We start from the raw sequence: 55807 nt of genomic DNA, 5'->3' as shown, positions 1-55807 counted from the left end.
TGCCGTTGCTGCCGCCGGCATAGAGCGGGCGCAGGCCGCAGCCGGGCAGGGCGAGGGCGGCGAGCAGCAGCAGGGGGGCGATGCGCCTCATGCGACGATGTTCACCAGGCGATCGGGGACGACGATCACCTTGCGCGGCGCCTTGCCCTCCAAGGCGCGCACGACCTTGTCGCTGGCGAGCGCGGCGGCCTCAAGCTCCTCGCGCGCGGTGCCCTTGGCGAGGGTCAGCGTGTCGCGCAGCTTGCCGTTGACCTGGACGGCGACGGTGACTTCGTCATCGACCAGCATCGCGGGATCGACCGTCGGCCAGGCGGCATCGGCGATCAGTCCGTCATGGCCAGCCGCGACCCAGGCCTCTTCGGCGACGTGGGGCACCATCGGCGCGACCAGCAGCAGCAGGGTGTGGGCGGCTGCGTGGCGATCGTGCGAGGGTGCGGCCTTCTCGATCGCCGAGGCTAATGTGTAGAGGCGCGCGACCGCCTTGTTGAACTGCAACCCCTCGATATCGCCGGCGACGTCGCGGACGGTGCGGTGGGCGAGCTTGCGCAGGGCCAGGTCGTCCCCCTCGGCCGCCTTGTCGGCAGTGACGATGCGCCACAGGCGCTGGACGAAGCGCCACGACCCCTCGATACCCGCCTCGGACCAGGGCAGGTCGCGCTCGGGCGGGCTGTCGGAGAGCATGAACCAGCGGACAGCGTCGGCGCCGTACTGGTCGACGATCGGCTCAGGATCGACCGTGTTCTTCTTGGATTTCGACATCTTCTCGACCCGGCCGACCGTGACGGGACGACCGGTGGCGGTTTCGATGCCGTTCTCGACCTCTGGCGGCGACAGCCAGCGACCGTCGTCCGACTTATACGTCTCGTGCGTCACCATCCCTTGCGTGAACAGGCCGGCGAACGGCTCCGCCACGTCGAGCTTGCCGATGTGGCGCAGCGCGCGGGTCCAGAAGCGGGCATAGAGCAGGTGGAGGATCGCATGCTCGACCCCGCCGATATACTGGCCGACCGGCAGCCATTCCTCCGCGACGGTGCGGTCGAACGGCCGGTCGTCGGGCTGGCTGGCGAAGCGGATGAAGTACCAGCTGGAATCGACGAAGGTGTCGAGCGTGTCGGTCTCGCGTACCGCGTCGACGCCGCATGACGGGCAGGCGACGTGCTTCCAGGTTGGATGCCGATCGAGCGGGTTGCCGGGGACGGCGAAGGACACATCCTCGGGCAGGACGATCGGCAGCTGGTCGTTGGGCACCGGCACCGGTCCGCAGGCGGCACAGTGGATGATCGGGATCGGCGTGCCCCAGTAGCGCTGGCGGCTGACGCCCCAGTCGCGCAGGCGGAACACGGTGGTGCCGGTGCCCCAGCCCTCACCCTCGGCGCGGGAGATGATGGCGCGCTTGGCGTCGGCGACGTCCATGCCATCGAGGAAATGCGAGTTCACCAGCGCGCCGGGGCCGGTATAGGCCTCGTCACCCACGAACACGGGGTCCTCGTCGGCGCCGTCCGAGACGACGCGGCGGACGGGCAAATCGTACTTCCGTGCGAAATCCAGGTCGCGCTGGTCGTGCGCGGGAACCCCGAAGACCGCGCCGGTGCCATATTCCATCAGCACGAAATTGGCGATGTAGACCGGCAGGCGGACCGCCGGGTCGATCGGATGCTGCGCGGTCAGGCCCGTGTCGAAGCCCAGCTTCTCCTGCGTCTCCAGCTCGGCCGCGGTGGTGCCGCCCTGCTTGCAGCGGGCGACGAAGGCGGCGACCTCCGCATCGCGGGCGGCGAGCGCCTGCGCGATCGGGTGATCGGCCGCGACGGCGACGAAGCTGGCGCCGAAGATCGTGTCGGGGCGGGTGGTGAACACCTCCACCTCGCCGGCATCCGAGAGGCGGAAGCGGAATTGCAGCCCCTGGCTGCGGCCGATCCAGTTCTCCTGCATCAGGCGGACCTTGTCAGGCCAGTCCTTCAGCTCGGCGAGGCCGTCGAGCAGCTCGTCGGCGAAGTCGGTGATGCGCAGGAACCACTGGCTCAGCTTGCGCTTCTCGACCAGCGCGCCCGACCGCCAGCCGCGGCCGTCGATCACCTGCTCGTTGGCGAGGACGGTCATGTCGACCGGATCCCAGTTGACCGAGGATTCCTTGCGATAGACGAGGCCGGCGGCGAACAGGTCGAGGAACAGCGCCTGTTCGTGGCCGTAGTAATCGGGCTCGCAGGTCGCCAGCTCGCGCGTCCAGTCGAGCGCGAAGCCCAGGCGCTTCAGCTGCGCCTTCATCGTCGCGATGTTGGCGCGGGTCCAGCTGCCGGGGTGGACGCCCTTTTCCATCGCGGCATTCTCGGCCGGCATGCCGAACGCGTCCCAGCCCATCGGGTGGAGCACCTCGTGCCCGATCATCCGCCGATAGCGCGCCAGCACGTCGCCCATCGTATAGTTGCGGACATGCCCCATATGGATGCGTCCCGATGGATAGGGAAACATCTCAAGCACATAGGAGCGCGGCTTGGCCGAGTGATCGTCGGCCGCGAAGGTGCGGCGCTCGTCCCAGACCGACTGCCAGTGAGCGTCCGCCTTCAGCGCGTTGTACCGGGTCATCCGCGGGGTCAGCCGGCGATCGAGGACCGGCGCAGGTCGCGGGCGCGGGTGAGGATCAGGTCCTCCAGCTTCTGCGTGGTCGCGGCGGTGACCGGGGCGGTGACCCACTGGCCATTGCGGTTGACCTCGCGCAGGCCCGCCACGCGGACCGCGTCGGCGCGCAGATCCTGGTCGAGAATGGTGACGGTGAACTTCACCCGCTCGCCCGGTGCCTGCGGGTTGGCATACCAGTCGGTGACGATGACGCCGCCGTTCGAGTCGGTCTGGACCAGCGGCATGAACGACAGCGTGTCGAGCGTCGCGCGCCAGAGATACGAATTGACGCCGATCGTCGTCACCTTCGAAGCGGCGAGATCGCCCTTGGGCCGGTCGCCCTTGCCCGCGCAGGCGGTCAGCGAGAGAAGAACGGCCATCCCGAGCAGGGGAATCGAACGGCGGAACATGGGCGGATAATCCTGCGGCAGAGGGCGACGTCCGGCCTGTACCGCCCCGACCGTGAACCGGCAAGCGCAGGCGCCGGACGCGAGGGCGGAGGCAAATTGTCCGACCTGTGGGAACTCGGCAACACACGCGCAAAATTGCCCGACCGGCATGGTGCGCGAGGATCGATCGGTGCTAGACGCGGTTCGGGGTTGAGGATGGATCGGAGCGGGACGTTGAACGCTGGGCGCTGGATGATCGGGATCGCTGGGGGGGCACTGGTTGCCGCCGCCGCTCTCGTCGCGCCCGCCTTCGGCGCGATCGACCGTCCTTCGCACCAGGCCGTCAAGCCCGCGCCGCGCGCGGTCGGCGGCTTTACGCCCGCATCTGGCGATCCGCGTCTGGCGGCACTGCTGGCGCGCGGCGGGTTCGAGGGCAGCGCCTTCCGCTTCACGCCGGCCGAGTCGCGCCGCGACTCGCGGGCGGTGACCGTTGCAGTCCGCGCGCGGACGACGCGCGGGGTCGCTAACCGGACCGCCGTGGCGAGCGACGCGACCACCGGAATCGCGCCGATCGCCTATAATCTGGGCGTCGCGGTCGGTTGGAAGCGGTTCGCGATCGCCAGCGACGTGAGCCGCGTCGATATGGCCGCCCAGCCGGGTAGCCGCGAGTCGGCCGATGTCGCGCTCAGCTACACGGCGCCGCGCTGGAGCGGCCGCGTGAAGGCGGAGGCGGATCGTCCGACCGGCACGACGCCGCGTCTGGTCACCGACCTGCCGGGTTATTCGGTCGATCTGGGCGGTTCCTATTCGCTGACGCGCAACCTGGATGTGACCGCGGGCGTCCGTTATCGCGCCGATCGCGACCGCCTGACCCAGATCGACCAGCGGCGCGACAGCCAGGCGGTCTATGTGGGCACTGCCTTCCGCTTCTGATCGCGTGGGGCGGCGATGACCGCTCTGACGTCATGATCCGCCGGGTCGGGCTGATCGGCTATGGCTATGCCGGCAGGACCTTTCACGCACCGTTGTTGGCGGCCGATCCGGGGCTGACGCTGGTCCGGGTCGCGTCGCGTAACGCGGACGCGGTGCGGGCGGACTGGCCGGAAGCGGCGGTCGATGCCGATCCGGTGGCGGTGGCGACTGCCGACGATGTCGATCTGGTGGTGATCGCGTCGCCCAATGACAGCCACGCGCCGCTTGCCCGGGCCGCGCTGACCGCGGGCAAGCATGTCGTGGTCGACAAGCCCTTCACGCTCAACCTGACCGAAGCACGGGGGCTGATCGCGCTGGCCGCAGCGCGAGGCCGCCTGCTGTCCGTGTTCCACAACCGGCGCTGGGACAGCGACTATCTGAGTGTCAGGGCGGCGATCGAGGCGGGGCTGGTCGGCAGGGCGGTGCATCTGGAGTCGCATTTCGACCGGTTCCGCCCCACCGTGCGGCAGCGCTGGCGCGAGGGGGCGGGGCCGGGTGCGGGCGTGTGGTTCGACCTGGGGCCGCATCTGGTCGATCAGGCGCTGCAACTGTTCGGGCTACCCGATGGCGTCACCGCCTCGCTCGCGATGCAGCGCGACGGGGCGCTGGCCGCCGACTGGGCGCATGTCGTGCTCGATTATGGCACGCGGCGGGCGGTGCTGCACGCGAGCATGCTGGTGGCGGGCGGCTCGCCGCGGTTCGTGGTGCATGGCGACCGGGGCAGCGTGCTGAAGCGCGCCGGCGACCGGCAGGAAGCGCAGCTGCTCGCGGGGATGCGGCCGGGAGCGGCGGGCTGGGGCAAGGATGACGACCCGCTGCTGGTGCATGCCGGGGATGGCGGGGTCACGGAGCAGGAGGCGCACAGGGGCGACCAGCGCGGTTACTATGCCGGGATCGCGGCGGCATTGCGGGGCGATGGGCCCAATCCGGTGCCCCCGCTCGAGGCGCTGGCGGTGATGGCGGTGATCGAGGCGGCGGCGAACGCGGCCGCAACCGGGCGCAGGGTGGGGCTGGACCTGACGGCAGCGGAGCGGGCCGGGTTTACCAGCCAGTAAGTTACAACAGATCGTCATCCCCGCGAAGGCGGGGATCCAGAGCCGCTAACGCCGGTGCTTTAGCGCCATTTGCGATCACGACTGAGCACCCCTCCCCTTCAGGGGAGAGGCCGGGGGTGGGGCGTATCCGCAGGCGCGCCACCCGGGGAGGCGCCCCACCCCAACCCCTCCCCTAAAGGGGAGGGGCTCGATGCGTGCAGTCCTGATCGCATTTTCCTCTAGCCGTGACCTCAGCGTTTATGGATCCCCGCCTTCGCGGGGATGACGGACATTGAGCAATGCACTTAGCGCCACGCGTCGATCGCAGCCCAGCCGGTGAAGCCGAGCGCACGCACGCGGCGATAGCGGCGGGGGGTCATGCCACCGAGGGCGATCATCGGCAGGCCGGTGTCGCGGCCGATCCTCGCCAAGCGCGCCGGGCCGGTCGGCGCGGCGCCGGGGTGCGAGCGGGTGGCGAAGGCAGGCGACAGGAACAGCAGGCGCGCGCCGGCACGGCGGGCGGCCAGCGCCTGCCGCCGGTCGTGCGCGGGCCAGCTCGTCGCGCCCCGGATCCGACCGTGCAGGCCAGCGGCGCCAGGGAGCGGCGGGTTGCTGGCCAAGAGTAACAGGCGCCGCGCCGCGGCGATGCGGCGGACGCGCAGGAACAGCGCGCGCCGCTCCGCCGGCGGGGTGGCATGGTGGCGGAAGACGACGCCCGCACCCGGCGGAAGTGCGCGTAAGCTCGTCCATAGCGCGTCGCCTGCGCGCTCGTCGGTCATCAGCCAGCACTCGGGGTAGGCGTGCGCCATCGCCTTCGCCTATAGCGCGCGCATGGACGAACAGGACAGTGCCGGCCGGCTGGCCGCGATCCGCGACCGCATCGGCCGCGCCGCAAAGCTCGCCGGCCGCGAGGCGGCCGCGGTGACGCTCGTCGCAGTCAGCAAGACGCAAGAGGCAGAGGCGATCGAGCCACTGCTCGCCGCCGGCCAGCGCGTGTTCGGTGAAAATCGCGTGCAGGAGGCGGAGGCGAAATGGCCGGCGCTGCGCGCGCGCTATCCGGACGTGGTGCTGCACCTGGTCGGGCAGCTTCAATCGAACAAGGCCGGTGATGCGGTGGCGCTGTTCGACGCGATCCACTCGGTCGACCGCCCGTCGCTGGTGACCGCGCTGGCCGCGGCGATGGCGAAGGGCGGGCGGCGGCCGGAGTGCTTCGTACAGGTCAATATCGGTGATGAGGCGCAGAAGGGCGGCTGCGCGGTCGCCGATCTGCCCGCCTTGCTGGCGCAGGCGCGAGAGGCCGGGCTGCCGGTCGTCGGGCTGATGGCAGTGCCGCCGGCCGAGGTCGAGCCGGCGCCCTATTTCGCGCTGCTTGCCAAGCTGGCGCGCGATCATGGCCTGACCCGGCTGAGCATGGGCATGTCGGGCGACATGGACACGGCGGTGACGCTGGGCGCGACCGAGGTGCGGGTCGGCACCGCGCTGTTCGGGGCGCGGGCGTGACGTTTCGGCCGCAGGCGATCCTGTTCGACTTCGACGGAGTGCTGGTCGAGAGCGAGGAGGCGGGCAACCGCCACGTCGCCGAGTGGCTGACCGAAGCCGGGCATCCCACGACGCCGATCGATGCGATGACGCACTTCATGGGCCTGTCGGGTGCGGAGTTCATCGGTGCGATCGAGCGCCGGATCGGCGCACCGATGCCGGCGGGGTTCGCCGCGGCGCGCGAGATCGAGAACGAGCGTGCACTGCGCGAGGGCGTGGGCGAGGTGGCGGGTGCGGTCGCCTTCGTCCGGGCGCTGCCCGCCGACCTGCCGCGCGCGATCGTCTCGTCGAGCCGCACGCCGTGGATCGAGGCGCACCTGCGCCATATCGGCCTGCGGGATGCGTTCGGCGACCATCTCTATTCCGGGCAGGAGCATGTCGCGCACGGCAAGCCGGCGCCCGACCTGTACCTCCATGCCGCCGACCGGCTGGGCGTAGAGATCGGCGACTGTGCGATCATCGAGGACTCGCCGGTCGGGGTCACGGGTGCGGCAAAGACCGGCGCGTTCGTGATCGGGCTGTGCGCGGGGCGGCACTGCGCGACGGATCATGGCGTGCGGCTGCGGGCGCTGGGTGCCGATGTGGTGGCGGCGGATTTCGCCGCGGTGGCAGGGGTGTTGGGCTTGGTGGCTTAGGGCCGAACGACATTCAGCATCGCAGGCTTCGGAAAGGCCTGTCGTCATTCCCGCGCAGGCGGGAATCCAGACGCGCTGAGGCGGCTTGTAGAGCCGCACCGTCGGAGGTTCTGGATCCCCGCCTGCGCGGGGATGACGAAACATGGGCTGCCACGCCGAATGTCGATCGGCCCTAGCATCCCGCTCGTGCTCCCGCACCGGCGGGAGCCCAGGCCTTTCACGCGACGATCATGGCTCTCCGAGGCACTGGGTTCCCGCCCGCGCGGGAACACGGAGGAAGGGCCTACGCCGTCTCCAGCGCCTCGCTCGCCTCCAGCCACTTCACCTCGACCGCATCGAGCTTGGTCTGCACCTCGGCGCGGCGCTTGGACAGGTCGCTCATCGACAGGCGGCTGAAGCGTGGTTCGGCACCGGCGGGGTCGGCCATGGCGCGGTCGAGGGCGTTGCGCTCGGTGGTCAGGCGGGCGGTGTCGGCCTCCAGCTCGCGGATCGTCTTGCGGAGCGCAGCCTCGCGGTCGCGGGCATCGGCGGCGGCCTTCTTGCCGGCCTTGCGCTCCGCCTTGCTGGCGCCGGGCGCGGCGCTGTCGCCCTTCAGGACGAAGCCGATATAATCGTCGAGGCTGCCGTCGAACTCGCCCGCCTGGCCGCCATCGACCAGCACGAGGCGGTCGGCGGTCATCTCCAGCATATGACGGTCGTGGCTGACGACGACGACCGCGCCGGTATAGTCGTTCAGCGCCTGGACCAGCGCTTCGCGCGCGTCGACGTCGAGATGGTTGGTCGGCTCGTCGAGGATCAGCAGGTGCGGTGCGTCGCGGGTGATGAGCGCGAGGGCGAGGCGCGCCTTCTCGCCGCCCGACATCTTGCCGACCATCGTCGTCGCCTTGTCACCCGAGAAGCCGAACCGGCCGAGCTGGGCGCGCACCGCGGCGGGGGTCGCGCCCTTCATCGTGCGGGTCATATGTTCCAGCGGCGTGTCGCTGCTGTCCAGTTCCTCGACCTGATACTGGGTGAAATAGCCGACCTTCATCTTGCCCGACGCCGCCATTTCCCCCGCCATCGGCGTGAGTTGGGCGGCGAGCAGGCGGGCCAATGTGGTCTTGCCATTGCCGTTTCTTCCAAGCAGCGCGATGCGGTCGTCGGGGTCGACGCGCAGGTTCAGGCGCTTGAGGATCGGCGTCTCGCCATAGCCGACGGTCGCCATGTCGAGGGTGATGAGCGGCGGGCGCAGCTCGGTGGGATTGGGAAAGCCGAACGACAGCGTCGGGTCGTTGTACGCCTCCGCGATCGGCTGGAGTTTCGCCAGCATCTTCTGGCGGCTCTGCGCCTGTTTGGCGGTCGAGGCGCGGGCCGAGTTCTTGGCGATATAGGCCTGCAGCTTCTCGCGCTGCACCGCCTGGTTGGCGCGTGCCGCCTCCTGCTGGGCGAGCCGCTCGGCGCGCTGGCGTTCGAAGGCGTCGTAGCCGCCGGGGTAGAGCGTCAGCTTGCCGGCCTGGAGGTGGAGGATGTGGTCGACGACGTTGTTGAGGAAGTCGCGCTCGTGGCTGACCAGCAGGATGGTGGCGCGGTAGCCCTTCAGGAAATCCTCGAGCCAGAGGACGGCTTCGAGGTCGAGATGGTTCGACGGCTCGTCGAGGAGCAGCACGTCGGGCTGCGAGAAGAGCAGAGCGGCGAGCGCCACGCGCATCTTCCACCCGCCCGAGAAGCTGTCGAGCGGGCGCTGCTGCATGTCGTCGTCGAAGCCGAGGCCGACGAGGATCCGCGCGGCGCGGGCGGGAGCGGCCCAGGCATCGATCGCGAGCAGGCGTTCGTGGATGTCGCCGAGGCGGTCCATGTCCTCGCACGTCTCGGTTTCGAGCAGCAGCGCGGCGCGCTCGGTGTCGGCGGCAAGGACGGTGTCGAACGGCGTGGCCTCGCCCGAGGGTGCCTCCTGCGCGATATAGCCGAGGCGGCTGCCGCGCGGCATCTCGGCGGCGCCGTCGTCGGGGTCCAACATGCCCGCAACCACCCGGACCAAAGTAGATTTGCCCGCACCATTGCGGCCGATCAGGCCGACGCGGCTGCCCGGCGGCAGCGAGGCCGACGCGCCGTCGAGGATCGTGCGGCCGCCGAGGCGCACGGTGATGCCGTTGAGATTGAGCATGGGCGCGCCCTTAGCAGCGATGGCGCCGCTTGTCTCCGGGCGGAAAAGCCCCAAGTCGAGGGGCATGTACGGCGAGGATGTTCCGCTACGCCAGCGTATCGGCCCGGCGGCGCTGACCGCCACGGTGGTGGCGGCGATCGGCTGGGTGCTGGCGAGCGGGCTGGGCGTGGCGCGGACGGCGGCGGTGCAGGAGGCGCTGGCGACGTTCGACGTGCTGCCCCGGCCCGAGCCGCCGGTGCGCGTGGTGCCCAAGCGCCAGCGCAGCCATCGGCCGGAAGGACGCGCGGCGCCGCCGGGGTTGCGATCGCAGGCGACGGAGGTCGTGGCGGTCCGAACGGTCGTCCCGCCGCCGCCGGTGATCGCGGCGCCGGTGGCGGGCACCGGCAGCGCGGCGACGCAGGGCGCGGCGGAACGGCCCGGACCGGGACCGGGCGCAGGCGGCATCGGCGACGGGCGGGGCAGCGGCGGGGACGGCGACGGCGATGGCGGCGAGGGCTATGAGACCGAGCCGCACTGGCTGCGCGGGCGGCTGAGCTTCAAGGACGGCTGGGACGTCGCGGGGGATGCGGTGATCGGGCGCTCGATCAGTGTCCGGTGCACGCTGACCGTCAGGGAACGGCTGACGGGGTGTGTCGCGGCGCGGTCGAGCGGCATAGCGGCGCTGGATGCGCGGGTGTTCGAATTGATCGAGCGCCGCTTCCGCTACTCGCCATGGCTGGACGCGCGGGGGCGGCCGGTCGAGTCGACGGTCCTGATCGACCAGGCTTGGGATGGCGAGCGGTAGGGGTGTAGACCGGATGGGGTGGCGGGGGTGTCGCCCACTTGTATACACCTCCAGGTCCATTACCGTCGCCAAGATGAAGGAAACAGTGGACACCACGGCGCGATTTGCGGCGATAAGTTACACGCTCGTCATTGCGACCTTGGTATGGTTCACCTTCGCATTCTTTGGGTTCGACCTTGGCGGTGATGTTGGCGGGCCGATTGTGTTCGCTTTATTCGCGCTATCTCCGATACCTGTCTGCATTTTCTGTTTTCGGAGAGATTAGCGGACGTTCCGCTCTCCACCACGTCCCGTCAGTCAATCGCCAAACGTCTCATTCACCCCGCCGCGCCCGCTCCCCGAAATAGTCGCCCGCGTTCCAGGTCGGGGCGGCGTCGGCGTCGGCGATGCGGCGGAGGATTTCGGTGTTGAGGCGGGCGAAGAGGGGGGCGCTGGACCACTCGATCGGTTGGGTGAGGTCGTCGCGCGGCGTGTGGTATGTCGATTTCGCGAAGGCGCGCTGTTTCTGGTCGCTGCCGCCGCTGGGGCCGGCCTTTAGCGAAAGGGCGGGGATGCCGGCCAGCGCGAAGCTGAACTGGTCGGAGCGGGCGAAGCGGCCCTGCTCGGGTTCCCAGTCGGTGGCGACGGTCAGGCCGTTGGCCTGCGCCGCCGCCGCGGCGATGCGGCCGAGGGTGGAACGGTCGCCGCCGTGCGCGACGACGTCCCGCAGCGGTGACAGCAGCACGGGCATGTCGAGGTTGAGGTCGGCGACGATGCGCGCGCCGGCGGGCACGGGCGGGTGGGCGACCAGATAGTCGCTGCCGAGCAGCCCTTTTTCCTCGCCGGTCAGCGCGACGAACAGGATCGGACGGCGGGGGCGGATGCCGGCGGCCTGGAAGCGGCGCGCCACGTCGAGCATCAGCGCGACGCCCACCGCATTGTCCTGCGCGCCATTGGCGATGCGGTCGCTGCCGTCCGGGCCGGGGACGATGCCCAGGTGATCGAGATGGGCGGACATGACGACATATTCGCGCGCGAGCTTAGGGTCGCTGCCGGGGAGCAGGCCGACGACGTTGCCGCTGGCGCGCCGCTCGGTCCGGGCGGCGGCGGTGTAGCGGAGGGTGGTGGCGAGCGGGCCGGTGGGGAGGGGGCCGCCCGCCTCCTCCGCCTTGACGATGGCCGGGAGCGAGAGGCGGGCGCCGGCGAAGAGCTTCGCGGCACCGGCGGTGGTGACGGTGGCGAGGGCGGGTGCGCCCTCGTCGCGAGGGGTGCCGTCGGGTGCCAGCCAGAGGGTGCGGCCGATGCGCCACCCCTGCTCCGCCGCCGCGGCGAACTCGGCGGGCGGGAAGTCGGTGGTGACGTAGATCACCCCGACCGCGCCATGCGCGGCGGCGGTGCGGGCGCGGCGGCTCATGTCGCCGACCACGGCGGCGACCGGGCGGGGCAGGCCGGCGGGGACGCCGCGCATCATCACCACGATCGCGCCCTTCGCATCGAGCCCCTTATAGTCGTCGCGGCCGAGCACGGGATCGACGATGCCATAGCCGGCGAAGACCAGCCGCCCCTCGATCGTGCGGCGAACCGCTGCGGCGGCAGGCGCGGCGATGACCGGCGCGCCGCCATAGTCGGTGCCGAAGACGAGCGGCGTCGCGGCGGCACCCTTCACCAGTACCAGGGCGGGACGGGTGGCGGCGACGGCACGGCCGAGCGCGACCGGCTGGAGCCACTGGCCGGCGGCACCCGGGGTGAGGCCGGCAGCGGTCATGCGCGAGACGACATATTCGGCGGCGACGTCGAAGTCGTTGGTGCCGGCCTCTCGGCCACGAAGCGCGTCGGCGGCGAGGAAGCCGACATCGGCGCGGATGGGGGCTTCTTCGGGCGGGATGGTCTGGCTGGTGGCAGCGGCTGGCAGGGCCAGGAACGGCGCGAGCAGCAGCGACAGGATGTGCGAACGCATGGCTGAGATCCCCCGGTGCCGCACAGTGCCGGCGCGGCGAGGATAGAGTGTCGTGGTGTCGGCGCAAGGCGGGGGAACACGCGAAACCGCTTGACAGCGTCACGCTATCTGTGTACAAAACAGGAACATCGAGATGGTGTGAACGGGCCGGAGCGGTTCGGGGAAGCGGGGCTTCTCCGGGCGGTTTTCCGGCCCTTTTCGCGTCCGGTGGATGCGGGGGCGCGGGGGAGAGCGGCATGGGCGGGGCGATGGGGAACGGGGCGGAGCCGGACGGACGGGAACCGGGCGGGGTAGAACCGGATGCGGAGGCGATGCCGGCGCGCGGGGATCGCGACCGCCGCGGATGGCGGTTGCGGCGCGACGGGCTGACCGCGGCCAAGCGGGCGCGGTTCCTGGCGGTGCTGGCGGAAACCAGCAATGTCGAGCGCGCCGCCCATGCCGCCATGGCAGGAAGGGACTCCTTCTATCGCCTGCGCGACCGCGATGCGGCGTTCGATGCGGCATGGCGGCAGGCGCTGGCGCATGGATATGACGCGGTCGAGGCCGAGCTGCTGGCGGTGGCGCGCGGCGAAGCGGGGGGCGCAGGCGGCTTCGATCCCGCCCTGGCGGTGACGGTGCTGAAGCGGCGCGACGCGGCCGCGGCCGGGGGCAGCGGCTACGGCAAGAGCGCGCAGGTCGCGCATGTGCCGATCCGGCGGGTGTGGGACGAGATCGAGCGACGGCTGGCGCTGGTGGCGCGCCGGATGGGGGGCAGCTGATGGCGGAGGCAGAGGAGGAGGATGCCGGCGCCGACCTGGCGGGGCTGCGCGACGCGGTGGAGCGGCTGGCGATGCTGGCGCCGGCGGATCGCCGGTCGGTGGTGGAGCGGATGCCGCGCGGGATGGCGCGGACGCTGCACGACTGCTGGCCGCTCTGGGCGCATCCGGGGCAGTTGCCGGAGCGGACCGACTGGGACCTGTGGCTGATCCGGGCGGGGCGCGGCTTCGGCAAGACGCGGGCGGGGTCGGAATGGGTGCAGGCCTATGCCCGTGCCAACGTGACGGCGCGGATCGCGCTGGTCGGAGGGTCGATCGACGACGTGCGGCAGGTGATGGTCGAGGGACCGTCCGGGCTGCTCGCCACTGCATGGCACGGCGAGGCGATCGTGTGGCGCCGCGATGCGGGAGAGGTGCATTTCGCATCGGGAGCCAAGGCGTTCGTCTATTCGGCGAGTGCGCCGGACAAGCTGCGCGGGCCCGAGCATCATGCGGCGTGGTGTGACGAGCTGGCCAAGTGGCGCTGGGGCGATGCGACGTGGGACAATCTGATGCTGGGCCTCAGGCTGGGCGAGCGGCCGCAGGTGGTGGTGACGACGACGCCGCAGCCGACCGTGCTGATGCGGCGGGTGATGGCGACGCCGGGCGCGGTCGAGACGCGCGGGCGGACGGCGGACAATCTGCACCTGTCGGCCGGGGTGCGGGCGCGGTACGAGGCGATGTATGCCGGATCGCGGCTGGGCCGGCAGGAGCTGGACGGCGAGTTGGTCGAGGACCTGGCCGACGCGCTGTGGACGCGCGCGCTGCTGGAGCGGCAGCGGGTTGCGGCGGCGCCGGCCCTTGTCCGGGTGGTCGTCGGGGTCGATCCGCCCGCCGGGTCGGCCAGGGACGATGGGGGCGACGCGTGCGGGATCGTCTGCGTGGCGCTGGGCGAGGACGGGCACGGCTATGTCGTCGAGGATGCGAGCGTGAGCGGGCAGAGCCCCGAGGGCTGGGCGCGGGCGGTGGCGGCGTGCGCGGAGCGGCTGGGCGCGGACCGGGTCGTCGTGGAGAAGAACCAAGGCGGCGACATGGTCGAGAGCGTGCTGCGCGCGGTGGCGCCGACCCTGCCGATCCGGCTGGTCCATGCGGTGCGGGCCAAGGGCGCGCGGGCGGAGCCGGTGGCGGCACTTTATGAGGCGAAGCGGGTGTTTCATGTCGGGAACTTCGCGGCGCTGGAGGACGAGCTGTGTGGCATGACCCCGGCTGGGTACCGGGGTGCGAGCCGGTCGCCGGACCGGGCGGATGCGCTGGTCTGGGCGGTGGCGGCGCTGATGCTGGGGCGGACGGTCGAGGTGGGGGTGCGGGCGGTGGGGTGAGGCTGAGCGCTCGCTTCGCAGGCCCGTCCCCCGGCGAAGGCCGGGGCCCAGGTGGGGGACGTTCGCACCTCCATCGCTGAAGCCGTTCCAACTGGGCCCCGGCCTTCGCCGGGGAACGGAAGATCAGGAGACAAGCAGATGAAATTGTTCGGTCGAAAGGCCGGGCGCGAGCAGTCGCGTCCGGCGCTTGCGGGGGCGGTGTCGCGGTCGGGGGTGCCGATCCTGAGCGCCTGGCCGCGATCCTATGAAGCGCAGGTGCGGGAGAGTTACGCCGGCAACGCCGTGGCGCAGCGTGCGGTGCGGGTGGTGGCGGACACGCTGGCCGGTGCGCCGCTGGAGGGGTCGGACCCGGCGCTGGTGGCGCTGGCGACGGCACGGTCGGGGGGACAGGCGCTGCTGGCGACGGTGGCGGCGCACCTGCTGCTCCACGGCAATGCCTATCTCCAGGTGCTGCGCGATGCCGAGGGCGAGGTGGCCGAGCTGTACGCGCTCAGGCCCGAGCGGGTCGCGGTGGAGACCGACGCGGGCGGCTGGCCGGCGGCGTACCGGTACAAGGTGGGCGAGCGGGTGGTGCGGCTGGCGGCCGGTCCGGAGCGACCGGCGGTGATCCATATCAGGAGCTTCAATCCGCTCGACGATCATTACGGGCAGGGGTGCCTGGGTGCGGCGGCGGGGGCGGTGGCGATCCACAATGCGGCGGCGCGCTGGGCGAAGGGGCTGCTCGACAATGCGGCGCGGCCCTCGGGCGCACTGGTCTATGACCCGGGCGACGGATCGGCACTGTCGAGTGCGCAGTACGAGCGGCTGAAGGCGGAGCTGGATGCGTTCTCGGGCGCGGGCAATGCCGGGCGGCCGATGCTGCTGGAAGGGGGGCTGAAGTGGCAGGCGCTGAGCCTGTCGCCGGCCGAGCTGGACTTTGCCGGGACCAAGGCGGCGGCGGCGCGCGAGATCGCGCTGGCGTTCGGGGTGCCGCCGATGCTGCTCGGGCTGCCGGGCGACGCGACCTACGCGAACTATCGCGAGGCGGGGCGGGCGCTGTGGCGGATGACGGTGCTGCCGCTGGCGGACGAGGTGCTCACGAGCATCGCGCAGGGGCTGTCGGGCTGGTTCGAGGGCGCGCGGCTGGCGGTCAATCTCGACCGGGTGACGGTGCTGGCCGAGGAGCGCGCCTTGCAGTGGCAGGCGATCGGCGGTGCTGACTTCCTGACCGGGGAGGAGAAGCGCGGGCTTCTCGGGCTGGTATGAGCGGCGAGGTGCTGGCGCAGCTGATGGCGGCGGGGGTGCGCGAGGGCGCGGCGCTGGTGACGCTGCGCGCGATCGCCGAGGAGGCGGGCGAGCTGGGGGCGAGCCGGGCGATGACCCGGCTGGGACTGGCCGACGAGCGGGCGCAGGCGGACCTGGCGGAGTTGCGCGACCTGCTGGGCGCGTGGCGCGACGCCAAGACGTCGGCGTGGAAGGCGCTTGGGAAGGCCGGCGTGCAGTGGGTCGTGCGGGCGGCGGCGGCGGGGCTGCTCGCGCTGCTGGCGGTGCGGCTGGGGCTGGAGGACCTGCTGCGATGAGGATCGAGGGATATGCGGCGGTGTTCGACCGGGTCGACCGGGCGGGCGACGTGTTCCGGCGCGGCGCGTTCGCGGGCGTCGGGGCGGTGCCGCTGCTGTGGGGGCATCGCGGTGCGCCTGTGGGGGCGATCGAGGCGATCGGGGAGGATGACCGCGGCTTGCGGATCACGGCCACGGTCACGGCGCAAGAGCCGGCGCGGCTGGTGCGGGCGGGGGCGCTTGCCGGGCTGTCGGTGGGATACCGGGCGCTGGTCGTGCGGCAGGGGGCCAGGCGCGAGCTGGTGCGGGTGGCGCTGGCCGAGGTGAGCCTGGTGGCGGTGCCGATGCAGGCGATGGCGCGGGTGACGCGGGTTTTCTGACGAACCGGATCCTCCCCTGGCAGGGGAGATGGCGCGCGAGCGCCGGAGGGGTGTCGCGGCTGGCGAGGGAGCGGACGGTTTCGTTCCGCGACACCCCTCCGTCAGGCCTGCGGCCTGCCACCTCCCCCGCCGGGGGAGGAGTGTTCAACATGAGGAGAAGACGATGGACGTGGTCGAGCGGCCGGCGCTGGATGGAGCGCGGGCGAATGACAGGGATATGGGCTTCGGACAGTTCGTGCGGACGGGCACGGTCATGGAGATGAAGGCGTTTACCGGGGTGACGGGGGCGGAGGGCGGCTATGCCGTTCCGCGCGAGATCGATGCGGCGATCGACCGGCTGCTGGTATCGACCTCGCCGATCCGCAGCATCGCCAATGTGGTGAAGGTCGGGAGTGCCGGATACCGCAAGCTGGTGACCAGTGGCGGCACGCCGTCGGGCTGGGCGACGGAAGCCGGCGCGCGGCCGACGACCGCGTCGCCGGTGTTCCAGGAGATCGCGCCGCCATCGGGCGAGCTGTACGCCAACCCAAGCGCCAGCCAGGCGATGCTGGACGATGCGGCGTTCGACGTCGAGGAGTGGCTGGCGGGTGAGATCGCGGCGGAGTTCGCGCGGGCCGAGGGGCAGGCGTTCGTCAACGGCAACGGCGTCAACCGGCCCAAGGGCTTCCTGACCGGGCCGGTGACCGCGGAGGCGGACGCGGTGCGCGCGTTCGGGACCATGCAGTATCTGGCATCGGGCGCGGCGGGGGACTTCGCCGCCAACCCGGACGCGCGGCTGATCGACCTGGTCCACAGCCTGCGCGCGCCGTACCGGCAGGGGGCGTGCTTCGTGATGAACGCCGCGACGCTGGCGCGCATCCGCAAGTTCAAGACGGCGGACGGCGCGTTCGTGTGGCAGCCGGGGCTATCGCAGGCGCAGCCGCAGACGCTGCTCGGCTATCCGGTGGTCGAGGCGGAGGACATGCCCGACATCGCGGCGAACAGCCTGTCGGTGGCGTTCGGCAATTTCCGCCTGGGCTACCTGATCGCGGAGCGGAGCGAGACGGCGATCCTGCGCGATCCCTACTCGAACAAGCCGTTCGTCAGCTTCTACGCGAACAAGCGGATCGGTGGCGCGGTGATGAATGCCGAGGCGATCAAGGTGATGAAGTTCAGCGCCAGCTGATGGGCTTTGCTCCCCTCCCCTTCAGGGGAGGGGCCAGGGGGTGGGGTGTCGCCGCGAGCGCGGCGCCCCTGGTGACGCCCCACCCCAACCCCTCCCCTGAAGGGGAGGGGCTTATCGAGGAGATGACATGACCGAAGGGGCGGTGGTCGCGGCTGCGGTGGCGGCGGCGAAGGGATTGTTGCGGCTGGAGGGGACGGCGGAGGACGCCGTGCTGACCCGGCTGGTGAACGGGGCGATCGAGGCGGGGGAGGTGTATTGCGGGGTGCGCTTCACCGAACGGACAGTGGAGGCGGCGCTGACCGGCACCGGCGACTGGCAGGCGCTGGCAGAGCGGCCGGTCGTCGCGATCACAGGCGTCGCCGCGACCGGGGGCGGGGCGCTGGCGGTGGATGCCCATGCGGTCGACATCGAGGGCGGGCTGGGGCGGGTGCGGGTGCCGGCGGGGATGCAGGTGCTGGTGACGTACCGGGCGGGGCTGGCGCCGCGGTGGACGGCGATGCCCGCGGGCGTGGCGCATGGCGTGGTCCTGCTGGCGGTGCACTGGTTCGAGAATCGCGGCGCCGACGCCATGCCGCCGGCGGCGGTCGTCGCCCTGTGGCGACCGTACCGGCGGCTGAGGATCGGCCGGTGAGCGCCCGCGAACAGTCCATGGGGGTGAGTGCGCGCGAGGTGCTGGTCGCTGCGGTGGCGGCGCGGTTGAAGCCGCTGCCGCTGACCGTGTTCGACGCGGCGCCGGTGCGCGGGAGCGTGCCGCACGCGGTGGTCGAGGAGCCGGTGCTGACCGACTGGAGCGCGACGGGCTTTCGCGGATGCGAGGGGCGGCTGGTGGTGACGCTCCACGACGAGGGCGAGCGGCCGGTGCGGCTGCGCGGACTGCTGGCGTCGGTGGAGGACGCGGTGCCGGGGATCGCGCCGGTGCTGGGCAGGGGGTGGCGGGTGGCGCAGCTGCGGCTGGCGCGAAGCCGGCTGGCGATGGTGGCGGCAGGTAGGTGGCGCGGGACGGCGGAGTTCGTCGTGCGGATGTACCGCGAGGATGCGTGACGGAAACGAGGGGAAAGAGCGATGATCGAGCGGGGAAGCGCGTTTCTGTTGAAGATCGGCGACGGCGCACAGGTGCCGGCGTTCGCGACGGTGGCGGGACTGCGGACGACACAGCTGTCGATCAACGGCGAGGCGGTGGTGGTGACGAACAAGGATTCGGGCGGCTGGCGGCAGCTGCTGTCGGGCGCCGGGGTGCGCAGCGTCAGCGTGTCGGGCGCGGGAGTGTTCACGGGATCGGCGGCGGAGGCGCGGATGCGCGGGCATGCGCTGGCCGGGACGATCGACGACTACCGGCTGAGCTTCGAAGGGGGCGAGGCGATGACCGGGCGGTTCCTGGTGTCGCGGCTGGACTATGCCGGCGATTTCAACGGCGAGCGGTCCTACACCCTGTCGCTGGAGAGCAGCGGCCAGGTGGTGGCGGCATGACGGCCAATGCCGTGAGGGGCGAGGCGGCGCTGCGGGTGAACGGCGAGGCGCTGGTGCTGCGGCCGAGCTTTGCCGCGCTGGTCGCGGCCGAGGCGGAGCTTGGTCCGCTGTTCGCGCTGGTCGAGCGGGCGGCGGAGGGGCGGCTGGCGCTGACGGAGCTGGCCGGGCTGTTCTGGCACTGCGTCCATGAGCGGCCCGGCTGGCTCACGCGGGAGGTACTGGGCGAGGCACTGGTCGCGGGCGGACTGGCGGCGGCGACGCCGGTGCTGCGCGTGCTGATGGGCCAGGTCCTGAGCGGACGATGAGGTTCGCGGAGGGCGCGGCCCGGCTGGCGGGGTTCGCGGGCGCGGTGCTGGGCTGGTCGCCCGACGCGTTCTGGCGAGCCACGCCGGCCGAGCTGGCGGCGGTGGTGGAGGCGCTGAGCGGCGTGGAGGCGGGCGGCGAGCCGCCCGACGCGGCGACGCTGGCGCGGTTGAGGGAGGCATTTCCCGATGGATGACGAGTTCGACCGGCGGCTGGTGGAGGTACGTGCGGATACCGCCGGCTTTGCCCGCGACGTGGCGCTGATGCGCGAGACGCTGGACGGAGGGCTGGGCCAGGGTGCGGCACGGGCGGGGCGGGCAATCGAAACCTCGCTGCTGGCAGCGGTGCGGAGCGGGCGGCTGGGGTTCGAGGAGCTGCGCGGCGTGGCGCTGAAGGCGCTCGACCAGATCGCGGCGGCGGGATTGCGCGCCGGGATCGATGCGGTGGCGGGCGGTGGCGGCGGGCTGGGCGGCCTGCTGGCGCGGCTGTTGGGGGCGCCGGGGCGGGCGACCGGCGGGCCGGTCGTCGGCGGGCGCGCCTATACGGTCGGGGAGCGGGGGCCGGAGCTGTTCGTGCCCGCGTCCTCCGGGCGGATCGAGCCGGCGGTGGCGGCTGGTGCGCGCGAGGTGCGGGTGGCGATCACCGTGCAGGCCGCGGGGGCCGGGGAGGCGGCGGGGGTGCTGGCGCAGTCGTCGCGGCAGGTGGCCCGCGCGGTGAAGGCGGCGCTGGAGGGATAGCCTCTACTGTCCGTTATCACGGCGGATGCCGGAACCCATGGTTGCGGGCGGCTGGTGTGGCGCGCCGTCGTCGGGTTCGCCGTGTCCGTGGGTCCCGGCTTTCGCAGGGATGACGAAAGGGGGCCGGCGTCCGCGCTGGAGCCGGGTTGAGAGGTTGGGCGGGCTGGTACGTCAGCACGTCCGCCATTCCCGCGGAGGCGGGAATCCAGAGACGCTGCCGTGGCGGTAAAGCTGTGAGTTCAGCGTGTCTGGATCCCGGCTTTCGCCGGGATGACGGAGGGGGGCGGGCGTCCCTGCTGGAGCCGGGATGAGAGATTGGGCGGGCTGGTACGTCAGCGCGTCCGTCATTTCCGCGGAGGCGGGAGTCCAGAGACGCTGCCGTGGCAGTCAGGCTGTGAGGTCAGCGTGTCTGGATACCGGCTTTCGCGGGGATGACGTCCGGGTGTCGGGGAGGGGGGAGGCAATCATGGGACACTGGCTCGCAAAGGCGCGGACGGTGCAGGAGGCCGGCGTCGTGTCGCGGTTCGATCCGCGGTTCTGGACGGTGAACTTTCCGCGGCCGATGATGGCGGCGGTGACGACCACGGCGCCCGATGCGCTGCGGGTCGACTGCGTGTTCTATCGCGCGGACGATCTGGCGGGACTGATCTGGGAGGCGGAGGATCGGTTCGACCATCCGCTGCTCGCCTATGAGACGGCGCGGGATTTCCGGCAGTGCCGGCTGCGGTTCCGGTGGCGGTCGGGCGGAGTGATCGCGCTCGACGCGGTCAACGGCCCGGTGCTGACGATCGAGGGGCGCGACGCCGCGGGGGTGGCGCGGTCCTGGTATGTGCGGCTGTGGAACTATGCGGCAGGGGCGCCCGAGGATGCGGTCGTCGCGATCGACTTCGCCGATGTAGCAGGCGGATTCGTCCATCCGGAGGAGGCGGTGCCGGTATGGGCGGGGGACGTCGACCGGATGTTCGTGTCGCTGGTCGCGCCGGGCTACACCGGCGCAGACGCGCCGCTTGGTCAGCCGGTGGAGGGCTGGGCGGAGATGAGCGGGATCGGCTGTGACGGGCCGGGATCGGTGCTGGCGATCGGCGACGCGATCGTGCCGCCGCACGGGCTGGGGATCGCGAGCGGCTATGACGACAGCTATAACCTGACGCCCGCGCGGCTGCTGCGCAATGCGCTGCAACTCGGGTATCGCGGCACGCTGATCCATTATGTCGGGATGAGCCATTATTTCCGGCTCGACGGCGTGCAGAGGGTGACGGGCGTGCTCAACATGCCGTGCGCGGCGTGGCACCGGGACTTTGCAGCACGGGCGGCGGAGCTGGGTTATGCGCTGATCTGGTCGCTGAGTTACGAGCTGTTCGACGCGCATTGTCCCGATGCGTGGAAGCAGCGACGGGCGGACGGGGCACCGGCGCTGACCGGGTGGGTGCCGCCCTCGACGCTGCTCAGCCCGGCCAACGCGCAAGCCATGGCGTATCTGGCCGGGGTGGCGCGGGCGTTCCTGGCGATCGGCACGGCGGCGGGGCTGGCGCCGCGCTTCCAGATCGGGGAGCCGTGGTGGTGGATCGATCCCGTCAGCCACGCGCCGTGCCTGTACGATGCGGCGGCGGTGGCGGCGTTCGCGCCGGTCGCGATCGGGAGCGTGCGGGCGGTGTCGACGCCGGCTGAGCGCGATACGCTGGACCGGGCGGGGGCGTGCCTGGCGGCGTCGACTGCCGCGCTGACCGCGGCGGTGCGGGCGGCGGCGCCGGGATGCGTGGTGCATCTGCTGACCTATCTGCCGACGGTGCTCGATCCGCTGGCGCCCGAGGCGAAGCGCGCGAACCTGCCGGTCGGCTGGGCGAGCCCGGCGTTCGATGTGCTCCAGCTGGAGGATTATGACTGGGCGGCGGCGGGCGACCGGGTGTCGACCGCGCGCGGGATCGCGGCGGCGGAGGCGCGGCTCGGTTACCCGGTGGGGCGGCAGCATTATCTGAGCGGCTTCGTGCTGCGCCCCGAGGATGCGGGGCAGTGGGCGGCGATCGACCGCGCCGCCGGAGATGCGCGGGCGCGGGGCGTCGCGGCGGCGGTGCTGTGGGCGCTGCCGCAGGTGATGCGCGACGGCTTCGTCCATTTCGACAGCGAGGGAGGCGACGACATGCAGGCGTTCGACGATGTGGCGTTTCCGCTGGCGCTGGGGCGCGAGGCGGAAGTGGCGCCGGCCTTCTCGACCCAGATCGTCACCGCAGGCGGCGGGGCGGAGCAGCGCAATGCGAGCTGGGCGGAGGCGCGCTGCCGCTATGACGTCGGGCCGGGGGTGCGGTCGGAAGAGGATATCGCGGCGCTGCTCGATTTCTTCCGTGCACGGATGGGGCCGGCGCGCGGGTTCCGGCTACGCGATCCGTTCGACTGGCGCGGGCGCGACGAGTTGATCGGGACCGGCGACGGAGCGACGCGGCGCTTCGCGCTAGTGCGCCGTTACGGCGCGAGCGTGCGGCGGATCACCCGGCCGGTGGCGGGGAGCGTATCGGTCGCGGTGGCGGGGCTGGCGCGGGGCTTTGCGGTGGAGGCCGGCGGCTGGGTGGTGCTGGATGCGGCACCGGCGGCGGGCGTGGGGATAACGGCGAGCTTCGACTTCGACGTGCCCGTCCGCTTTGCCGAGGATGCGCTGAGCGTCAGCCGCGCGACCTTCCGCGCCGGGGTGGCGGCGTCGGTGCCGCTGATCGAGCTGCGCGAGGAGGCGGCGTGAGCTGGCTTGAGGGCGAAGCGACGACGATCGCCTTGTGCTGGCGGATCGAGCGGCGCGACGGGGTGGCGATCGGGCTGACCGCGCATGATCGCGACCTGACCGTCGACGGGCTGGTCCACCGCGCGGCGCCGGGGATGGTGCCTTCTGCGGTGCGGCGGCAGGTCGGGCTGACGGCGGATACGATGGAGGTGGCCGGCGCGCTGGCGAGCGACGCGATCGGCGAGCGGGACCTGCTGGAGGGGCGCTGGGACGGCGCGCGGGTGCGGTTGTTCGCGGTCGACTGGACCGACGGGGCGGCGCGGGTCGAGCTGGGCGAGGGGACCATCGGGGCGGTCGAGATGGCGGACGGGCGCTTCGCGGCGGAACTGGCCGGGCCGGGCGCCAGGCTGGGCCGGGCGGCGGTGGAGGAGACGTCGCCGGGCTGCCGCGCATCGCTGGGCGACCGGCGCTGCCGGGTGGCGATGGCGGGGCGACGGCGCTTCGCGCGGGTGACGGCGGCCGAGGGCGCGGTGCTGACGCTGACCGTGAACGAGCCGGTGGCGAACGGATATGGCGGGGGGATGGTGCGGTGGCTGGACGGGAGGAATGGCGGACTGTCCCAGGCGATCGCGGGGTCTACGGGACGAACGGTGACGCTGGTGGCGCCGCCGGTGCGGGAAGTGGCGGCCGGAACCCTGGTGGAGCTGGTCGAGGGGTGCGACCGGACGCTGGCGACCTGCGCCGCCCGGTTCGGCAATGCGGCGAACTTCCGCGGCGAGCCGCACCTGCCGGGGATGGACCTGCTGACGCGGTGGCCGGGATAGCGCTGGCGCTGGTCGGGGCGCGGTTCCGGCTGCACGGGCGCGATCCGGTGACCGGGCTGGACTGTGTCGGGCTGGCGGCGCTGGCGCTCGGGATCGAGGGCGTGCCGACCGGCTATCCCCTGCGCGGCGGCGAGCCGGAGCGGTGGATGGCGGTGGTCGATGCCTGGCTGGTGCGGGCCGGGGACCGGCGCGCGGGCGACCTGCTGATGATGCGGACCGGGCCGGGGCAGCTGCACCTGGGCGTGTGGACGGGCGACGCGCTGGTCCATGCCGATGCGGGACTGGGGCGGGTGGCGGTGCGGCCGGGCGTGCCGCCCTGGCCGGTGCTGGCGAGCTGGAGGAGGGGATAATGGCGACGCTGGTACTGAGTGCGATCGGCACCGCGGTCGGCGGACCGCTGGGCGGGGCGATCGGCGGGCTGATCGGCAATGCGCTCGACCATCGGCTGCTCGGCCGCAAGGGTCGCGAGGGGCCGCGGCTGACCGAACTGGCGATGCAGACGTCGAGCTATGGCACGCCGATCCCCATGCTGTTCGGAACGATGCGGGTCGCGGGTACGGTGATCTGGTCGACCGATCTGAAGGAGGCGCGCGGGCGCAGCGGCGGGGGCAAGGGGCAGGCGGCGACCACGACCTATAGCTATTCGGCGTCGTTTGCGGTGCTGCTGTCGGCGCGGCCGATCGTCGGGATCGGGCGGATCTGGGCGGACGGACGGCTGGTGCGCGGGAGCGCGGGCGACCTGAAGGTAAAGGCGACCCTGCGCGTCCATACCGGCAGCGAGGACCAAGCGGTCGACCCGCTGATCGCGAGCGCCGAAGGGACGACGCCGGCTTATCGCGGGATGGCGTATCTGGTTTGGGAGGACCTGCCGCTCGCCGATTTCGGCAATCGCCTGCCGCAGCTGACGGTCGAGGTGATCGCCGATGCCGGGCCGGCGCCGGTCGGGGCGATCGCGGCGTGGGTGGCAGACGAGGTGCGCGGCGGCGGGGGTGCGACGCTGGACGGCTTCGCGGCGAGCGGCAGTGTCGGCGGGGTGCTGGAGGTGCTGGCCCAGGCGGGCAGCGGCTGGTGGGCGCCGGCGGGGGGCGCGTTGTCACTGCGTGACGATGCCGGCGCGGCGGCGGTACTCGCCGATCGTGGCGTGGTCGCGAGCGGGCTGAAGGGTGCGAGCCGGGCGCGACAGGTCGCCGCGATCGAGACGGTGCCGCAAGGCGTGGCAGTCGGCCATTACGATCCGGCGCGCGACTATCAGGCCGGCGTGCAACGGGCGACGCGGGTCGGCGCAGGAGCAGGAGTCGAGCGGGTCGAGATGCCGGCGGCGATGACCGCTACCGCCGCGCGGGCACTGGCCGAGGCGCTGCTGGTGCAGGCGGGCGCGGCGCGGGTGCGGCGAACGGTGACGCTCGGCTTCGACGGGATGGCGGTGGCACCGGGCGCGGTGGTGGCGATCGCCGACGAGGCGGGCCGCTGGCAGGTGACGGAGACGAATGTCGAGGCGATGGCGACCCGACTGACGCTCGTGCCGCTGCCGCCGGCGATCGCCGCGACCGGTGCCGTCGATGGCGGGCGGGTGGCGGGTGCGCTCGACGCGCCGGTCGGGGCGACGCTGCTGCGGGTGGCAGAGCTGCCGGTACTGGACGACACGTTGACGACGGCGCCGCGGCTCACGGTGCTGGCGGCCGGGCAGGGCGCTGGCTGGCGATCGGCGTCGCTGCTGTGGAGCGCCGATGACGGAGCGAGCTGGACGCCGGCGGGAGCGACCGCAGCGCCGGCGGTGCTGGGCACCGTCGAGACGGCACCGCGGCCGGCACCTGCCTGTCTCTATGACACCGCCGGTGTGCTGGTGGTGCGGCTGGCCCGCGCGGACATGATGTTGGCGGACGCGGACGATGCGGCGCTCGACCGGGGTACGAACCTGGCGATGGCGGGCGGCGAGCTGGTCCAGTTCGGGCAAGCGGTGCCACTGGGCGGCGGCCGCTGGCGGTTGACGCGGCTGCTGCGCGGGCGGCGGGGAACCGAGGCGGCGGCAGTGGCGGTGGGCGACGGTTTCGCGCTGCTGACGGCGGAGAGCGCTTCGGCGATCGAGCTGCCGCTGTCGGCGCTCGGCCGGATGGTGCGGGTGATGGCGAGTGGCGCGGGCGACGTCGAGCCGGCCGAGGTGGCGGTGGTCGCCACGGGCGCGTCGCTGCGTCCGCCCGCGCCGGTCCAGGCGGTGCGGCGCGGCGATGGCGGGCTCGGCTGGACGCGCCGCAGTCGTGCAGGCTGGACGTGGCGCGACGGCGGCGACGTGCCGCTGGGCGAGGAGGCGGAACGCTATCGCCTTACCGTGACGCCACCGGGCGGTGCGGCGGTGCAGCTGGATCTCGACCGGCCGTGGCTGGCGGGGCCGCTGATGGCCGGAACGATGATCGAGGTGCGGCAGCGCGGAACTTGGGCGGACTCGCTGCCGCTCGTAACGACGATCTGATGGAGGGAATGATGGGGAACACGACCGCGCGGTTGATGCTGCCGCTGATCGAACCGGGGCAGGCGCAGAAGGAACTGGCGCATAACGAAGCACTGGTGCTGCTCGACATGGCGGTGCACGCCCTGGTCGAAGCGATCGGACTAGACACGCCGCCGGCCGCGCCGGCCGAGGGGCAGGCCTGGATAACGGGAGCGATGCCGGGTGGGGCGTGGACCGGGCACGCGCTGGCACTGGCGGGCTGGACGGAGGGCGGGTGGCGGTTCGTCGCGGCGCGCGAGGGATTGGCCGTGTGGGACCGGGCGAGCGCCACAGCGGCGCGGTTCGTCGGCGGATCTTGGCGACGGGCCGGCGTGATCGCGGCACCGGCCGGGGGTACGACGGTGGATGCCGAAGCGCGCGCGACGCTTGCCGCGCTGCTTGTAGAGTTGCAGGCGCAGGGACTGGTAGCGGGATAAATCTGTTGCTGTTCGGCCACAGTCCGGAACTTTGTCGACTTGCCTGGAAACCAACCCCTCTATAGTGGGTTTGCGCTGTCCGTAGTGACACTGAAGGAAAGGGGACTAATATGCGGAAGCTTGCCGTCGTTCTGGCACTTGCCTCCACCGCACTCGCCTCGCCCGCCCTCGCCCGCGATAACTCGTGGTACGTTGGCGTCGAGGGTGGTGCGATGATCGTTGAAGACATCGACTACGACATCGCCTCGGCTGCCGGGACTGCCCTGGGCACCAGCACCGTCGATCACGACTATGGCTATGACGTCGACGGCGTCGTCGGCTACGATTTCGGCGGCTTCCGCGTCGAAACCGAGGTTGGCTATCGTCGCGCCACGGTTGATGGCTTCTCGTCGACCACGACGACCCCGACCGGCATCGGCTCGGGCACCGTGGCAGCGGGCACCTACAACGGTGCCGGCGGTTCGACCTCGGCGCTCAGCTTTATGCTGAACGGCCTGCTCGATTTCGGCGCAGACGACTCGATCCAGGGCTTCGTCGGCGGCGGTGTCGGTGTTGCTCGCGTCAAGGCGAACTACAAGCTGAACAACACGGCCGACTTCCTCGACGACAGCGATACGGGCTTCGCCTGGCAGGTTCTGGCGGGCATCCGTGCACCGCTGACCGACCATGTCGACGCGACCGTGAAGTATCGCTTCTTCAACGCCGAGAACGTCAATCTAGTCGACGGCGGTGGCCGTACGCTGGACGGGCGCTATCGCTCGCACAGCATCCTGGGTGGCCTGACCTACAACTTCGGCGAGCCGGCTGCACCGCCGCCCCCGCCGCCGCCCCCGCCGCCGCCGCCCCCGCCGCCTCCCCCGCCGCCCCCGGCTCCGGAGCCCGTGGTCTGCTCGCCGGGTCCGTTCATCGTGTTCTTCGAGTGGGACAAGTCGGACATCACCCCGGAAGCGGCGTCGATCCTCGACAACGCCGTCACCCAGTATCAGAACTGCGGCAACGCGCAGGTCATGCTGGCCGGTTACACCGACACCTCGGGTACCGCGAAGTACAACCAGGGCCTGTCGCAGCGTCGCGCGGACTCGGTGAAGGCTTACATGGCGTCGCGTTCGATCCCGGAAGCGAACGTCACGACGAGCGCATTCGGCGAGACCAACCTGCGCGTGCAGACCGCCGATGGCGTCCGCGAAGTGCAGAACCGTCGCGTGGAGATCACTTACGGTCCGGGTTCGGGCCAGTAAGCTCCGTCGCTTCGGCGAACGAGAAGAGGGAGGTCGGCGCGAGCCGGCCTCCCTTTTTCGTTGCACGCTTCGGGCAATGGTCGCTGGTGCTGAATGCGGAAGCACTGTCGTGTCGGGTGGCGGCCGATCACGATGTCCGGCTTCAGGGGTGATCCTGTTGGCATCGCCATCTTAAGCGTGATCCACGATCCAGAGTCACGAGCGACGCGGCTCTTATCCCTGGCTCTCTGCTCCAGTCCAAAATGTCTGGGCGTGGACGACGGGCATCGCCCAGCATGGCGAGGATTGGCCGATAGCGGTCGGGCAGAAGCGGACAGCCGCTCGCGTTGACTTGGCTCCTGCGCTTCCATAGCCGGTGGGATCCCTTTCCGACGACCGGACCCGGATGACCGCGCAGACGATCCTGATCGTGGAAGACGATCCCGCCCTCAGGACGCTGACCGCGCGGCTGTTGCAGCAGCACGGCTTCGCGGTGCGGCAGGCCGCGGCGGCGCCAGAGATGTGGCAGGCGCTGGAGCTGGGCGGGGTCGACCTGATCCTGCTCGACATCATGCTGCCCGGCACCAGCGGCATCGACCTGTGTCGCCAGCTGCGCCAGCAGAGCGCGATGCCGATCATCTTCGTCAGCGCGCGCGGCAGCGAGACGGACCGGGTCGTCGGGCTGGAGCTGGGGGCCGACGATTACCTGGCCAAGCCGTTCAGCACGCACGAGCTGGTCGCCCGCGTCCGTGCGGTACTGCGCCGCAGCCAGGCGCCGGCGATCGCGGAAGAACGCGGCGCCGGGCAGCTGCGCTTCGACGGCTGGACCGTCCAGCTGACGCGGCGTGAGCTGCTGTCGCCGAGCGGCGCGATCGTCGACCTGACCGGCGCCGAGTTCGACCTGCTCGTCACCTTTCTCGACCAGGCCCAGCGGGTCGTCGCGCGCGAGCGGCTGATCGAGCTGTCGCGCACGCGGATCGGCGACGCGTCCGACCGCAGCGTCGACGTGCTGGTCAGCCGGCTGCGCCGCAAACTGTCGAGTGCCGGCCACCCCGCGCCGATCGTCACGATCCGCGGCATCGGCTATATGCTGAACGTCCCGGTGGAGCGGCTGTGAGGCGCGCCTTGCGGCTGGGCGCGCTGCACCTGCCGCGAAGCCTGCTGGGGCAGATCATCGCCATCCTGCTGCTGACCAGCGCGATCGAGTTCGGCGTCAGCGCGATCCTGTACGAGCGGGCGAGTACCTTCTCGGTTCGCGACGACGAGGCGCGGCGGCTGGCCGAGCATCTGGTCATTGCGCACCGCATCCTGTCCGAACGCGCGCCGGCCGAGCGGATCGCGGCGGCCGACGAGCTGACCACCAGCCGCTATGTCGTGCGGTGGAGCCCGCGGCCGCCTCTCCTCCCGCCGATCGCGCCGGCGCTGGACGGGATGTACGACCAGATCGTCAAATGGGAGCCGACGCTCGCCAATGACGGGCTGCGGCTGCGCTTCGCCTCACCCGGATCGCGGTCGGTGATCGCCGGGCATATGCGGCTGCAGGACGGCAGCTGGATGCAGTTCCACACGCGCGAGGCGCTGCGGACGCTCGACCTGGCGCTCAGTCGCATCCTGCTGGCGCTGGTGCCGGCACTGGCGCTGACCACGATCGGCGGCATCCTAATCCGGCGGACGCTGCGTCCCTTGCGCCAGCTGATCGACGCGGCCGAGCGGATCGGCCGCGAACATCCCGAACCGGTGCCCGAGCGCGGCGCCGGCGACGTGCGCCGCCTGACCCAGTCGTTCAATGCCATGCAGGGGCGTATCGTCCGGCTGATCGACGAGCGGACGCGCGCGCTGGCGGCGGTCGGCCACGACCTGCGCACCCCGCTGGCGCGGCTGCGGCTCAGGATGGACGCGATGGAGGACGGCGCGCTGCGCCGCTCGATGCAGGGCGAGGTCGGGGAGATGGAGGTGATGGTCGCCTCGCTGCTCGCCTTTCTGGGCGGCGAGGACGATGCCGAGGGGGCGAGCCTGGTCGATGTGGCGGTGCTCTGCGCGACGATCGCCGACGATGCGCAGGATCATGGCCATGACGTGCGCTACGCAGGCCCCGACCATCTCGACGCATCGGTGCGGCGCGTGGGGTTCAAGCGGGCGCTCACCAACCTGGTCGGCAATGCGCTGCACCACGGACAGCATGTCGAGATCCGGCTTGAGCCGACCGCGGACGCGATCGAGATCCGCGTCGACGACGACGGGCCAGGCATTCCCGAAGAGGCGCTGCGCACGGTGTTCGAGCCGTTCGTGCGACTGGACGCGGCGCGGCAGCGCAACACGACCGGGTTCGGCCTGGGCCTGTCGATCGTCGCACGGGCGATCTCGGCAGAGGGCGGGGCGGTGACGCTGGTCAATCGGCCGGAGGGCGGGCTGTCCGCGCGGGTGACGATACCCCACTGAGCGTCAGCAACAAATCCTTACAGGAGCGCGGCGATGCAGCAAGAATGGCGCGCTATATCCGAACGGCACTTTCGGGAGATACGGCGTGGCGTTCAATTTCGACCTCAACTGGCTGGAACTGCAGAGCGCGCTGGTGGTGCTGGTGCTGGTCTGCGTGTTCGCGATGGTGAGCGTCTGGCGCACGCGCTGAAGAGATCGCCGCCGCGCGTTCAGTCCGCAGCGAGCGCGGCGGCGAACCAGGCCGGGCGAAGCGCATCGCCGAGCGCCTCGACCCGGCGATGCTCCACCATCAGGCCGAGATCGGGGTAGAGCGCGCGGGTCCGGTCGCCCGCGGCGCCGATCGGGGCGACGACCAGCCGGCGATTGACCTTGGCGCGGTGGTGCATGCGGGCGGTGTTCTCCTGCCCGACATAGCAGCCCTTGGCGAAGCTGACCCCGTTCAGCTCGCGCGCATTGCATTCCAGCCACAGCGTCTCGCCGTCGCCGAGTTCGGCGACCCCCTCGGTCACGCCGAGCGACAGGCGGTGCGCGCGCCAGGCGTCGTCGACGGCGTCGTCGTCGGGCGCGGCCAACCAGCGATAGCCCAGCTCCGTCAGCCGCGGATCGGGCGAAGAACCCGCGTCCCTCGACCAGTGAACCGCCAGCGCGGGATCGGGTGCGATCGTGATCGCGCGGCGCAGGCGGTACATCGACAGGCGACGCTGCAACGCCGCCGCCGCGCTCGCCTCCGCGTCGATCAGCAGGTCGTCACCGTCGGGCCAGACGATGAAGTCGAACAGCGCCTTGCCCTGCGGCGTCAGCAGCCCGGCCCAGACCGGCGCGGGACCGGCGACGTCGTTGGTCACCAACCCTTGCAGAAAGCCGCGCACATCATCGCCGCGCACGCGCAGCACCGCCCGGTCAGCCAGCATCGTCATGTCGCCTAGCTAGGGGCGGCACGGGACGCGGGCAAGCTTTCCTCCCCCCGGACCATCTTCTATGGCGGCGGCATGACCGAGCGCCTGACGATCCGCCGCCCCGACGACTGGCATGTCCATCTGCGCGACGGCGCGATGCTGGAGGCGGTGGCGCAGTACACCGCCCGCCAGTTCGCGCGCGCGATCGTCATGCCCAACCTGACGCCGCCGGTGACGACGGTCGCCGCCGCTATCGCCTATCGCGAGCGGATCATGGCGGCGCTTGGCGACGGGGCGGATTTCACCCCGCTGATGACCTGCTACCTGACCGACGGCATCGACCCGGACGAGATCGCGCGCGGTTACGAAGAGGGCGTGTTCGCGGCGTGCAAGCTCTATCCGGCGCATGCCACGACCAATTCCGCACACGGCGTCACCGACATCGCGGCGCTGCGACCGGTGCTGGAGAGGATGCAGCGGATCGGCATGCCGCTGCTGATCCATGGCGAGGTAACCGATCGCACGATCGACATCTTCGACCGCGAGGCGGTGTTCGTCGAGCGGGTGCTGACGCCGCTGACGCGCGACTATCCCGCGCTGAAGATCGTGCTGGAGCATATCACCACCGAAGAGGCCGCCGCCTTCGTCGCGGAGGCAGCGCACCCCATCGCCGCGACGATCACACCGCAGCACCTGCTGCTCAACCGCAACGCGCTGTTCGACGGCGGCCTGCGCCCGCACGCCTATTGCCTGCCGGTGGTCAAGCGCGAGCGGCACCGGCTGGCGGTGCGCGCGGCGGCGGTATCGGGCAGTGCGCGCTTCTTCCTCGGCACCGACAGTGCGCCGCACCGGATTGGTGCGAAGGAATCGTCGTGCGGCTGCGCGGGCATCTTCAACGCGCCGTTTGCGCTGGAGGCGTATCTGCAGGTGTTCGAGGAGGAAGGCGCGCTCGACCGGTTCGAGGGGTTCGCGGCGGAGCATGGCGCGCGCTTCTATGGCCTGCCGCTGAATGCCGGGACGGTGACGCTGGAGCGGGTCGCGACGACGGTGCCGGCCGTGACCGGTGCGGGAGAGACGGAGGTGGTGCCGTTCCTGGCGGGCGAGACGGTGGCGTGGCGGATGGTGGAAGGCTGAAGGCGATCAGAGAAACGTTACCCCCGCCTGCGCTGGGGTGGCGGGTGGTTGGTGGAGGATGTGACTCCCAAAGCGCCGCGGGCGAAGCCCGCGTCGACGGTCGGCGCCGTAGCGCCGCCGGCCGGGTAGCCGGGACTAGCTTCGCTCGTCTCGGCTACCCGGCTAGAACGGCAACCACCGGCTCTTGTGCGTGAAATTCATGTACCCGACATTCACGCCGGCTCGCCAGCCGACGCCGAGCCGGATCGGGATCAGCACGACATTGCCACGCCGCAGATAGGTCGCAGCAAATCCGCCGACCAGGTACAGCCGCCCCTCCGCGCCGGGGAAGCGGTGGAACAGCTCCTCGGTATCGTAGAGGTTGTAGACGAGGACGAAGACCTTGTTCGCGTCGCCGCCGACGTCGAACCCCACCGATGGACCGGTCCAGTAGACCGGCTGCTGCCCCTCGACCTTGTGGGTCATGATGCCCGAGCCATAGCGCACCCCGACCACGAACGCGCCCGATGCCTCGCGCCCGGCGATATAGGCGTTGGGGCGGCCCTGATCCTTCAGGATCTTCTCCAGGATGCCGGCGAGCCCTTCTGCGCCCTTGCCGAACACGCCTTCGCCCGCGGCGAGCAGGTCGTCGCGCTCATAGGTCTCGGAGGCCTGGGTAGTCACCGCCGCGCGCGTTTCCGCCGCCCGGTCGGCCGCCGGCGTGGCCGGGGCAGGAGCCTGCTGCACCGGCGCAGGCGTCGGAGCGGCAGGCGGGACATAGTCGGGCGAGGAGGGCGGCGGCGGGCCTGCCAGGTCGCCGTCGATCGCGCGATCGGGATCGATGGTGCGGACCTGCGCACCCGCCGGCATCGCCATCACCGCGAAGGCGCCGATCAGGCTCATCCAGACGCTGCGCATGTTTTTCCCCATCTTTCCGATCCGCCAGCCTGCCGCCGCATAGAGCAAGTGCTGCCTTGCCGTGCCCTGAACGGTGCCGCAACCGATGGTTGATCGCAACCGCGACGCTGGCTATAGGCACAGCCCTGCCGACCCGGAGACGTGGGTGAGTGGCTGAAACCAACGCTTTGCTAAAGCGTCGTACGGGAAACCGTACCGAGGGTTCGAATCCCTCCGTCTCCGCCAATTGCATGTTCCAGGCGTTCCCAACGCGGCCCACAAGCCTTGTTTTCCCGAGAGCTTAGCGCACATCCCCGTCTCACGCGGTCCCGTCGCGCTTCATCCGATCTCAACTTCGGCGGGGGCATTGCGGGGGCACCAGGATCAACGGATGGGGGCGCGGATGCCGGAAGCTGCCGAGAAGGAAGCGCGCAAGCCGCTGGATGCGCGGAAGGTCGAGACCGCGGCCCCGCGCGATAAGGACTACAAGCTGTCCGACACGGGCGGTCTATACCTGTTCGTATCGAAGAGCGGACACCGCACCTGGCGCCTCAAATATCGTTTCGGCGGCAAGGAGCGTCGCCTTGTCCTCGGCACCTTTCCGGACGTAGGTTTGAAGCAGGCTCGCGCCCTGCGCGACGACGCGAAGTTCGCGCTGCGCGAGGGACGGGATCCCGGCCTTGAACGCACCCGCGCGCGGCATTCTCGCAAGGTCGGACACCAGAACACCTTCGAGCAGTTTGCACGGGAGTGGCATGCAAGTCAGGTGGAGCGCTGGAAACCTGTGCACGCGACCGACGTGCTGGAGTCGATGGAGAACAATCTCTTCGGCGAGATCGGCGATTTCCCCGTGGACCAGATCGATGAGGGCCTTCTGCTTCATGCCTTGCGAAAGGTGGAGGCTCGAGGCGCCATTGAGACTGCGCACCGGCTGCGACAGCGCGCCGAGCGCGTGTTTCGGCACGCCGCCGCCAACGGAGTGCGAAACTCAAATCCAGCCGTGAATGTGAAGGATGCGCTTAAACCGGTTCCTTCTAAGAAGCGCCGTCCCGCGCTTGTCGATCTCAAGACCATCCACACGTTCATGCGCGATATTGACCGGGCTGCCGCGTCGCCAGTCACCAAGTTGAGTTCGCGCTTCCTTGCCCTCACGGCACAACGGCCCGGCATGGTGCGTGAGGTGCTCTGGACCGAGATCAGCGGTATTGACTGGGCGAATCTTCACGCTCCGGCTTGCGACGCGCTGTGGACGGTCCCAGCGGCCAAGATGAAGCAGGAACTTGACCTTCGCGAGGACGAGGCGTTCGAGCACAAGATTCCTCTGACCCAAGCCGCGGTCAACGTGCTCCGGACCGTCCGATCGTTTTCAGGCGGGCGCGGGCTGGTGTTCCCGGGCGGTCGCGAGTCGAGCAAGCCGCTGTCCGAGAACGCCGTCGGTTACTTGTACAATCGCGAGGGCTGGAAGGGCCGGCATGTGCCCCACCGATGGCGCAGTTCATTCAGCACGATCATGAACGGCCGTATCGAGCGGGCGCATCCTGGCGCTGAGCGGCTGCTCACCGATCGGCTCGTCATCGATCTGATGCTCGCCCACACGCCAAGTGGCATGTCCTTCTCCGAGCTCATATACAACCGACACGCCTACATGGAACGCAGACGCGAGTTTGCAGAGGATTGGGCGATGCTCATCCTGGAGGGCGCGGATCCTGTAGAGATGCTTCTGGACGGGCGGCGCAGGAGGATAGAGCGCTAGACGGTCGCTGATCGCTACAAACGGTTCCTTCGCCCGATCGGCTGCTGGAGTCGAGCCCGACGCTAACGGACTTTCCTTTGGCTGGTTCGTCGGAGATCTCCGCCCTTCAAGCGGGCGTTCCGGGCACTGTCCCCTCCGTGTGCTGCGAGATCATCGTCATGCCCCGTCTCACCGCGGGTTCCTCGGCAGCATCCACGAGAATATCGTTGTCGCGGCTAGTAGCGTGACGACGAGCGCCGGAATCGTGTCTCCGAGCTCTTGCATCAACGTGTGGAAAAGCCACGATGCCGCGGCAAGCGCGGCCGAGCCTTCGAAGATGCGGGTTCCCGCGGAGATCCGCGTCGGACGATATGCGGCGCGGGCATCTATAATGCGTCGCGCCGTGGCGAGCGCCTCCGCATTGGCACCCGCGGCCATCGCCGTGACAACGTCGCCGCAACCGTCTCGTACGCTACGCGTCCTGTACCTGACGGCGTAGGCGCGTAGAGCCTCTAGTCGTGGATCGGCGATTGGATTGGCCGCTTTCAGGCCGAAGATGGCGCTGAGGGCCCGAGCGAACCTTCCCTGTGGTTGCACCGATGAGAGAGAGTCGGTCAGCGAGAGCATGATCACGCTCCGCTCGAGGTCGGTGGTACCGCGGTCGACGTCGCCGGCGTCTTGGCCAATTTCGTGGCGCTGTGCGGCAGCACCTGCGGGCTCGTCAGCAGCCTCGCGGACGCTCGTTCCAGCGGTCTTGAGAATCCGTCTCGAACGCAGTTCCTCGTTTCGAAGCCTGCGTTGTTGAGCTTCCATGTCGATGAGCTGGATCGGGATGCCAGGTGACGCGGCTAGGATGATCACGGGAACGGTCGGCACGGTAGACAGCCCTTGACCCTGGAGCATCCTGGATCTGGAGATCATGCCGCCGTCGGGTAGGCCGGAGATCGGGGCGGCGCGTCTCGCCATCGGACCGGTCGCCGCGCTCACCATGGTTCGCCGCTAGGCCGAGCCTTGGCAGCTCACGGGTCGATGAAGGGGCTTAGCGCGACCCTCGGCGCGGCGTCGGCGATCCGCCAGTCTCTGACCGTGCCAGGTGGAGGAGACGACGAACGGGGCTTGGGCCGCGTTGCAGCCCGGCATGTCTCCTGGCGGCGTCTGCCCTGGCCAAGTCGGCGGAAGTGCTGGCCGCGCTACTTGTCCGGAAACAAGCCATTGAAGCCGATCGGGTTTCTGGAACCTTTGCCGCACGCATGTCGATCCTCCTGATCAGGCTGCACACCCGACGCAGGGACGGAAACGGACGGGCGGCGCTCCGCCACGATGTAGTCGGCGCTTGGAGCCTGGGGGCTGGGCGGCTGGTCGCGCGATCCGGCGCATGGTCGGCCGGGTCGCGATCCGACCCCTTGCTACTCGATGGTCAGATCCACGTACTCGCCGTGCGAGATGCGGTAGTCGCGGAGCGCGCCGCCCCGCTGCACCGGACACTCGACCTGGGGATCGTGCATCCAGTCGGCGTCGGAGCGGAAGAAGCGGCCGGACGTCAGTTCCTGGATCCGCCTGGTGGTGTTCGGCGCGGGGAAGTCCTTCCAGCCCACTCGACCGGCCAGCTCCTCATCCGTCGGACTGAAGGCGACGAGGTTGGCGAAGTCCATCCGCTCTAGGGTGGCGGCGCGGGTGGCGTTCCGGCTTCCGTGGTGACCCACCTTGTAGAAGACGGTGCGCGCGATCAGGTCGTCGGCGCTGACCGGCGGGCGCCCGCCTGCGGCGGGGAACGCCACGTCGGACCAGCTCATCCAGTTGCCCACCTGCGCGTCCGCCGCGAAGAGCAGGACCCTGCCGCTCTCCACGATCTCGAGCGCAATCACGAGGCTGGTGTTGTTCGTGCGCCCGTCGAGCTGCAACGCTACGTCGACGGCGCCGGTCAGCCAGTCGCGGTCGATCCGGCGCCAGTCCTGCTTCGCGTCTTCCGAGGTCGGGCCCAGGTAGTGCCGCCAGAGGAAGGTCGCCCCGTGGTCGTGGCCCTCCGGCCAGTCGCCCGCGAGCAGAGGTTCCAGCGGTTGGCCGACGGAGCCGTCGAAGGGGGCCGCGGGGTCGTCGTCGACCCTGAGACCCCCGTCGTTGAGGCTGAGCGCGTTCGCCATCGGCGCCACGGCGAGGGAGCTTCCGCCGAACGCGTAGGTCTCTGAGGCGACGTCCTCGATCCCGAGCAGCCGTGGATCGCGTGGCGGTCCGAGGACGTAGGCGCGCACCCCGACCCCGCGCGGCAGGGGCGCGACGCTGCCAGGGTCGAGATGCCTGACGACCTTCACGCCGGGATGCTTGCGCAGCGCCTCGCGCGCGGCGCGGACCTTGTCCCCCTCCGCGCCGAATACGAAGCCGAGCAGTTCGTCGACGCCGTTCGCCACGTCCGTCAGTCGCGGCTCCTCCGACAGCCTGATGGCCGCGCCGGCAGCGCCGCGGCGGCGTCCCCCTTGTATCTGTCCAGCTTGCGGGCGTCGGGATCCTTCGGGTTCTCGGCCCAGCTGAACCAGACCTCCCGGATCTCGATCCCGGCGAAAATCTCCCGCGCCTGCGTGAAGCCCGAGAGGTGGTCCCAGTGCTCGTGCGTCCCGACGACGACGTCGATGACGCCGCCGGTCGTGGTCTTTATGTCCTCCACGATCGTTCGGACGACGTCGGCTCCGCCTTTGGCTGCGCTATGGATGCCGCAGTCGAACAGCATCCAGAAGGCGCTGTCCGCCTCCTCGTCGTGCAGCTTGACGAGGATGCAGTCGCCGAGGCCGTGGCAGTAGCACCTGATATCCACCGCCCTACTCACCGTCGCGCTCCGCATGCAGTAGCGCGAACGGCTCGCGCGTCATGAACCCCTTGCTCCCGGCGGAGCCGAAGTAGGTGGCGCGTGGCGAGCGCTCCTCGTCGCCGCACCGGAACGCCCTTTCGCGGGCGAGCCGGCTCGGGCTCACGATCGGCTTGCGGATGGCGTAGCGGACGCTCGGCCCGCCCGGACCGAGCAGGTCCACTACGAGGGTCGCGCCGCCCCGGAACCAGAACCGCTCCGCGTCTTCATCGGCAGCCTCCTCGAACAGCTTCTCGGGTCGGCGTTGTCGCACGACGGCCACCAGCTGCGCCGCGAGCTCGCCGCCCGGTCTGACACGCAGCGAGATCCTGACGTTCTCGACCATGAAGGTCGTGGACATCGCCTTGCCCTTCGAGGCCAGCGAGGCGAAGTAGCTCAGCCGGTGCTGCAGTCCGAGCGGGTCGCAGTCGGTCTGCGACTGGAGTCCGCGCAGGATCGCGCTCCGGAGCGCACGGCTGCGGGTCTCGCCGTGCTCGAAGATCTCGCGCCGCGACAGGTTCGCGGCGAAGTCGATCCTCAGGTCCGAGACCGCCGACGCGAGCCACGCGGGACGGGGTTCGTCCGGCTCCTGCCACCGGAGCGTGTCGGCCGAGACCGTGCGGAGGCTGCGCGGCAGAAGCTGCAGCGCACGGAACGCCTCTAGGAACGCGACGCGGTAGCCGAGGTCGTCAGTGGGGAATTCCTCCATGTCGGCCGTGATTATGGCCCGCAGGTACTCGCCGAACGTGATGTCGACCGGCGGTGTGTAGTCCAGCGCCCTTATGCACATGGTCAGCACGTGGCGCGCTGCGCGCGTGGCCTCGTCGGTGAGGCGATCCACGAGGTCCGGATGGAGCGCGCCCTCCGGCAGGATGCCCGTGCCGCTGGTGGCGAGCCGGATCAGGTCGGAGGTGCGCCGATCGAAGATCGCGAGGAACGCGCGGTAGACCGCCGCGGTGAGGAGCGAGCCGCGGCGGTGGGTGTCGAGCGTGTCCTCGTAGGAGATGCCGGGATCGATGTCGGGATATCGGCGGAGCGGGCCCGAGCGGCCCGTGCCCTCCCCGAACTGGCGCGCCAGCCCTCCCAGCAGGCTCGCCGCGGACAGGGCGCCGCGATGGCGCGCGATCTGCCGCCGGACCAGGTCGCGGTAGGTGTACTGCTGAAACAGCGCGGAGATGTCCGAGAAGGCCTCGTGGAAGGCGCGCACGTCGCGGTTGGACGGCTCGGCGTACGATCGCGCCTGCCCGTCCAGGAGCGCGTGCGTGGTCTCGTGCGCGATGATGTCGGCCGAGAGGCAGCTGAAGACCATGGTTCCCGGCGGCGTGAGGTCGGACACCTTCGAGTTCGCCGGGAAGTAGCCGAACAGGAGCGCCTTGCGATCCGGACTGTAGTAGGCGTTCTCCTGCCGGAGCGCGTGCGGGTAGATCCGGAGCCTCGGGATGTACTCGTTCCCGTCGCCCGGCCTGCCGGACCAACGGGACGCCCAGAGCATCCTGCGGCCGAGCGCGAGCTCGAAGTTCTCGATGGTCCGCATGGCGACCGCGTAGACCATCTGCTGGTGGAACGAGGGATCCCCTTCGGAGGGGGTGGCGCCGTCCTGCTTGAGCAGGTTGACGTTCTCTAGGTCGACGGGCGGGTAGAGGCGGTTCGACGCCGGATCGACGTCGACCACCTCGACGTATTCGCCGACCGGACCGGGCTGGAGTTCCTCGTTGCGGACGCTGATCGTGGCGATCTGGTCCTCGTAGGAGTTGAGCGCGCCGCCGAGGCTGGGATCGAGCGCGTAGATGTTCAGCCGCCGGCGTTGGGGCGCCCGCACGGGGTTGGGCGGCCCAGCCGTGGCGGAGGGCGGAGCCGGGGGCGCGACGGGCGGGACCCGGGGCGCGCGCTTGCGCAGGGCGGAGGCGGCCGCGGACCGTAGTGCGCGGGAAGCCAGCGGCGAGGCCTCCGCCGCCTCCAGCATGCGGTGGCGACCCTGCTTCTTCTCACCGGTCGCGTCGGGATCGGGCACGGCCCGGCCGACCGCGGGATCGCGCTGGGCGAGCTGCATCAGCTCGAGGCCCAGGAGATCGCCGGCGGAGCGCAGGGCGGCGTCGGCGAAACCGGTGCCGCGGCCGGTGAGGAGCTTGACCCAGGCCCAGGAGGCGGTGGCTCGCGGCTCCTCGACCAGCTCTCCCAGGTCGTGCGGACTTATCGCCAGCATCGCGGCCGCGCGTATCGCGCCCCAGCCGAGCCTACCGTCCGGCGAGAGGTTCGATCCCAGGGAGGCCGACCGGAAGAGCGCCTGCCGGACCGCCTCGCCCCTTCGCCAGCCGTCCAGTCTTTCCAGCTCGTCCCAGTGCCTCGCGATCCAGAGCGCGGCGGCCGCGGCGATCTGCGGCGTGGCGGCGGACGTGCCCTGGCCATCCTCGTCGACGATCCCGGGACAGCCGATCTCCGGCCACGGGATGTTGGGCGTGAAGCCGGACACCGCGGAGCGCATCTTGGTCGTGGGCCCGAAGCAGCCCTCCATCACGTCGGCAGCGAGGCCGCTGTAGGGCTGCATGTTGGCCATGACGCCGCAGGCGGCGACCACGCGCCGCATCCGGGCCGGGTAGACGATCGAGCGCACCGGCAGTCCGGCGAAGTTGTTGCCCGCCGCCGAGACCATCACCAAGCCCGCCGCGTAAGCCTTGTTCACCGCGTCGGCCAGCATGGCGGAGGCCAGCCCGCCCATGCTCATCGAGAGCACGCGGGCGCCCCTCTGGACGGCGTAGTCGAAGCCCTGCGCCATGGTGCCCGTGCGGAAGCGCACCACTCCGTCGGCGATGCGTATGGGGAGATAGGAGACGTCGGGCGCACCGCCGATATCCGGTCCGGCCAGGATGCCCGCCGTTCCGGTGCCGTGTCCCCGGTTGCGGAAGGCACCTCCACCTCCGGTGACGTCCTCGGCGCTGTCGGGACGTCCTTCCCCCTTCACGAAGCTGCGTTCGCCAGGTGCGATGTTGGCGGGCCGGTAGTCGTGTGCCGGATCGTAGCCGGTGTCGAGATGGGCCACGAGGACCTTCGACTGGGAGGCCGCGGGAACGGAAGCGCGTGCGGAGGCGAGGCCGCTGAAGGCGTCGTCCAGGTGCCACCTGGGGTGCGGCCCGACCGGCCGTCCGCCCGTTGGATCCTGCGGCTCGGCGATGCAGCGGGCCCCCGCCGGTCCGGCCATCCATTGCTGCTCGAACTCGGGCTCCGCGGCGAGCACGTCGCCGGAGCCGGCCGCGAAGCCCATCCGCATGACGGCATGGGCCTGGTCCCAGGGATGCTCGGACGCGTCGAGCCTATACCAGGTCGCGCGCGGCGCCGGCGCCACGCCCGCGCCGACGGGGTCGGCCTCCACGCTCATGAGGGGCTCGGCCCCCATGGTCAGGCTGCCGATGCCCGGCGGGGCCCCGCCGTCGGGAGAGCGGCGGACCTTGAGGAGCAGCGCGACCGGCGTCGGCGCGGGGGGCTGCCATTCGCTGCTCACCGCCTGGACGGGCCCGACGACGGGAATGCGGACGGACAAGGCTGCACGTGCGCTCCCCTCAACGCGTGCGGGCGAAGGCCCCGTGACCACGATCGATCATCCGCAACGCTCTCATGGAGCGCGAGGATTGTCGAGTCCCCGGGGCTCGTCGGCGGTCGGGCGCGCGGACGGGCGACGGCGCCTCCGACATGCGGCGCGGTCCCCGTCCGCGCGGACCGGTCCATGCCTCAGACCTGTCGCATGCCGCCATCCACGCACAACTCCGCACCGGCGACGAAGCTCGCCTCGTCACTGAGGAGGAAGAGGGTGGCCTTCCAGATATACGCCTTATACCTGCTATCAAGAACGCACCGGGATTAGCCTAGCTATCGCAGCTGATACCCGGCCGCGGTCGACGTGCTCGCGGAAGGTGGGGAGGGGCGGCCATCATGCGAGATGGAGCGCCTCCACCGCCACCCGCGCTGCGCGTCGTGGTGCGTCCGCCAGACCCACGTCCACCTTGAGCCTGCCTTCGACCTCCAATGCTTCCGAGAATATCGGCAGGAAAGACGATTTGGCTTCGCTCAGATACGCCTTGAGCGGCACGCAGGCAGGTCCCGAGCGCGCCTGATGGATGGCCCGGAGGGTCTCGGAAACCGCGTTGACGCCCGTCGCATGGCCGACCTGGGCGCAGACCAGCCACTTCGCAGGTTCGGAGCTCGGATGCCCTTCGTCCCCGATCACCTTCCATTCCGACGTGGAATCCTCGAGCCAGCCGACGAGAGCGCGGCAACTGTCTTCGATGGTCTGCGGTTTCGCAGCGATCGGCTGCGCCAGCATCTGGGCAAGCAGCGTGTAGTCGGCCGCATGTTTGACGGAGCGCCTGGTGAACGTCTCGAGCAGAGGCGTGGCATCGCTCGTCAAGCTGCACGCGAGACGAATGGCCCCTCGTGACGAGGCTCCGGCTGGATCGTCACTCAGGTAATCGAGAGCGCTTGCCGAACTCGCCACCGCGTATCTCGCGGCGAGGTAGTCCTCCACGATACGATGCGTGAAGGAGTATCTCCCATCCTGTTCGTTCAGGAGTCCATGAACAAGCCATAGATCCAGCAGTTTGCCGGTCGGCACATTCCAGGACGAATGGCCGATCCACGATGCCAGTGCGTCCTCGTCAAAGCTGCTTTGCCGATGGCTAAGTAGTTTAAGAGCGACTTCACCTAGGATCGAGAGCAGGTTGTGGGACGTCGCCCAAGGCTCACGCACACGGCTGAAACCGTGTCGATTATCCCTCTCGAACAACATGTGCATGTATTCACGAATGACCGCGCCCTCGTGGAACGGGGTGACGGCGTTGCGCTCGAACAAGGACCAGGCGATCTGGAGGAACAAAGGACTTCTGACCGCAGATCTGAGTGAGTCCCTCTCGGACAGATGGCAAAGGAAGCGTTCGGCACCGACCGGGTCGCGCGAAGCCAAGGATGAATGGGTGACTTCCGCGACGAGATCGACATCGGACAAAGGCGCGATCGAGATCCTGTCGAAGAGCTCGAACCGATCTAGCTCCGCTACAGGACGCGAGGCGACGAGGATGGATGGTTCGCCCGCCCGATCGGCGTACCGCCCGAGGAGGCTGGCCGCTTGTGCACGATGCTCTCGAGGCAACTCGTCGAAACCGTCGATGATGAGGGGGAGATCGGGGTCACGAGCCCCCAGACCGGCGAGCCAATCCTCGAGCCCGTCGATCGGATGGTGACGTAGGCTGGTCCTTTTCGCCTTTCTCCATCGTGGGCGCTCTCTTTGCAGGAAGTCGAGCAGGCTCGACTTGCCCGAACCCGGCGCTCCGACGAGGAGTATGCGCCGAAGCTCGTCGAACTCGTTCATCAGGACGCGCCGCTCGCGCTCGCGCGGACCGCGTGTCCGGACGAGCCGAGGGGTCCGCCAGAGGGGAGGCAATCGTTCAGCGTCATCAGAGGACGTCCTCAGGTCGGCGGATGAGGCCTCGACCTTCGGATCGGCGAATGGAACACCCATGGCGCCGTCGCGCAGAACGGCGATCTGCTCGGCTAGCGGCAGGTGCCTCAGGGACTCGCCAACTTCTCCCAGCGAACGCACGGCGAGATAGTCACGCAGGCTGGGCGCAAAGCGTGTTCCGATGGGCGATATGCTCTCGGCCGGTTGATCCATTATTGCCTCAAGGGCCACGAGCGCCTCGCCGGCGGCGACGCCCCCGCGTGTTCTGAGCAGGTCGACGACCATGCGCAGAAGGTCTGCGCGGGGAACCGTGCGATCATTGGTCCACTGGGACAGAGCCGGGGTGCTTATTCCGAGATACTGGCTCCACTGGACGCGCGTATAGAAGGCGGTGTCATCGAGCAGTTGACGAACGACCCGGGCGAATACGCTCGACTTCTGCTCGGCCGATGCTTTCCTGGACATCACTGGACCTCAGCGTCGTTGAAGGAATAGGTTGGCATGTAGTGCATGGCGATCGGGTGATCCCAGGCGCGGCAGTCCGCCGTGTCGACCATGCCGGTGCGGCCGTGCCCTTCGGCCTTCCGGTGAAGGACGGCGGCGAGAAGTTGCTGGGCAGCGAGGGCGCTTACCGTTGCCCGGCCGGGACTGGCGAAGATGACCGGGCCTTCGGGTCGGATCCAGGGCTCGTAGGCGCTGACTCCGGTTTCTCGCTTCGGCATGACCTCGTAGCCTGCGGTGAACCGACCACCGGCCATGGAAGCCTGGAAGGCGGGCGGAATCAGCGTGGCGAACTCCTCCTGATCGGCTCTCGGGATCACGCGCACGGGCGGACCGGCGTGCCGATGCTTGGTGCGCGTACCCATGACCACCGCCGGAGCCAGGGCGTCGCCTCGCTCGTGCCGAACGGCGCTGAAGCCGCGGCCGAGGTCCACCAGGATCGGCGCCGGCATGTCGGCCGGCGCCTCGCCGACGACGAGCGGGGTCCGCTGGAGCTCGCCTTCGAGCGCGAGGCCGCACTGTTCCATCAGTCCGAAGGAGCCCGCACCAGCGGTGACGACCACCGTGGGACTGACGATCTCTCGTCCCTCGAAGGTGATCTTCACGTCGTCTGCACGGCGTTCCAACCGGGCGGGCTGCGCGACTTCGACGAAGATCGCTCCATGCCGGATCGCGTCGTTGCGGAAGTGCCGGAGAACCGCGGCTTCGTTGAACGGCGCATCGGGTATCCGATAGTAGGTCGAGCCGACCTCGTAATGCGCGCCCATCATCCGTTTGGCGTCGGCGGCTTCGATCTGGTGGAACTCGTAAGGGGAAAGTCGAAGAAGGTCTCGTTTGCGCGCCAGCTGTTCGACATGGAACGCTTCGCGAAGCCCTAGCAGGCCGCCTTCTTCGGGAACGGGAAGGCCACACATCTTCAGCAGATCACGCCCAGCCATGAAGGTCTGGGCCGCAAAAGTGCGATATGCGCTTTCATCTGCGAAATGGTTGATAGGGTACATTATGCCGGATTGAAGCCATCCCTGGTTGCGCAGCGTGTCGGCTTCGGGTGCGTCTGCATCGGATCGTCTCAGTATGAGCGGTTCGAGCCCCATGCCTGCTGCCAGCGCCGCCAAGGCGCTGCCCAGGATGCCACCACCCACGATGACGAAGCCGAAGTCCCTTGTCATGTACGCGCGCCTGCTGCCGTTGAGCAACTTAATTAAGTGGCTTAATGACGTTCCGCAAGGAGCGCTTTGGATGGAAGAGGCTTCTGCGTTCGTCGTTGAGCAAGCTGGGGTTGAACTCGAACGTCAAACCGGGATCGACGATGCCGCGGCAAGACAACGCGTTCGACGTCGAACGTTATGGGATCCGGGGGAGACGTTGGGGATCCTCCCGAGCGCTGTCGCATCATGAGACGCTGGAAGCGATGAGCGCCATCGTTCCTTCTCCATGAAACGGTGACGGGATGTCGATTGAGGACCTGATCGCCCCGGTATGCGCGATCGCGGCTCTGGCTAAAACGGCTTTGAGAGCGACAAGCGTATCGCGACGCGTTGTCTTGGCAACGTCGCGATGGTGGAGGGGACGCGGCATCGCGCATCAATCCAGATGACTGAGGCTGACTTCCGCGCGCGAAGATCAGCCATCGTTGCCATGGTTCTGCGGCATCGCCTGCTGGTCGGGAAAGGCAGCGCACAGGAACTCCACGAAGGCGGTCACCTTGGGACTGCGCAGCCGGTTGGAGGTGTGCAGCACCCACACTTCTACGACCCTTTCTATATCTCTGCCCCAGCATACCAGCGACCCTGCGCGCAGGTCGTCCTCCACCAGAGATCGAGGAAGCAAGGCGGCGCCGGTACCATGACGCACCGCCTGTAGCGCTAGGGGCAGCGAGGACACGCGCAGGACCGGCCTGGGAGCGTAGGCCATGGACGCACCGTCTCGATCCACTATCCATCGCGACAGACCGGCAGACGCGGGCAGCGTGACAGCGGGCACCGAGACGTTCGCATCCTCGTGCGCTTCGGCCCGCGGCCTCGGGACGGAAGGTGCGGCCACCAGCACCGTATCTTCCCTGAAGACGACGCGGCCGAACAGGCCGCTATCGGCCGCGGGATTGACCCGCACGACCAGATCGAACCCTTCCATCAGCGGGTCGATAACGCGATTGTCGCTCAGCACTTCAAGGTCGATTTCAGGGTAGCGTTCGAGGAAGGCGGACGCGATCCGACCCATGTGCAGGTCGCCGAACAGCGTGGGTACGTTGACGCGCAGCTTTCCGCGAGGACGAGACCATCCGCCGGAGAGGGTCTGTCCGGCCTCCTCGATCTCGGCGATCAGAAAACGGGTCCGCTGATGAAGGGCTTCGCCCTCCGGCGTGAGCCTGAACAGCTTCGGGCCGCGATCGACTAGCCGGGTACCAAGATCCTCTTCCAGTTCGCGCAGGCGGCGCGAAAGCGTCGTCTTTGGCACGCCGATCGCACGACTGGCCGACCCTATGCCGCCGTATTCGGCGACCTGCTGGAACGCTCGCAGCGCACCAAGATCCATCGATGTGCCGCCTATGAAACACTTGGGTTCAAATCGTGGTCTAGCACCGAAAAGGTGGCACGGGCACCTTCACGCCTTGGAGGACGCATGACGATATTGGTGATCGGAGGAACCGGGCAGATCGGATCCTTGGTGGTGAAGGAACTGGTAGCGCGGGACGCCGACGTGGTTGCGCTCGGCACCCGGCTGCCGGAAGCAGGCGTTCCTGACGGAGCGACGCTCGTGACCGGCGATGTTCTGGACGTCGACTTCATGCGGGACCTGCTCCGAAGCGTCAGCAGCGGCTTCGTCCTGAACCCAGCCGTGCCGGATGAGATGACCCGTGCGCTGCTGCTCCTCGGCCTCATCGAAGGAGGCCGGGATCAAGGGGGTCGTCTACCTGTCGATGATGGGCGCGGATCAGTTCGCCGACGCCTCGCGCGCCGCCGCGAAGCTCGCGGCCGAGCAGACGATCGCCCGGCGGAAGCTGCCCGCAACGATCCTGCGGCCGAATGCCTGTTTCCAGAACGACCTTACGGCGAAAGCGGCCATTCTCGATCACCATCTCTATCCTACCCCGCTTGGAAGGATCGGAGTCACTTCGGTCGACGCACGCGACGTGGCGGCGATCGCCGCCGTCGAGCTGCTGCGCCGCGACCAAGCGAGCCACCCGCTGCCGGCGGAGACGATCGAGGTCGTCGGTCCGGACACGTTCACCGGCAACGCTATGTCGAAGCTGTGGTCGGAGGTGATCGGCACGCGCGTCAGCTATGTCGGCGACGATCTTGACGAGGTGGAACGCAGAATGCGCTTAGCGCTGCCGACTGCCACCGCGTATGATCTGAAACTGGTATTCAGGGGCATGGTCCGGAACGGCGTGCTCGGCGCGCCCGACGCAGCCGACCAGCTTGCCCGGAGATTGGGCCGCCCGCTCCGGACCTATTGCGCATTCGCGGAGGCCATGACCGCCAACGGGTAAAGCGGCCAGTGGCGCCCTTGCTGACGTTGCTCTGCGCGACTGCATTCTACAGTTCGGCTCCTTCTGCTAGGAGAGTTGGCGCTGTACGAACGATAAGACTGTGACGTTGGTGAGCGTGCAGGTGAGGGCGTCACTTAATCGGCCCTGGACGTCCTCGCGTCGACCCTTCCTGGTCTGGCCATATCGCGGAGGGGCGCGCATGATGGCCGCGGACGAACTACAATCTGGCCGGCTGACCTTGCTGCTCCAGCCTTATCGGCTGGATGCAGCTGAGGACTACGCCCTAGCCCGGCGGACCGAGGAGACCCTTCGCTAAGGTGAGGGTCTCCTCGATCCCTCGCGACCCACCTTCCGAGCGACGGCTGATCTGCACCGCAGACCCGATTAGCCTCGATTCCGGCCATTCACGCGTGCTATCCCGCTAATGGGAAGGCGACGCTCCTGCCCCCGGCGCTGATTGATTTTCCCTCATGCTGCTCCGGCCTGCCGCTGCTCGGCATCCCGCGAGATGACGATCGTGATGTCGCCGACCGTGGCGACGAACGCCTCCAGCAACTGGCAGCCCTGCTCGACGGGGTTGGCGTGACGATGGTCGACCCTGGCGCGATCGAGTCCGCTCTCCAGCTGGCTCGAGCCCAGGTGCGCATCGGCGTTGCGGAGGTCGTTGATTCCGAACAGGGGCGCCATCATCGTGCGGGCGTCGACTTGGCCGAGCGTACGCTCGAGCAGCCGTTCCAAGGCCTTGAGCGTCCCCAGCTTCTCCTTGCCGATCGACGCGGCGCCTCGCAGCGCGTCCAGGTCGAGGCGCTCCATGAGCAGCCTGTTGAGTTCCTTCGCGAGAGCGAGCAGGCCATCGTGCTCGACCGCCCGGAACCGGTGCGTGCGCTTGAGGATGCCGGCGACCGACCCGTGCTCGCGTAGCAGGGGAACGCCGAAGCGGGTTTGGAAAGCCTCGTTCAGCCCATTGAGCGCGCTCTCCAGCCGCGTCTCCGGCGCGACGGTGTCCGCGGGCCTGCAGTTCATCTGCGTGTCCCACAGCTCTCCCGCCACGCCACCGTCGAGGGGGGTGCTGTGGGCTGCCCAGACCCGCTGCTCCCAGCCATCCAGCTTGGCGATGTCCTTGGCGAAGATCGTGACGAGGCCGAGCGTGTTGACGCCGAAGTGCATGCCGGTGTCCGCGCCCGCGAGCCCGCCGGTCTCGCGACTGTACCAGCCGAGTGAGCCGCCACGGTATCTCAGCAGCGCCGGGACTAGGGAAGGCTGGAAGGCGAGGTAGGTCATCGCGCCCACGCACTGCTCGGCCGTCTTGCGCTCGCCGCTCGGCCCGGCCGCGAAGGTCGCCTCGCCCGGCTCGCTGTCCCCCCGGACGCGGGTGCTTCGCGTGCCCGGTTGCCACCACTCGGTGCGCCACAGGGCGCCGAGGGCTCTGAATCTGTACCGCGGCTCTGGAGGGAACTCGGCTTCGGTCACGTAGGCCTCACGGCTGTCCCGGCCGGCCTCGACCTGCCGGTGCTCGTCCGCCCATTCGTAGGGCGGCTTGGCCTCGAAATAGGCGGCGCGCTCGTGGTAGCCCGACACGAACAGCGCCATGCCGCGGGCGGCGAGATAGTCCGATAGCATCTCCGCGCGGATTTCGAGCAGCACCGGGCGCCCCTCCTCTCCGCGCTTCAGCCTTGCCGCCTCGATCCAGCCTTCCTCGGGCCGGAACCACGCGTCTCCTTCCCTTACCAGCCGAAGGGTGAAGACCAGGTCCTGGTGCAGGTGCCAGGTCTCGGGCGCGAAGCCGCCGCCGCTGCCGGCCTGCGCGAGCACGAGGCGAGTTCCGACGACCTTGCGCTCCTCGCTCCAGTCGCAGTGCGCGTCCACGGGTCGATAGTGACCGCCGTCGAGGCTGGGGCGGTGGGCCGAAGGGTCGACGTCATCCCAGGTGAAGGCGTCGACCGTAGCGCGGTCGGACGCGAGCACCGCCAGAGTGGCGATGCCGGTGTAGGCTCTGATCCCACCGACGCTGTCGGAAGGACTTTCGTGCCTGATCTCCTCGTCGTGGCGCAGCGCTATCCAGCTGCGCCCCTCGACGGCGCGGACGTCGGAAAGCTCGAAGAACTTCGGAGAGAGGGACGTGGTCATGCGCCCGGCAATCCGGCGCGGCGCTCTTCGTCGAACTGCTCTACGATCGCGCGCAGATCCTCCACCCGCACCATTAGCGTCGCGAGCTTGCGCGTGCGGGGCGGTACGCCGAGTCCGGCTTCATCGTCATGAATGTCCGTCAGGACGTCAACCCAGACCGAATCGCCTTCGCCGAACGACGGGTCGAAAGGGTCGCCGAACTTCAACCAACGGCCCGACACGTCGCACGCGACCGCGCGCCGTCCACGCCGCGCACGCTCGCGCTGGGCGAAGCTGATCCGGCCATCGAGCGGTTTGTCACGGGGCATGGTTCTGGACCCTGATGCTAAGCGGTGTCGTAGCGACGATCAGTCGCACAACGTCGATGCCACAAGTGGGCCGTCCAGTCAGGCTCGCGCTGCTCGACTTCCGATGTAGCGGTCGTGCCGATTGCCACGTTCCGTGATTTCGCGAGGCTGCACGGCGGGGGAACTTCGAGCGGCGTGGCGCTGGTGGGCGGCACCCTGTATCATCCTTGCATGTACAGCCTAGTCGTAAGATCGGGAGCGTGGGGCGACCGACGAGATGTCCTCGGGGCGGACCGCGTGTTCGAGAGCACCGAACGCCGGTTGCTCAGGCAGTTCAAGCCTGACGACGAGCCTGACTTCGACCGGCTGCGCGCTTTCCCCTGTCTGTTCATGGTGGAGGGCACCGGGGACCAGCTGGCTCGTGTCGGCGAGCTCGTCGTCGCACGCATCCGTGGCGGTCAGGCGACGCTCGAGTATCGTCTCGACGACCGCATCCGCCCAATCCGCAACAGGGACATCCTTGCGGTGCGCGAGGAGTTCGGGATCGACGACGCCTTCGAGTTCTCGCGCAATCACTGGGCGATCAAGGACGTGGACCTGTTCCAGGCCATGCTCCGGCTAGGTGCGCGGGCGCGGCAGCGGCCGCAGGTGTTCACGCTGGACGAGGTCGAAACGATCGATCCCGACCTCGTGTCGGTGATGATGCCCTTCGACGCCGGCTTCGATTCGACCTACCGCGGCGATCCGCCGGGCGGCGGAGGCGGCGGGGTACCGTTGTCGGCGTGTCGACGAGATCTGGGAACGTGCCGAGGTGATCGCGGACGTGGTGTCGTTGATCGACCGATCCAGCGTCGTGATCTGCGATTGCACCGGTCGGAACGCGAACGTCTTCTATGAAATGGGGATCGCGCACACTCTCGGCCGCGAAGTCATCCCGATCACACAATCGGAAGCCGACATCCCATTCGACATCCGGCACATCCGGCACGTCCGCTATCTGCCGAACCGCGAAGGACGGCACGGGCTGTCGGACGAACTGCAGCAGCGGCTCGAGTTCCTCCGCGCACGGTGAGCAGACGGCGTTCCAGCATACGCGCCCGGAAGTCGCTGACGGGTTTGCCTCGTAACGGCACGCGCGACCTGGATCAGGAGCGGAGGGTGGGCGATCGTCCCTTCGGATCACGCCGCTGAGTCAATGCGGACCACTCTTCTGCCGAACCTGCACCGACATGCCGCCGCCGCGTCGCACCTCGAACCCGCCTGCTTTCTCGATCAGCGTCGTCAGCTTGGCGCAACCGTATGTGCGCGGATCGAATTCCGGATCCATCGCCAGAAGCCGTGACCCGAGGCCGCCGAGATGAACCCAGCCCTCCTCATCCTCGAGCTGCGCGATCGCACGTAGGACCATGGCCGTCGCGTCCGCTGGCGTGAGCGAGGCAGGATGAGGCGCTGCAGCGGCACCGACCGTGGTCTTCTGGCTCGGGGCTGGTGCGATCGGCTCGGATCGAGGTAGCAGGTTCTCCGTCAGGACGAAGCGCTTGCAGGCCTGTCTGAAGCTCTTCGGGGTCTTCGCTTCACCGAAACCGAACACGTCGAGGCCCTGCTCGCGGAGACGCGCAGCGAGACGTGTGAAGTCGCTGTCGGACGAAACCAGGCAGAAGCCCGCGAAACGACCGCTGTGGAGCAGGTCCATCGCATCGATGACTAACGCGATGTCGGAGCCATTCTTGCCCACGGTCAGTGCGAAGTTCTGCTGTGGGATGATCGCGTGGTCCGCGAGGATTTGTGCCCAACCCTTCAGCCGCTCCTCCGAGAAATCGCCGTAGATGCGCCGCACGCTGGCTTCGCCGAAGGTGGCGATCTCTTCGAATAGGCGCTGCGCGATCCGGGGCGAGATGTTCTCGGCATCGATGAGGACGGCGAGGCGGGGAAGGGGGTCGGCGCGTGTCACCGCGCATACGTATCGCCCAAGTTCTTGATTTGGCTCTAATGCGCTCTGAAGCGAGCAGCGTGATCCTGGGCGTGGCACACGTTGGTTGAGAGTCACCACAGGACGCGCGTTCGCTGTAAGGTTCGACATGCCCGAAATTCGCCTAGCCGCCGCGGCGGCAAGGACGGAGAAGCCGTCAATGCCCGCGCGCTCTCAGCTCTCCAGCTTCGTTTGCCGCCCGTGATCGTGTGCAAGGTTGCCGATCAGTGACAGCAGAACACGGCACAGCGAGCTGTCTGGAAGCGGACGTTCGTTGCAGCCGCATCATGATCCGCGGTGCAGTCCAGCGAGTGTCGTTCGCAGCGCTTCGTCGAGCGGCGTTGCAGGAATCTCGCCGAGCACGCGCCGCAGCTTGTCATCGACCACCCTTCTGGCGCAACGCCACCTTGCCTTGCTTCTGTGCGTGGCGACGCTGCTGCTGAAGCTGTTGGTGCCCACCGGCTACATGATCGACAGCGATCATGGCCGCCTCACCATCACCATCTGCTCGGGCGTCGAACCGCGCACCATGTCGATGGAGATGCAAGACGACATGCCCGATCACGGCAAGACCAAGGATCATGGCAAGGCCGAGATGCCGTGCGCCTTCTCCGGCCTGTCGGCTGCGGTCCTGGGCGCGATCGACCCGATGCTTCTCGCCGGGCTCATCGCCTTCGTCATGGCCATGGGCGCCGTCGGCTTCACGCTGCCGCCGCCATCCTCGCCGCCATATCTGCGCCCGCCGCTGAGAGGGCCGCCCGCTTACCTTTGATCCCGAGTTCGTCGCCGTCCCGCACGGCGCGCCGATAAGCGCCCCCGCGAGCATCGCGGCGGGCCGATCAAGGGTATTCCATGTACAGAACCTGCCTTCTGGCGAGCGCCGCGGCGCCTTGCCTCCTACTGGCCATTCCGGCCGGCGCACAGACGCGCGAGCCCAGTTTATCGAACGGCGGCGCCAGTGACATCGTGGTGACCGCCACGCCCACCGTGGCGCAGGCCACCGCCGAGATCGAGCGCACCCCCGGCGGCGTCGAGGTCGTCCCGGACACGACCTTCAAGAACACGCCGGTCCAGACCATCAAGGACGTGCTGCAATATGTGCCGGGAGTGATCGTTCAGCCCCGGATGGGCGATGACGTGCGCCTGTCGATTCGCGGCTCGGGCCTGTCGCGCGCTTATGGCGTGCGTGGGCTCACGCTCTCCATCGACGGCATTCCGATGAACACCTCAGACGGGCTGCTCGACTTCTTCGAGGTTGATCCTAGCGCCTACCGCTATGTCGAGGTGTTCAAGGGCGCGAACGCGCTGCGCTTTGGCTCGAACGCCCTTGGCGGCGCGATCAACCTCGTCACGCCGGTCGGCCGCGACGCTTCGCCGCTCGACGCGCGCGTCGACGTCGGCAGCTTCGGCTATGTGAAGGGGCAGGCGAGCACCGGCGGAGTCTCCGGCGATTTCGACTATTTCGCCACCGTCTCGGCCCAGACGAATGACGGCTACCGCGATCACAGCGAAGGGCACCAGTTCCGCGGCAACCTCAATCTCGGCTACCGCATCTCGCCAGACGTCGAGACCCGCTTCTACCTCTACGCGACCAGCACGAAGCAGCGCATTCCGGGCGAGGTCAGCAAGGACCAGGCGCTCAATGACCCGCGCTCGGCCAATCCCGAATGGGTGCGGCAGGACCAGCAGCGCAACGTCCGCTCGATCCGCGTCGCCAACAAGACCACCGCGCGCCTGGGCGACACCATCGTCGAGGCAGGCGTTTTCTACAACAATCGGCATGTCCGGCACCCGATCTTTCAGTGGCTCGACTTCACCGTCGACGATTATGGCGCGTTCGTGCGCGCAGTGGACGATCGTTCGCTCGGCTTGATCCGTAACCGGCTGATCGTCGGCGCGAACCTCCAGAACGGCACCATCGATACCGAGCAGTTCGTCAATCTTACGGGCGCGGTGAAGGGCGCGCTCGCGGCCTCGCTGGTCGACACGTCGCGCAACTTCTCGATCTATGCCGAGGATTCGCTGTTCGTCGCGCCGAACCTCGCGCTGATCGGCGGGCTTCAGTATCTCCACGCGCGACGGGACCGCCGCGATCGCTTCCTGTCGAACGGCGACCAGTCCGGCGCCAAGACCTACAACCTGTGGAGCCCGCGCGCCGGCATCCTGTGGGACGTTTCCGCGGACGCACAGGTGTTCGGCAACGTGTCGCGCAGCGCCGAGGTGCCGACCTACGACGCCAACTCCTTCGCCACTCCGGCGAGCGCGAACTTGCGGGCGCAGCGCGCGACCACAGAGGACGAGCGGACCCGAAGCAGCGCGCTTGTGACGGGTGCCCCCTATATCCGCTTCTATGCCGGCGCAGTGCTGCGTTCGCCGGAGGGCGAGGCGCTCGGCACACTGTGCGTTATCGGTCACCAGCCAAGGCCGCAGGGCCTCAGCGAGCGGCAGCGTACCGGCCTGCTCGCGTTGGCGCGGCAGGTCATGGCGCAACTGGAGCTGCGCAGGACGGCGAATGCCGAGCGCCGGCTGCGCATTGAACTGGCCGGCGGCCGTTCCCGGTTCGAAGCGATCTTCAACAGCGCCATCGATTACGCCATCGTGGTGATGGACGAAGACGGCCGCATTACCGACTGGAATGAGGGCGCGACACGCATTCTCGGCTGGACGCCCGACGAGATCCGCGGCCACGACCTCGGCGCCTTCTTCACGCCTGAGGACCGCACGGCGGGCGTGCCGCAGCGCGAGATGAATGACGCGCTCGCGCTGGGACGGGGCATCGACGAGCGTTGGCATCTTCGCCGCAGCGGCGAACGCTTCTGGGCCAATGGCGAGATGATGACCCAGCGCGACGAGGGTGGAGAGGCGATCGGCTTCGTCAAGGTGCTGCGCGACCGAACGGAGGCGCGACTGATCCAGGAGCAGCTGGCGCTCAAGGACGAGCGGCTGCAAATGGCCCTGTCCGCATCCGGGTCGGTCGGGCTGTGGGACTGGATGGTCGACAGCGACCTGCTCCACGGTGATGACAATTTTGCGCGGCTGTATGGGCTGGATCCTGCCGCCACAGCCGAAGGCCTGACCGAGGAACAGTATCAGGAGCATGTCGTCGCCGAGGACCTCGACGCGCTGCGTCGGCGTATCCGCGCGGTGTTCGAGCGCGGCGAGGACTTCTTGGTCGAGTCACGCCTGGTGAGCACGCGTGATGCGAGGGTCTCGGAAGGAGGCAGCGAGAGCTCTGATCGGGAAGAAGAATTTTCCACTCGCATCGCCGGGGGCACTCACGGGGGCACTAGGGTCCAATCTCTCAAGTCTCACACGAGGTGAAAGACGCTCTAGTTCGAATCCCTCCGTCTCCGCCATGCATGTCCAGCCATGGATATCGCACAGGCATTTTCGTCCGGTCGGTCGTCACTCTATCACAAGCACTCGCTGGGATTGGCGGTCAGGCACGCCTGCCATCGATAGCGATGCGCGAGATGCGTTACGCCCGACCCCGTTCGGCGTCGCGCTCCCCGCGGTCGATCGCCTCGGCGGCTAGGCCGCGGACGTCCACCCTCGCCTTCAGCCGCGCGGCCAGCAGCGCCGTGCCGCTGACTTTTCGCTGGACGAACAGCGTCTCGATGTCCGGGACATGCCAGGTCGCGCGATCCTCGATCAGCCCGCGTGCCTCCGCGCGGATCACGGGCACGAACGCGCGGTCGCCGAAGTCGAACGGGCCTGGCCGGTTCATCGCGGCATCGATGGCGGCGATCATGCGATCGACGGCCGGGCGGTGTCTCGCCGCCGCCTGCGCACCGACAAAGCCGGTCTCGATCGCGATGTCCCGTACATTGTCCAGATTGCGCGCCAGCCCGGCCTCGATCAGCCGACGATAGGCCTCAGCGGTCTCGGACGGCACCGTGCGCGCCGCTCCGAAGTCGAGCAGCACCAGACGGTTCGCCTCTGGCTGCCAGCGATAGTTGGCGAAGTTCGGATCGGTCTGCATGACGCCGAATGCGAACAGCTCGCGAAGCACGAGCGAGACGAGGGCGGTCATCGCACCGTCGCGCGTGGCCTGCTCGTCGTCGGCCAGCGCCTCGATCGGGCGCCCCTCGACGAACTCCATTGCAAGCACGCGGCGCGTGGTCAGCGCGTCTTCCAATGCTGGCACGACATAACGTCTGTCGCCAGCCAGCCTGTCGGCATAGCGGCGCATCTGCTCTCCCTCGCGCAAATAGTCGGCCTCGTCGGCGAGCTGGCGCTTGGCCTCTGCGAGCAGCGGCGCGAGGTTGAGCGATGGTGGTAGCAGGTTGGAGATGCGCAGCAGGGTCGCGACGTTGTCGACGTCCGCGTCGATGCTCTCGGCAACGCCGGGATACTGTACCTTCACCGCCAGGACGCGTCCGTCCGGCATCGTCGCGCGGTGCACCTGCCCGATCGATGCGGCGGCGATCGGGCTTGCTTCAAAGCGAGCGAAGCGACGCCGCCAGTCGCCCCCCCATTCGGCCTTCAGCACACCGTCGAGCTGCTGCGGCGGCATGCGATAGGCCTGGTTCCTGAGCCGCGCGAGGATCGTCGACAGTTCCGGGGGCAGCAGGTCGCCCGCGTCCATCGAGATCATCTGGCCGAGCTTCATCGCCGCGCCGCGAAGGTGCGACAGCCGGTCGGCGACGCGAG

The 55807-nt window shown here is 69.4% G+C and carries 52 protein-coding genes, 1 tRNA gene and 1 pseudogene (2 of these 54 only partly in view); 35 read left to right on the top strand and 19 right to left on the bottom strand.

The genetic code is table 11. From position 1 onward, the window contains the following. The 3 genes in view from lptE to Q5H91_RS11320 are tightly spaced (at most 8 nt apart) and all read right to left on the bottom strand, a layout consistent with a single transcriptional unit that may run on beyond the window. Positions 1-91, bottom strand: the 5' portion of a protein-coding gene (gene lptE, locus Q5H91_RS11330; protein WP_305173516.1) for an LPS assembly lipoprotein LptE. Its footprint begins 464 nt before the window's first position; only the first 91 of its 555 coding nucleotides appear in the window; the start codon lies at positions 89-91; its stop codon lies beyond the left edge, outside the window. Continuing rightward, on the bottom strand, positions 88-2580 hold the full coding sequence (leuS, locus tag Q5H91_RS11325; RefSeq protein WP_305173515.1) for a leucine--tRNA ligase: 2493 nt from the start codon (positions 2578-2580) through the stop codon (positions 88-90). The genes lptE and leuS overlap by 4 nt, the downstream gene beginning before the upstream one ends. 8 nt (positions 2581-2588) lie before the next feature. Then, positions 2589-3023, bottom strand: a complete 435-nt coding sequence (locus Q5H91_RS11320) for a DUF3576 domain-containing protein (RefSeq protein ID WP_305173514.1) — start codon at positions 3021-3023, stop codon at positions 2589-2591. A gap of 231 nt (positions 3024-3254) precedes the next feature. Between Q5H91_RS11320 and Q5H91_RS11315 the strand changes: the two genes are divergently transcribed. After that, a complete protein-coding gene (locus tag Q5H91_RS11315; protein ID WP_305173513.1) occupies positions 3255-3935 on the top strand; it encodes a hypothetical protein in 681 nt (226 codons plus the stop codon). Positions 3936-3967: 32 nt separating this feature from the next. After that, entirely contained in the window at positions 3968-5029 is a 1062-nt protein-coding gene (locus Q5H91_RS11310; RefSeq protein WP_305173512.1) for an oxidoreductase, read from the top strand. Positions 5030-5313: 284 nt separating this feature from the next. Here Q5H91_RS11310 and Q5H91_RS11305 read toward each other — a convergent pair whose 3' ends face one another. Next, entirely contained in the window at positions 5314-5817 is a 504-nt protein-coding gene (locus tag Q5H91_RS11305; protein WP_305173511.1) for a thiamine phosphate synthase, read from the bottom strand. 22 nt (positions 5818-5839) lie between these two features. Here Q5H91_RS11305 and Q5H91_RS11300 point away from each other — a divergent pair, with 22 nt between their 5' ends. Both Q5H91_RS11300 and Q5H91_RS11295 read left to right on the top strand, forming a co-directional pair. Next, entirely contained in the window at positions 5840-6508 is a 669-nt protein-coding gene (locus Q5H91_RS11300) for a YggS family pyridoxal phosphate-dependent enzyme (RefSeq protein ID WP_305173510.1), read from the top strand. Beyond that, positions 6505-7182, top strand: a complete 678-nt coding sequence (locus Q5H91_RS11295; RefSeq protein ID WP_305173509.1) for an HAD family hydrolase — start codon at positions 6505-6507, stop codon at positions 7180-7182. Before Q5H91_RS11300 ends, Q5H91_RS11295 begins: the two co-directional genes overlap by 4 nt. Before the next feature lie 283 nt (positions 7183-7465). Here Q5H91_RS11295 and Q5H91_RS11290 read toward each other — a convergent pair whose 3' ends face one another. Further along, positions 7466-9325 carry an ABC-F family ATP-binding cassette domain-containing protein gene (locus Q5H91_RS11290; protein WP_305173508.1) on the bottom strand — a complete coding sequence of 620 codons (1860 nt, stop codon included), beginning with the start codon at positions 9323-9325 and terminating at the stop codon, positions 7466-7468. A 64-nt stretch (positions 9326-9389) separates the two neighbouring features. Between Q5H91_RS11290 and Q5H91_RS11285 the strand changes: the two genes are divergently transcribed. Next, positions 9390-10109 carry an energy transducer TonB gene (locus Q5H91_RS11285; protein WP_305173507.1) on the top strand — a complete coding sequence of 240 codons (720 nt, stop codon included), beginning with the start codon at positions 9390-9392 and terminating at the stop codon, positions 10107-10109. 313 nt (positions 10110-10422) lie between these two features. On the opposite strand, the gene Q5H91_RS11280 is transcribed toward Q5H91_RS11285, so the two are convergent. Next, a complete protein-coding gene (locus tag Q5H91_RS11280; protein WP_305173506.1) occupies positions 10423-12045 on the bottom strand; it encodes a M20/M25/M40 family metallo-hydrolase in 1623 nt (540 codons plus the stop codon). Positions 12046-12281: 236 nt separating this feature from the next. Between Q5H91_RS11280 and Q5H91_RS11275 the strand changes: the two genes are divergently transcribed. The 20 genes from Q5H91_RS11275 (at position 12282) to Q5H91_RS11180 (ending at position 29857) form a co-directional block, all read left to right on the top strand. After that, positions 12282-12803 carry a hypothetical protein gene (locus tag Q5H91_RS11275; RefSeq protein WP_305173505.1) on the top strand — a complete coding sequence of 174 codons (522 nt, stop codon included), beginning with the start codon at positions 12282-12284 and terminating at the stop codon, positions 12801-12803. After that, positions 12803-14158 carry a DNA-packaging protein gene (locus Q5H91_RS11270; protein WP_305173504.1) on the top strand — a complete coding sequence of 452 codons (1356 nt, stop codon included), beginning with the start codon at positions 12803-12805 and terminating at the stop codon, positions 14156-14158. Before Q5H91_RS11275 ends, Q5H91_RS11270 begins: the two co-directional genes overlap by 1 nt. A 138-nt stretch (positions 14159-14296) precedes the next feature. Next, entirely contained in the window at positions 14297-15403 is a 1107-nt protein-coding gene (locus tag Q5H91_RS11265; RefSeq protein ID WP_305173503.1) for a phage portal protein, read from the top strand. After that, positions 15400-15717, top strand: a complete 318-nt coding sequence (locus tag Q5H91_RS11260; RefSeq protein WP_305173502.1) for a DUF6127 family protein — start codon at positions 15400-15402, stop codon at positions 15715-15717. Before Q5H91_RS11265 ends, Q5H91_RS11260 begins: the two co-directional genes overlap by 4 nt. Further along, positions 15714-16076: an HK97 family phage prohead protease gene (locus Q5H91_RS11255; protein WP_305173501.1), complete on the top strand. Its 363-nt coding sequence runs from the start codon at positions 15714-15716 to the stop codon at positions 16074-16076. Before Q5H91_RS11260 ends, Q5H91_RS11255 begins: the two co-directional genes overlap by 4 nt. A 163-nt stretch (positions 16077-16239) precedes the next feature. Then, positions 16240-17241 (top strand): phage major capsid protein, encoded by a 1002-nt coding sequence (locus Q5H91_RS11250; protein WP_305173500.1) that lies wholly within the window; start codon positions 16240-16242, stop codon positions 17239-17241. A 127-nt stretch (positions 17242-17368) separates the two neighbouring features. Next, positions 17369-17872 carry a head-tail connector protein gene (locus Q5H91_RS11245; protein WP_305173499.1) on the top strand — a complete coding sequence of 168 codons (504 nt, stop codon included), beginning with the start codon at positions 17369-17371 and terminating at the stop codon, positions 17870-17872. Beyond that, positions 17869-18282 carry a tail completion protein gp17 gene (gp17, locus tag Q5H91_RS11240; protein ID WP_305173498.1) on the top strand — a complete coding sequence of 138 codons (414 nt, stop codon included), beginning with the start codon at positions 17869-17871 and terminating at the stop codon, positions 18280-18282. Before Q5H91_RS11245 ends, gp17 begins: the two co-directional genes overlap by 4 nt. A 21-nt stretch (positions 18283-18303) precedes the next feature. Further along, positions 18304-18708, top strand: coding sequence for a phage major tail protein, TP901-1 family (locus tag Q5H91_RS11235; protein WP_305173497.1), 405 nt, complete (start codon positions 18304-18306; stop codon positions 18706-18708). Continuing rightward, positions 18705-19013 (top strand): GTA-gp10 family protein, encoded by a 309-nt coding sequence (locus Q5H91_RS11230; protein WP_305173496.1) that lies wholly within the window; start codon positions 18705-18707, stop codon positions 19011-19013. Before Q5H91_RS11235 ends, Q5H91_RS11230 begins: the two co-directional genes overlap by 4 nt. Continuing rightward, positions 19010-19207, top strand: a complete 198-nt coding sequence (locus tag Q5H91_RS11225) for a phage tail assembly chaperone (RefSeq protein ID WP_305173495.1) — start codon at positions 19010-19012, stop codon at positions 19205-19207. Before Q5H91_RS11230 ends, Q5H91_RS11225 begins: the two co-directional genes overlap by 4 nt. Continuing rightward, positions 19200-19748: a tail tape measure protein gene (locus Q5H91_RS11220; protein ID WP_305173494.1), complete on the top strand. Its 549-nt coding sequence runs from the start codon at positions 19200-19202 to the stop codon at positions 19746-19748. The genes Q5H91_RS11225 and Q5H91_RS11220 overlap by 8 nt, the downstream gene beginning before the upstream one ends. Before the next feature lie 466 nt (positions 19749-20214). Beyond that, positions 20215-22476: a DUF2460 domain-containing protein gene (locus Q5H91_RS11215; RefSeq protein ID WP_305173493.1), complete on the top strand. Its 2262-nt coding sequence runs from the start codon at positions 20215-20217 to the stop codon at positions 22474-22476. Beyond that, positions 22473-23279: a phage/gene transfer agent baseplate hub protein gene (locus tag Q5H91_RS11210; protein WP_305173492.1), complete on the top strand. Its 807-nt coding sequence runs from the start codon at positions 22473-22475 to the stop codon at positions 23277-23279. Before Q5H91_RS11215 ends, Q5H91_RS11210 begins: the two co-directional genes overlap by 4 nt. Continuing rightward, a complete protein-coding gene (locus Q5H91_RS11205) occupies positions 23267-23629 on the top strand; it encodes a peptidoglycan endopeptidase (protein ID WP_305173491.1) in 363 nt (120 codons plus the stop codon). Before Q5H91_RS11210 ends, Q5H91_RS11205 begins: the two co-directional genes overlap by 13 nt. Beyond that, positions 23629-25746, top strand: coding sequence for a GTA baseplate fiber-binding domain-containing protein (locus Q5H91_RS11200; RefSeq protein ID WP_305173490.1), 2118 nt, complete (start codon positions 23629-23631; stop codon positions 25744-25746). The genes Q5H91_RS11205 and Q5H91_RS11200 overlap by 1 nt, the downstream gene beginning before the upstream one ends. 11 nt (positions 25747-25757) lie before the next feature. Then, entirely contained in the window at positions 25758-26201 is a 444-nt protein-coding gene (locus tag Q5H91_RS11195) for a DUF2793 domain-containing protein (RefSeq protein WP_370655255.1), read from the top strand. A 110-nt stretch (positions 26202-26311) separates the two neighbouring features. Further along, positions 26312-27439, top strand: a complete 1128-nt coding sequence (locus tag Q5H91_RS11190; protein ID WP_305173488.1) for an OmpA family protein — start codon at positions 26312-26314, stop codon at positions 27437-27439. Between the two features lie 385 nt (positions 27440-27824). After that, on the top strand, positions 27825-28535 hold the full coding sequence (locus Q5H91_RS11185) for a response regulator transcription factor (RefSeq protein WP_305173487.1): 711 nt from the start codon (positions 27825-27827) through the stop codon (positions 28533-28535). Then, a complete protein-coding gene (locus Q5H91_RS11180; protein ID WP_305173486.1) occupies positions 28532-29857 on the top strand; it encodes an ATP-binding protein in 1326 nt (441 codons plus the stop codon). The genes Q5H91_RS11185 and Q5H91_RS11180 overlap by 4 nt, the downstream gene beginning before the upstream one ends. Before the next feature lie 209 nt (positions 29858-30066). Here the strand turns inward: Q5H91_RS11180 and ygfZ are convergent, their stop codons facing one another. Then, positions 30067-30774: a CAF17-like 4Fe-4S cluster assembly/insertion protein YgfZ gene (gene ygfZ, locus Q5H91_RS11175; RefSeq protein WP_305173485.1), complete on the bottom strand. Its 708-nt coding sequence runs from the start codon at positions 30772-30774 to the stop codon at positions 30067-30069. A gap of 72 nt (positions 30775-30846) precedes the next feature. Here ygfZ and pyrC point away from each other — a divergent pair, with 72 nt between their 5' ends. Beyond that, complete coding sequence (gene pyrC / locus Q5H91_RS11170) at positions 30847-31887, top strand: dihydroorotase (protein ID WP_305173484.1); 1041 nt, start codon at positions 30847-30849, stop codon at positions 31885-31887. Positions 31888-32049: 162 nt separating this feature from the next. On the opposite strand, the gene Q5H91_RS11165 is transcribed toward pyrC, so the two are convergent. Continuing rightward, on the bottom strand, positions 32050-32784 hold the full coding sequence (locus tag Q5H91_RS11165; RefSeq protein ID WP_305173483.1) for a DUF1134 domain-containing protein: 735 nt from the start codon (positions 32782-32784) through the stop codon (positions 32050-32052). A 135-nt stretch (positions 32785-32919) separates the two neighbouring features. On the opposite strand from Q5H91_RS11165, the gene Q5H91_RS11160 reads away from it, so the two are divergent. Next, positions 32920-33009 (top strand) — tRNA-Ser (locus tag Q5H91_RS11160). Positions 33010-33154: 145 nt separating this feature from the next. Next, on the top strand, positions 33155-34516 hold the full coding sequence (locus Q5H91_RS11155) for a tyrosine-type recombinase/integrase (protein ID WP_305173482.1): 1362 nt from the start codon (positions 33155-33157) through the stop codon (positions 34514-34516). Between the two features lie 168 nt (positions 34517-34684). Here Q5H91_RS11155 and Q5H91_RS11150 read toward each other — a convergent pair whose 3' ends face one another. From Q5H91_RS11150 to Q5H91_RS11120, 6 genes are all read right to left on the bottom strand, one after another. Beyond that, entirely contained in the window at positions 34685-35461 is a 777-nt protein-coding gene (locus Q5H91_RS11150) for a hypothetical protein (protein WP_305173481.1), read from the bottom strand. A gap of 440 nt (positions 35462-35901) precedes the next feature. Further along, positions 35902-36900: a ComEC/Rec2 family competence protein gene (locus Q5H91_RS11145; protein WP_305173480.1), complete on the bottom strand. Its 999-nt coding sequence runs from the start codon at positions 36898-36900 to the stop codon at positions 35902-35904. Positions 36901-36905: 5 nt separating this feature from the next. Beyond that, the gene (locus Q5H91_RS11140; RefSeq protein ID WP_305173479.1) at positions 36906-37313 is read right to left on the bottom strand and encodes an MBL fold metallo-hydrolase; all 408 of its coding nucleotides are present in this window, start codon (positions 37311-37313) and stop codon (positions 36906-36908) included. Continuing rightward, positions 37306-40866 (bottom strand): S8 family serine peptidase, encoded by a 3561-nt coding sequence (locus Q5H91_RS11135; RefSeq protein WP_305173478.1) that lies wholly within the window; start codon positions 40864-40866, stop codon positions 37306-37308. The genes Q5H91_RS11140 and Q5H91_RS11135 overlap by 8 nt, the downstream gene beginning before the upstream one ends. 387 nt (positions 40867-41253) lie before the next feature. Beyond that, positions 41254-43242: an NACHT domain-containing protein gene (locus tag Q5H91_RS11125; RefSeq protein ID WP_305173477.1), complete on the bottom strand. Its 1989-nt coding sequence runs from the start codon at positions 43240-43242 to the stop codon at positions 41254-41256. Then, the gene (locus Q5H91_RS11120) at positions 43242-44447 is read right to left on the bottom strand and encodes an FAD-dependent oxidoreductase (protein ID WP_305173476.1); all 1206 of its coding nucleotides are present in this window, start codon (positions 44445-44447) and stop codon (positions 43242-43244) included. The genes Q5H91_RS11125 and Q5H91_RS11120 overlap by 1 nt, the downstream gene beginning before the upstream one ends. A 44-nt stretch (positions 44448-44491) precedes the next feature. Between Q5H91_RS11120 and Q5H91_RS11115 the strand changes: the two genes are divergently transcribed. Beyond that, positions 44492-44716: a hypothetical protein gene (locus Q5H91_RS11115; RefSeq protein ID WP_305173475.1), complete on the top strand. Its 225-nt coding sequence runs from the start codon at positions 44492-44494 to the stop codon at positions 44714-44716. 185 nt (positions 44717-44901) lie between these two features. Here Q5H91_RS11115 and Q5H91_RS11110 read toward each other — a convergent pair whose 3' ends face one another. Then, the gene (locus Q5H91_RS11110) at positions 44902-45813 is read right to left on the bottom strand and encodes a LysR family transcriptional regulator (RefSeq protein WP_305173474.1); all 912 of its coding nucleotides are present in this window, start codon (positions 45811-45813) and stop codon (positions 44902-44904) included. Between the two features lie 87 nt (positions 45814-45900). Here Q5H91_RS11110 and Q5H91_RS16555 point away from each other — a divergent pair. Together Q5H91_RS16555 and Q5H91_RS11100 are read left to right on the top strand one after the other, a co-directional pair. Continuing rightward, a pseudogene (locus tag Q5H91_RS16555) lies at positions 45901-46056 on the top strand (NAD-dependent epimerase/dehydratase family protein); the annotation flags it as partial. Between the two features lie 142 nt (positions 46057-46198). Further along, complete coding sequence (locus Q5H91_RS11100; RefSeq protein ID WP_305173472.1) at positions 46199-46771, top strand: Rossmann-fold NAD(P)-binding domain-containing protein; 573 nt, start codon at positions 46199-46201, stop codon at positions 46769-46771. Positions 46772-47239: 468 nt separating this feature from the next. On the opposite strand, the gene Q5H91_RS11095 is transcribed toward Q5H91_RS11100, so the two are convergent. Next, positions 47240-48898: a hypothetical protein gene (locus Q5H91_RS11095; RefSeq protein ID WP_305173471.1), complete on the bottom strand. Its 1659-nt coding sequence runs from the start codon at positions 48896-48898 to the stop codon at positions 47240-47242. Further along, positions 48895-49206 carry a hypothetical protein gene (locus Q5H91_RS11090; protein ID WP_305173470.1) on the bottom strand — a complete coding sequence of 104 codons (312 nt, stop codon included), beginning with the start codon at positions 49204-49206 and terminating at the stop codon, positions 48895-48897. The genes Q5H91_RS11095 and Q5H91_RS11090 overlap by 4 nt, the downstream gene beginning before the upstream one ends. A gap of 276 nt (positions 49207-49482) precedes the next feature. On the opposite strand from Q5H91_RS11090, the gene Q5H91_RS11085 reads away from it, so the two are divergent. Beyond that, positions 49483-50082, top strand: coding sequence for a hypothetical protein (locus Q5H91_RS11085; RefSeq protein WP_305173469.1), 600 nt, complete (start codon positions 49483-49485; stop codon positions 50080-50082). A 1-nt stretch (position 50083) separates the two neighbouring features. After that, positions 50084-50257, top strand: coding sequence for a hypothetical protein (locus Q5H91_RS11080; RefSeq protein ID WP_305173468.1), 174 nt, complete (start codon positions 50084-50086; stop codon positions 50255-50257). A gap of 120 nt (positions 50258-50377) precedes the next feature. Here Q5H91_RS11080 and Q5H91_RS11075 read toward each other — a convergent pair whose 3' ends face one another. Next, positions 50378-51136 carry an NYN domain-containing protein gene (locus tag Q5H91_RS11075; protein WP_305173467.1) on the bottom strand — a complete coding sequence of 253 codons (759 nt, stop codon included), beginning with the start codon at positions 51134-51136 and terminating at the stop codon, positions 50378-50380. A 442-nt stretch (positions 51137-51578) separates the two neighbouring features. On the opposite strand from Q5H91_RS11075, the gene Q5H91_RS11070 reads away from it, so the two are divergent. Both Q5H91_RS11070 and Q5H91_RS11065 read left to right on the top strand, forming a co-directional pair. Next, positions 51579-51926 carry a DUF2946 family protein gene (locus Q5H91_RS11070; RefSeq protein ID WP_305173466.1) on the top strand — a complete coding sequence of 116 codons (348 nt, stop codon included), beginning with the start codon at positions 51579-51581 and terminating at the stop codon, positions 51924-51926. 197 nt (positions 51927-52123) lie between these two features. Continuing rightward, a complete protein-coding gene (locus Q5H91_RS11065) occupies positions 52124-54475 on the top strand; it encodes a TonB-dependent receptor domain-containing protein (protein WP_305173465.1) in 2352 nt (783 codons plus the stop codon). Between the two features lie 157 nt (positions 54476-54632). Here the strand turns inward: Q5H91_RS11065 and Q5H91_RS11060 are convergent, their stop codons facing one another. Beyond that, positions 54633-55807 carry the 3' portion of an ABC1 kinase family protein gene (locus Q5H91_RS11060; RefSeq protein ID WP_370655259.1) on the bottom strand. Its footprint extends 193 nt past the window's final position, so the window shows 1175 of its 1368 coding nt (coding positions 194-1368); its start codon lies off the right edge, out of view; it ends in the stop codon at positions 54633-54635.

This window comes from Sphingomonas aurea (assembly GCF_030678875.1).
In the GTDB taxonomy this organism is placed as follows: Bacteria; Pseudomonadota; Alphaproteobacteria; order Sphingomonadales; family Sphingomonadaceae; genus Sphingomonas; species Sphingomonas aurea.
The sequence above is the reverse complement of the archived record's forward strand: the minus strand, read 5'-3'. Positions and strand labels throughout refer to the sequence as shown.

What these genes read in the sequence shown, in the direction of transcription:
- Q5H91_RS11115 (WP_305173475.1), top strand. Translation starts at nt 44,492, where the DNA reads ATGACGTTCCGCAAGGAGCGCTTTGGATGGAAGAGGCTTCTGCGTTCG.
- Q5H91_RS11285 (WP_305173507.1), top strand. Translation starts at nt 9,390, where the DNA reads ATGTACGGCGAGGATGTTCCGCTACGCCAGCGTATCGGCCCGGCGGCG.
- Q5H91_RS11125 (WP_305173477.1), bottom strand. Translation starts at nt 43,242, where the DNA reads ATGTCCAGGAAAGCATCGGCCGAGCAGAAGTCGAGCGTATTCGCCCGG.
- Q5H91_RS11080 (WP_305173468.1), top strand. Translation starts at nt 50,084, where the DNA reads ATGGGGATCGCGCACACTCTCGGCCGCGAAGTCATCCCGATCACACAA.
- Q5H91_RS11100 (WP_305173472.1), top strand. Translation starts at nt 46,199, where the DNA reads ATGATGGGCGCGGATCAGTTCGCCGACGCCTCGCGCGCCGCCGCGAAG.
- Q5H91_RS11315 (WP_305173513.1), top strand. Translation starts at nt 3,255, where the DNA reads ATGATCGGGATCGCTGGGGGGGCACTGGTTGCCGCCGCCGCTCTCGTC.
- Q5H91_RS11255 (WP_305173501.1), top strand. Translation starts at nt 15,714, where the DNA reads ATGAGGATCGAGGGATATGCGGCGGTGTTCGACCGGGTCGACCGGGCG.
- Q5H91_RS11195 (WP_370655255.1), top strand. Translation starts at nt 25,758, where the DNA reads ATGGGGAACACGACCGCGCGGTTGATGCTGCCGCTGATCGAACCGGGG.
- pyrC (WP_305173484.1), top strand. Translation starts at nt 30,847, where the DNA reads ATGACCGAGCGCCTGACGATCCGCCGCCCCGACGACTGGCATGTCCAT.
- Q5H91_RS11185 (WP_305173487.1), top strand. Translation starts at nt 27,825, where the DNA reads ATGACCGCGCAGACGATCCTGATCGTGGAAGACGATCCCGCCCTCAGG.
- Q5H91_RS11225 (WP_305173495.1), top strand. Translation starts at nt 19,010, where the DNA reads ATGAGGTTCGCGGAGGGCGCGGCCCGGCTGGCGGGGTTCGCGGGCGCG.
- Q5H91_RS11150 (WP_305173481.1), bottom strand. Translation starts at nt 35,461, where the DNA reads ATGGCGAGACGCGCCGCCCCGATCTCCGGCCTACCCGACGGCGGCATG.
- Q5H91_RS11270 (WP_305173504.1), top strand. Translation starts at nt 12,803, where the DNA reads ATGGCGGAGGCAGAGGAGGAGGATGCCGGCGCCGACCTGGCGGGGCTG.
- Q5H91_RS11155 (WP_305173482.1), top strand. Translation starts at nt 33,155, where the DNA reads ATGGGGGCGCGGATGCCGGAAGCTGCCGAGAAGGAAGCGCGCAAGCCG.
- Q5H91_RS11320 (WP_305173514.1), bottom strand. Translation starts at nt 3,023, where the DNA reads ATGTTCCGCCGTTCGATTCCCCTGCTCGGGATGGCCGTTCTTCTCTCG.
- Q5H91_RS11090 (WP_305173470.1), bottom strand. Translation starts at nt 49,206, where the DNA reads ATGCCCCGTGACAAACCGCTCGATGGCCGGATCAGCTTCGCCCAGCGC.
- Q5H91_RS11290 (WP_305173508.1), bottom strand. Translation starts at nt 9,325, where the DNA reads ATGCTCAATCTCAACGGCATCACCGTGCGCCTCGGCGGCCGCACGATC.
- Q5H91_RS11220 (WP_305173494.1), top strand. Translation starts at nt 19,200, where the DNA reads ATGGATGACGAGTTCGACCGGCGGCTGGTGGAGGTACGTGCGGATACC.
- Q5H91_RS11190 (WP_305173488.1), top strand. Translation starts at nt 26,312, where the DNA reads ATGCGGAAGCTTGCCGTCGTTCTGGCACTTGCCTCCACCGCACTCGCC.
- Q5H91_RS11200 (WP_305173490.1), top strand. Translation starts at nt 23,629, where the DNA reads ATGGCGACGCTGGTACTGAGTGCGATCGGCACCGCGGTCGGCGGACCG.
- Q5H91_RS11230 (WP_305173496.1), top strand. Translation starts at nt 18,705, where the DNA reads ATGACGGCCAATGCCGTGAGGGGCGAGGCGGCGCTGCGGGTGAACGGC.
- Q5H91_RS11110 (WP_305173474.1), bottom strand. Translation starts at nt 45,813, where the DNA reads ATGGATCTTGGTGCGCTGCGAGCGTTCCAGCAGGTCGCCGAATACGGC.
- ygfZ (WP_305173485.1), bottom strand. Translation starts at nt 30,774, where the DNA reads ATGACGATGCTGGCTGACCGGGCGGTGCTGCGCGTGCGCGGCGATGAT.
- Q5H91_RS11235 (WP_305173497.1), top strand. Translation starts at nt 18,304, where the DNA reads ATGATCGAGCGGGGAAGCGCGTTTCTGTTGAAGATCGGCGACGGCGCA.
- Q5H91_RS11280 (WP_305173506.1), bottom strand. Translation starts at nt 12,045, where the DNA reads ATGCGTTCGCACATCCTGTCGCTGCTGCTCGCGCCGTTCCTGGCCCTG.
- Q5H91_RS11095 (WP_305173471.1), bottom strand. Translation starts at nt 48,898, where the DNA reads ATGACCACGTCCCTCTCTCCGAAGTTCTTCGAGCTTTCCGACGTCCGC.
- Q5H91_RS11215 (WP_305173493.1), top strand. Translation starts at nt 20,215, where the DNA reads ATGGGACACTGGCTCGCAAAGGCGCGGACGGTGCAGGAGGCCGGCGTC.
- Q5H91_RS11250 (WP_305173500.1), top strand. Translation starts at nt 16,240, where the DNA reads ATGGACGTGGTCGAGCGGCCGGCGCTGGATGGAGCGCGGGCGAATGAC.
- Q5H91_RS11120 (WP_305173476.1), bottom strand. Translation starts at nt 44,447, where the DNA reads ATGACAAGGGACTTCGGCTTCGTCATCGTGGGTGGTGGCATCCTGGGC.
- Q5H91_RS11310 (WP_305173512.1), top strand. Translation starts at nt 3,968, where the DNA reads ATGATCCGCCGGGTCGGGCTGATCGGCTATGGCTATGCCGGCAGGACC.
- Q5H91_RS11245 (WP_305173499.1), top strand. Translation starts at nt 17,369, where the DNA reads ATGACCGAAGGGGCGGTGGTCGCGGCTGCGGTGGCGGCGGCGAAGGGA.
- Q5H91_RS11165 (WP_305173483.1), bottom strand. Translation starts at nt 32,784, where the DNA reads ATGCGCAGCGTCTGGATGAGCCTGATCGGCGCCTTCGCGGTGATGGCG.
- Q5H91_RS11275 (WP_305173505.1), top strand. Translation starts at nt 12,282, where the DNA reads ATGGGCGGGGCGATGGGGAACGGGGCGGAGCCGGACGGACGGGAACCG.
- leuS (WP_305173515.1), bottom strand. Translation starts at nt 2,580, where the DNA reads ATGACCCGGTACAACGCGCTGAAGGCGGACGCTCACTGGCAGTCGGTC.
- Q5H91_RS11300 (WP_305173510.1), top strand. Translation starts at nt 5,840, where the DNA reads ATGGACGAACAGGACAGTGCCGGCCGGCTGGCCGCGATCCGCGACCGC.
- Q5H91_RS11305 (WP_305173511.1), bottom strand. Translation starts at nt 5,817, where the DNA reads ATGGCGCACGCCTACCCCGAGTGCTGGCTGATGACCGACGAGCGCGCA.
- Q5H91_RS11265 (WP_305173503.1), top strand. Translation starts at nt 14,297, where the DNA reads ATGAAATTGTTCGGTCGAAAGGCCGGGCGCGAGCAGTCGCGTCCGGCG.
- Q5H91_RS11260 (WP_305173502.1), top strand. Translation starts at nt 15,400, where the DNA reads ATGAGCGGCGAGGTGCTGGCGCAGCTGATGGCGGCGGGGGTGCGCGAG.